Annotated in this window: 51 protein-coding genes (1 of these 51 running past the window's edge); 19 read left to right on the plus strand and 32 right to left on the minus strand. The window is 68.9% G+C overall.

Annotated elements, in window-relative coordinates; translation table 11 throughout:
• Positions 1-15: 15 nt before the first annotated feature.
• The 7 genes from QMA07_RS07840 to QMA07_RS07870 all read right to left on the minus strand — a co-directional run bounded on the left by QMA07_RS07840 (position 16) and on the right by QMA07_RS07870 (position 9543).
• Positions 16-3048, minus strand: a complete 3033-nt coding sequence (locus QMA07_RS07840; protein ID WP_290161000.1) for a S8 family serine peptidase — start codon at positions 3046-3048, stop codon at positions 16-18.
• Between the two features lie 172 nt (positions 3049-3220).
• Positions 3221-4678: a cation acetate symporter gene (locus tag QMA07_RS07845; protein WP_290161001.1), complete on the minus strand. Its 1458-nt coding sequence runs from the start codon at positions 4676-4678 to the stop codon at positions 3221-3223.
• Complete coding sequence (locus QMA07_RS07850) at positions 4675-5049, minus strand: heavy metal transporter (RefSeq protein ID WP_290161002.1); 375 nt, start codon at positions 5047-5049, stop codon at positions 4675-4677. Before QMA07_RS07850 ends, QMA07_RS07845 begins: the two co-directional genes overlap by 4 nt.
• Entirely contained in the window at positions 5046-5765 is a 720-nt protein-coding gene (locus QMA07_RS07855; RefSeq protein WP_290161003.1) for a LytTR family DNA-binding domain-containing protein, read from the minus strand. Before QMA07_RS07855 ends, QMA07_RS07850 begins: the two co-directional genes overlap by 4 nt.
• Positions 5766-5774: 9 nt before the next feature.
• Entirely contained in the window at positions 5775-6956 is a 1182-nt protein-coding gene (locus QMA07_RS07860) for a histidine kinase (protein WP_290161004.1), read from the minus strand.
• A 42-nt stretch (positions 6957-6998) separates the two neighbouring features.
• The gene (locus QMA07_RS07865) at positions 6999-7244 is read right to left on the minus strand and encodes a YbdD/YjiX family protein (protein ID WP_290161005.1); all 246 of its coding nucleotides are present in this window, start codon (positions 7242-7244) and stop codon (positions 6999-7001) included.
• A gap of 1 nt (position 7245) precedes the next feature.
• Positions 7246-9543 carry a carbon starvation CstA family protein gene (locus QMA07_RS07870; protein WP_290161006.1) on the minus strand — a complete coding sequence of 766 codons (2298 nt, stop codon included), beginning with the start codon at positions 9541-9543 and terminating at the stop codon, positions 7246-7248.
• Between the two features lie 186 nt (positions 9544-9729).
• Between QMA07_RS07870 and QMA07_RS07875 the strand changes: the two genes are divergently transcribed.
• The 5 genes from QMA07_RS07875 to QMA07_RS07895 all read left to right on the plus strand — a co-directional run bounded on the left by QMA07_RS07875 (position 9730) and on the right by QMA07_RS07895 (position 14511).
• On the plus strand, positions 9730-10272 hold the full coding sequence (locus QMA07_RS07875; RefSeq protein ID WP_290161007.1) for an ECF transporter S component: 543 nt from the start codon (positions 9730-9732) through the stop codon (positions 10270-10272).
• Positions 10273-10365: 93 nt separating this feature from the next.
• A complete protein-coding gene (locus tag QMA07_RS07880; protein WP_290161008.1) occupies positions 10366-12126 on the plus strand; it encodes an ABC transporter ATP-binding protein in 1761 nt (586 codons plus the stop codon).
• Positions 12123-12941 (plus strand): energy-coupling factor transporter transmembrane component T, encoded by an 819-nt coding sequence (locus tag QMA07_RS07885; RefSeq protein WP_290161010.1) that lies wholly within the window; start codon positions 12123-12125, stop codon positions 12939-12941. The genes QMA07_RS07880 and QMA07_RS07885 overlap by 4 nt, the downstream gene beginning before the upstream one ends.
• Positions 12942-12952: 11 nt before the next feature.
• Positions 12953-13828 (plus strand): siderophore-interacting protein, encoded by an 876-nt coding sequence (locus QMA07_RS07890; protein ID WP_290161011.1) that lies wholly within the window; start codon positions 12953-12955, stop codon positions 13826-13828.
• 110 nt (positions 13829-13938) lie between these two features.
• Positions 13939-14511 (plus strand): ECF transporter S component, encoded by a 573-nt coding sequence (locus QMA07_RS07895; protein WP_290161012.1) that lies wholly within the window; start codon positions 13939-13941, stop codon positions 14509-14511.
• Between the two features lie 221 nt (positions 14512-14732).
• Here the strand turns inward: QMA07_RS07895 and QMA07_RS07900 are convergent, their stop codons facing one another.
• Both QMA07_RS07900 and QMA07_RS07905 read right to left on the minus strand, forming a co-directional pair.
• Positions 14733-15896, minus strand: coding sequence for an acyl-CoA dehydrogenase family protein (locus QMA07_RS07900; protein ID WP_290161014.1), 1164 nt, complete (start codon positions 15894-15896; stop codon positions 14733-14735).
• Between the two features lie 162 nt (positions 15897-16058).
• Positions 16059-16994, minus strand: a complete 936-nt coding sequence (locus QMA07_RS07905) for a M15 family metallopeptidase (protein WP_290161015.1) — start codon at positions 16992-16994, stop codon at positions 16059-16061.
• A gap of 83 nt (positions 16995-17077) precedes the next feature.
• On the opposite strand from QMA07_RS07905, the gene QMA07_RS07910 reads away from it, so the two are divergent.
• A complete protein-coding gene (locus tag QMA07_RS07910; RefSeq protein WP_290161016.1) occupies positions 17078-18139 on the plus strand; it encodes an Rv2578c family radical SAM protein in 1062 nt (353 codons plus the stop codon).
• Positions 18140-18202: 63 nt separating this feature from the next.
• A complete protein-coding gene (locus QMA07_RS07915; protein WP_290161018.1) occupies positions 18203-18742 on the plus strand; it encodes a YaeQ family protein in 540 nt (179 codons plus the stop codon).
• A gap of 220 nt (positions 18743-18962) precedes the next feature.
• On the opposite strand, the gene QMA07_RS07920 is transcribed toward QMA07_RS07915, so the two are convergent.
• A complete protein-coding gene (locus QMA07_RS07920; RefSeq protein ID WP_290161019.1) occupies positions 18963-21305 on the minus strand; it encodes a DEAD/DEAH box helicase in 2343 nt (780 codons plus the stop codon).
• Positions 21306-21598: 293 nt separating this feature from the next.
• Between QMA07_RS07920 and QMA07_RS07925 the strand changes: the two genes are divergently transcribed.
• Positions 21599-22495: an aldose 1-epimerase family protein gene (locus QMA07_RS07925; protein WP_290161020.1), complete on the plus strand. Its 897-nt coding sequence runs from the start codon at positions 21599-21601 to the stop codon at positions 22493-22495.
• A 247-nt stretch (positions 22496-22742) separates the two neighbouring features.
• Here QMA07_RS07925 and QMA07_RS07930 read toward each other — a convergent pair whose 3' ends face one another.
• From QMA07_RS07930 to QMA07_RS07970, 9 genes are all read right to left on the minus strand, one after another.
• Complete coding sequence (locus tag QMA07_RS07930; RefSeq protein WP_290161021.1) at positions 22743-25964, minus strand: efflux RND transporter permease subunit; 3222 nt, start codon at positions 25962-25964, stop codon at positions 22743-22745.
• A 21-nt stretch (positions 25965-25985) separates the two neighbouring features.
• A complete protein-coding gene (locus QMA07_RS07935; RefSeq protein ID WP_290161022.1) occupies positions 25986-26576 on the minus strand; it encodes a TetR family transcriptional regulator in 591 nt (196 codons plus the stop codon).
• A 117-nt stretch (positions 26577-26693) separates the two neighbouring features.
• Entirely contained in the window at positions 26694-27863 is a 1170-nt protein-coding gene (locus QMA07_RS07940; RefSeq protein WP_290161023.1) for a Gfo/Idh/MocA family oxidoreductase, read from the minus strand.
• Positions 27864-27904: 41 nt separating this feature from the next.
• Complete coding sequence (locus QMA07_RS07945) at positions 27905-28969, minus strand: LacI family DNA-binding transcriptional regulator (protein ID WP_290161025.1); 1065 nt, start codon at positions 28967-28969, stop codon at positions 27905-27907.
• A 3-nt stretch (positions 28970-28972) separates the two neighbouring features.
• Positions 28973-29866 (minus strand): carbohydrate ABC transporter permease, encoded by an 894-nt coding sequence (locus QMA07_RS07950; protein WP_290161026.1) that lies wholly within the window; start codon positions 29864-29866, stop codon positions 28973-28975.
• Positions 29859-30818, minus strand: coding sequence for a sugar ABC transporter permease (locus QMA07_RS07955; RefSeq protein WP_290161027.1), 960 nt, complete (start codon positions 30816-30818; stop codon positions 29859-29861). Before QMA07_RS07955 ends, QMA07_RS07950 begins: the two co-directional genes overlap by 8 nt.
• Before the next feature lie 6 nt (positions 30819-30824).
• Positions 30825-32096 carry a sugar ABC transporter substrate-binding protein gene (locus tag QMA07_RS07960; protein ID WP_290161028.1) on the minus strand — a complete coding sequence of 424 codons (1272 nt, stop codon included), beginning with the start codon at positions 32094-32096 and terminating at the stop codon, positions 30825-30827.
• A 172-nt stretch (positions 32097-32268) separates the two neighbouring features.
• Positions 32269-32628 (minus strand): CrcB family protein, encoded by a 360-nt coding sequence (locus QMA07_RS07965; protein ID WP_290161029.1) that lies wholly within the window; start codon positions 32626-32628, stop codon positions 32269-32271.
• A complete protein-coding gene (locus QMA07_RS07970) occupies positions 32625-33014 on the minus strand; it encodes a CrcB family protein (protein WP_290161031.1) in 390 nt (129 codons plus the stop codon). The genes QMA07_RS07965 and QMA07_RS07970 overlap by 4 nt, the downstream gene beginning before the upstream one ends.
• Before the next feature lie 86 nt (positions 33015-33100).
• On the opposite strand from QMA07_RS07970, the gene QMA07_RS07975 reads away from it, so the two are divergent.
• Complete coding sequence (locus tag QMA07_RS07975) at positions 33101-34630, plus strand: FAD-dependent oxidoreductase (RefSeq protein ID WP_290161033.1); 1530 nt, start codon at positions 33101-33103, stop codon at positions 34628-34630.
• A 3-nt stretch (positions 34631-34633) separates the two neighbouring features.
• Here the strand turns inward: QMA07_RS07975 and QMA07_RS07980 are convergent, their stop codons facing one another.
• The 3 genes from QMA07_RS07980 to QMA07_RS07990 form a co-directional block, all read right to left on the minus strand.
• Positions 34634-35458, minus strand: coding sequence for a nitroreductase family protein (locus QMA07_RS07980; protein ID WP_290161035.1), 825 nt, complete (start codon positions 35456-35458; stop codon positions 34634-34636).
• A 4-nt stretch (positions 35459-35462) separates the two neighbouring features.
• Entirely contained in the window at positions 35463-35837 is a 375-nt protein-coding gene (locus QMA07_RS07985) for a hypothetical protein (RefSeq protein WP_290161037.1), read from the minus strand.
• A gap of 321 nt (positions 35838-36158) precedes the next feature.
• Positions 36159-36947 carry a MerR family transcriptional regulator gene (locus QMA07_RS07990; RefSeq protein WP_290161038.1) on the minus strand — a complete coding sequence of 263 codons (789 nt, stop codon included), beginning with the start codon at positions 36945-36947 and terminating at the stop codon, positions 36159-36161.
• A gap of 185 nt (positions 36948-37132) precedes the next feature.
• Here QMA07_RS07990 and QMA07_RS07995 point away from each other — a divergent pair, with 185 nt between their 5' ends.
• From QMA07_RS07995 to QMA07_RS08005, 3 genes are all read left to right on the plus strand, one after another.
• Positions 37133-39574 carry a glycogen/starch/alpha-glucan phosphorylase gene (locus QMA07_RS07995; RefSeq protein WP_290161176.1) on the plus strand — a complete coding sequence of 814 codons (2442 nt, stop codon included), beginning with the start codon at positions 37133-37135 and terminating at the stop codon, positions 39572-39574.
• A gap of 108 nt (positions 39575-39682) precedes the next feature.
• Positions 39683-40525 (plus strand): DUF4097 family beta strand repeat-containing protein, encoded by an 843-nt coding sequence (locus tag QMA07_RS08000; RefSeq protein WP_290161040.1) that lies wholly within the window; start codon positions 39683-39685, stop codon positions 40523-40525.
• Positions 40522-41148 (plus strand): PadR family transcriptional regulator, encoded by a 627-nt coding sequence (locus QMA07_RS08005; protein WP_290161041.1) that lies wholly within the window; start codon positions 40522-40524, stop codon positions 41146-41148. The genes QMA07_RS08000 and QMA07_RS08005 overlap by 4 nt, the downstream gene beginning before the upstream one ends.
• Before the next feature lie 173 nt (positions 41149-41321).
• Here QMA07_RS08005 and QMA07_RS08010 read toward each other — a convergent pair whose 3' ends face one another.
• On the minus strand, positions 41322-41864 hold the full coding sequence (locus QMA07_RS08010) for a universal stress protein (RefSeq protein ID WP_290161042.1): 543 nt from the start codon (positions 41862-41864) through the stop codon (positions 41322-41324).
• 149 nt (positions 41865-42013) lie between these two features.
• Between QMA07_RS08010 and QMA07_RS08015 the strand changes: the two genes are divergently transcribed.
• Both QMA07_RS08015 and QMA07_RS08020 read left to right on the plus strand, forming a co-directional pair.
• Positions 42014-42202 (plus strand): DUF3073 domain-containing protein, encoded by a 189-nt coding sequence (locus QMA07_RS08015; RefSeq protein WP_042537993.1) that lies wholly within the window; start codon positions 42014-42016, stop codon positions 42200-42202.
• A 97-nt stretch (positions 42203-42299) separates the two neighbouring features.
• On the plus strand, positions 42300-43112 hold the full coding sequence (locus tag QMA07_RS08020) for an MOSC N-terminal beta barrel domain-containing protein (protein WP_290161043.1): 813 nt from the start codon (positions 42300-42302) through the stop codon (positions 43110-43112).
• A 30-nt stretch (positions 43113-43142) separates the two neighbouring features.
• Here the strand turns inward: QMA07_RS08020 and QMA07_RS08025 are convergent, their stop codons facing one another.
• The 3 genes from QMA07_RS08025 to purM are packed head-to-tail and all read right to left on the minus strand — an operon-like array spanning position 43143 to position 47047.
• The gene (locus tag QMA07_RS08025; protein WP_290161044.1) at positions 43143-44465 is read right to left on the minus strand and encodes an MFS transporter; all 1323 of its coding nucleotides are present in this window, start codon (positions 44463-44465) and stop codon (positions 43143-43145) included.
• A complete protein-coding gene (gene purF / locus QMA07_RS08030; RefSeq protein ID WP_290161045.1) occupies positions 44438-45910 on the minus strand; it encodes an amidophosphoribosyltransferase in 1473 nt (490 codons plus the stop codon). Before purF ends, QMA07_RS08025 begins: the two co-directional genes overlap by 28 nt.
• Before the next feature lie 6 nt (positions 45911-45916).
• Positions 45917-47047: a phosphoribosylformylglycinamidine cyclo-ligase gene (gene purM / locus QMA07_RS08035; RefSeq protein ID WP_290161046.1), complete on the minus strand. Its 1131-nt coding sequence runs from the start codon at positions 47045-47047 to the stop codon at positions 45917-45919.
• A gap of 62 nt (positions 47048-47109) precedes the next feature.
• Here purM and QMA07_RS08040 point away from each other — a divergent pair, with 62 nt between their 5' ends.
• A complete protein-coding gene (locus tag QMA07_RS08040; RefSeq protein ID WP_290161047.1) occupies positions 47110-47742 on the plus strand; it encodes a zinc-binding alcohol dehydrogenase in 633 nt (210 codons plus the stop codon).
• A 24-nt stretch (positions 47743-47766) separates the two neighbouring features.
• Here QMA07_RS08040 and QMA07_RS08045 read toward each other — a convergent pair whose 3' ends face one another.
• A complete protein-coding gene (locus tag QMA07_RS08045; RefSeq protein WP_290161048.1) occupies positions 47767-48081 on the minus strand; it encodes a potassium transporter Trk in 315 nt (104 codons plus the stop codon).
• Between the two features lie 96 nt (positions 48082-48177).
• Complete coding sequence (locus QMA07_RS08050; protein WP_290161049.1) at positions 48178-48549, minus strand: sterol carrier family protein; 372 nt, start codon at positions 48547-48549, stop codon at positions 48178-48180.
• Between the two features lie 99 nt (positions 48550-48648).
• Here QMA07_RS08050 and QMA07_RS08055 point away from each other — a divergent pair, with 99 nt between their 5' ends.
• Together QMA07_RS08055 and purD are read left to right on the plus strand one after the other, a co-directional pair.
• On the plus strand, positions 48649-49329 hold the full coding sequence (locus tag QMA07_RS08055) for a CoA pyrophosphatase (protein ID WP_290161050.1): 681 nt from the start codon (positions 48649-48651) through the stop codon (positions 49327-49329).
• 47 nt (positions 49330-49376) lie between these two features.
• Positions 49377-50654 (plus strand): phosphoribosylamine--glycine ligase, encoded by a 1278-nt coding sequence (gene purD, locus QMA07_RS08060; RefSeq protein ID WP_290161052.1) that lies wholly within the window; start codon positions 49377-49379, stop codon positions 50652-50654.
• Between the two features lie 22 nt (positions 50655-50676).
• On the opposite strand, the gene QMA07_RS08065 is transcribed toward purD, so the two are convergent.
• The 3 genes from QMA07_RS08065 to QMA07_RS08075 form a co-directional block, all read right to left on the minus strand.
• The gene (locus tag QMA07_RS08065; RefSeq protein WP_290161053.1) at positions 50677-51207 is read right to left on the minus strand and encodes a GNAT family N-acetyltransferase; all 531 of its coding nucleotides are present in this window, start codon (positions 51205-51207) and stop codon (positions 50677-50679) included.
• 97 nt (positions 51208-51304) lie between these two features.
• Positions 51305-52882, minus strand: a complete 1578-nt coding sequence (locus QMA07_RS08070) for a DHA2 family efflux MFS transporter permease subunit (RefSeq protein ID WP_290161055.1) — start codon at positions 52880-52882, stop codon at positions 51305-51307.
• On the minus strand, positions 52879-53505 hold the full coding sequence (locus QMA07_RS08075) for a PadR family transcriptional regulator (protein WP_290161056.1): 627 nt from the start codon (positions 53503-53505) through the stop codon (positions 52879-52881). The genes QMA07_RS08070 and QMA07_RS08075 overlap by 4 nt, the downstream gene beginning before the upstream one ends.
• Positions 53506-53634: 129 nt before the next feature.
• On the opposite strand from QMA07_RS08075, the gene QMA07_RS08080 reads away from it, so the two are divergent.
• On the plus strand, positions 53635-54513 hold the full coding sequence (locus tag QMA07_RS08080) for a phosphoribosylaminoimidazolesuccinocarboxamide synthase (protein WP_290161058.1): 879 nt from the start codon (positions 53635-53637) through the stop codon (positions 54511-54513).
• A 230-nt stretch (positions 54514-54743) separates the two neighbouring features.
• Positions 54744-56099 (plus strand): solute carrier family 23 protein, encoded by a 1356-nt coding sequence (locus tag QMA07_RS08085; RefSeq protein WP_290161059.1) that lies wholly within the window; start codon positions 54744-54746, stop codon positions 56097-56099.
• A gap of 77 nt (positions 56100-56176) precedes the next feature.
• Here QMA07_RS08085 and QMA07_RS08090 read toward each other — a convergent pair whose 3' ends face one another.
• Positions 56177-57495, minus strand: the 3' portion of a protein-coding gene (locus QMA07_RS08090) for a biotin carboxylase N-terminal domain-containing protein (RefSeq protein ID WP_290161060.1). 403 nt of this gene lie beyond the right edge of the window; only the last 1319 of its 1722 coding nucleotides appear in the window; its start codon lies off the right edge, out of view; the stop codon is at positions 56177-56179.

Raw genomic sequence — 57495 nt, forward strand, 5'->3', positions numbered from 1 at the left:
CGACGTCTGTGACTGCTACTGCGCGTCGACCGTCACGATCGTGCGCACGGCGGACTCTCCGTACTGCACGAGTCCGAGATAGCGGGTGCCGGCGGTGAGACCGGTCCAGCCGAGCTCGTAGCTCGTCGCCTGGCCGCGCACGGCCTCGATCGGGTTCGGGGTCGCCGTCAACGCACCCTCACCCTCGGGCTGCACGGTGGCGTAGGTCATGTCCCACGTCATCGGAGCCGAGGTCGAGTAGACGTTCGCGACCACCAGGTAGGTGCCCGCCGTCGGAGCCGGCAGCGTGACCTGCTCGTCGGCCGAGCCCGTCGCGGACTGCCAGCGCTCGTAGTACCGCAGGTCGTCAGGGCCCACGACCCGATAGACCGTGAGGTCGAGGTCGCTGCCCGTGTCGTCCGACGAGTCGAGGTCGAAGCGCGAGAGCGTCGTGCCCTCCGGCACGTCCACGATCCACGACACGTCCTTGTTGACGTCGCCCGATGCCTCGTCACCCGAGTGCCCGACGACTCGACCGTCCGGATCCTCCAGCAGCGTGAACGGAGCCAGACCCGACACCCCGAGCGCGAGAGCGCCGTCGAGGCCGGGAGTGATGTCGACCGTGGTCGAGCCGTCGACCCCTGTGCCCTCGACCTCGGCCGGAGCATCAGCCGTGACCGGGAACACCGCGATCGGCGACCGCACCGTGTTCTTCTTGCTCGTCCAGGTGAGCGATCCGGTCGCCCACTGCTCGACCGGCGCGCTCTGGTTGTCGAACGTGACCGTGTAGGTCGCGGTCTGACCCGGCTTGTCGAACTTCAGCGTCGACGGCTGCACCGTCGCGTTCACCCCGGGCAGATCGACGGATGCCGTGAACGTGCCCTTCTCCGTCGCGGTGACCGTGCGAGTGACCGTCTGCGCGCTGGCGAGCGACCCGATCGAGAACGACGCGACATTGAGGTCGCTGCCGTCGATCGGCTCGCCGGGGAAGTCGGCCAACCCCTTGCCCTCGAGGAACGCCACCCAGTCAGGCACGTCGTTCAGATAGAGCAGACCCGGTTCGAGCATGCGCTTCGGGTCGACCTGACCGGCGCCCTGCTGGAACGGGTCACGGTTGGCAGACCCGTCGGGGTTCACCGTGTCGTACGCGGTGGTCATCATCGCGGACTTGATCTCGGCGGGCTTAGCCTGAGGCCGCTCGCTGAGATAGAGCGCTGCGAGACCGGCGATCTGCGGAGACGCCATCGACGTGCCCGACAGGATGCCGAAGGTCGGCTTCTCGCCCGGGGCGTTCTGCGTGGCCGCGAGGATCGCGACCCCGGGGGCGGCGATGTCGGGCTTCATGATGTCGCTGCCGTCTGCCAGCATCGGGCCGCGGCTCGAGAATCCCGCGATCTGCGGCACCGGCGTCACCACCCCTGTCGTGTTCTCACCCACGAGAGTGATCGGACGGTCGACGCCGCCCTGCACGTAGGCGAGCACCGCCGCACGGTGCACCGACGCGAGGTGCACGGTCGGCACGGCGTGGAAGTCGTTGTCGAGCGAGTCGGCGGCACCGGGCACGTTCACGAGCACGACGCCCATGCCACCGGCATCCTTCACGACCTGCGACTTCTCGGCGCGAGCATTGCCGCCTCGGTCGCAGACGACGATGTGCCCCGCGACCTTCGCCGCATCGAGCGTGCCGGGAAGACACAGCGCCGCATCGGCGACAGCCTGGCCTGCGGCCGGCGCATCGCCTGCGTAGATCGACGGCCCGGTGACCGTCGTGCCGAACGGCACGCTCACCGATGCGCCCGCCTGGGCGAAGCCGTCGAACTGCACGGTGCCCTCCCACGTGGGGATCGTCGAGGCTGCGACCGTGGTGTACCACGGCGACGCGTGATCGGCGGTGACCGAGTCGGGGCCGTCGTTGCCGGCGCTGGTCGCCACGAAGACGCCCGCTGCGGCCGCATTGAAGAACGCGATGTCCTCGGGGGCGAGCACGGTGGATGCCGCGCCGCCGCCGATCGAGTAGTTGATCACGTCGACCCCGTCGGCGACGGCCTGGTCGATCGCTGCGATCAGGTCGCTGCCGGCGCAGATGTCGTCGGTCGTGACCGCCTCGTCGGGCCCGACGTAGCAGGCCTTGTAGGCCGCGACCTTGGCTCCGGGTGCGACACCCGAGACCTTGCCGAAGTCGACGCCCTCGATCGAGGCCTTCACGCCGAAGTTGCCGGCCGCCGTGCTCGCGGTGTGCGAACCGTGCCCGTCGCCGTCACGCGGCGACAGGTAGTCGTACTGGAAGTCGAATCCGGCCGCCTCGGCGCCGGTGTAGAAGTACTGCGCTCCGATGAGCTTCGACGAGTAGTCGCCCTTGTCCCACTCCTGGGCCTCGACCATCGCGCCCTGGAACTGACCGCCGTCCGACTTGTCGAAGTAGACGAAGGTGCCGTCGGTGTACGGCTGGCCTCCCTTGTGGCGCTTGTCGTTCTTGGGCTGCTTCTTGAGCTTCTTGCCGTCGAACGACGGGTGCTCCGGGGCGATGCCGGTGTCGATGACACCCACGACCACGCCCTCGCCCGCCTTGTCGACGCCGCCGGTCTGCTGCCAGACGCCGCCGCGGCCCTTCTTGTCATCGCCGAGACCGAGGAAGTCCGTCGCGGTCTGCGCGTCGGGGTGTCGGATGAAATCCGGGTACACGCCGTAGACGTCCTTCGAGGCCCGGAGCTTGTCGACCTGCTCTCCCGAAAGATCGGCGCTGAAGCCGTTGAGCACCACCTGGTAGGTGTTCTCGGGGGTGACGCCGACCTCTTGCGCGATCGTCTGCTGCTCGGACTCGAGATGCTCGACGTAGCGCTGAGAGTCCTGAGACTGCCTCTCGAGCTGCTCGCCCTCGGCCGGCTTCGTCGCCTTGAGACCGTTGACGTCGCCGGTGTAGCTCGCGAGGGGATCGGACTTCAGCACGACGATGTAGTGACCGGGCGTGCCTTCGACCGGAGTGGGGTGGTTCACCTCCTCCGTGCCTGCGTAGCCTGCGGTTGCCGTCGATGCGATGAACAGCGTTGCCAGGGTTGTGGCCGCTGCCATCCGGAGGGGTGTTCGACCCATGCGCTTCTCCCGATGATCACGGTGCGACTGCGTTGCCGCACCGCCGTTCAAGCTACGCCCGGCTTCCGTCCACACACCAGAGTGGGGGATTATTCCTGGACGAACGGCCAGCCGTGTCGCCAATGGTCGACAGTCGCCGCGAGAGGCCTCGTCAGCGCCGCTCCGGCGAGTGCACGCGGGCGAGGAACCTCGACGTGCGCGGCGACGGTCCTCGTGGATCGAGGAGCGAGACGACCACCGTGACCGCCGTCGCGAGCGGTATCGTCCAGGCGGCCGGCTGCGCGAGATACGGAGCGGCGACGCCGATCCCCCCGACCGCCCCGTGCACCAGCAGCGCCAGCCCAGCGGCGAGTCCGCCGGTCGCCATCCCCGATACGGCGCCGCGAGCCGTCAAGCCCCGCCACCACACACCGAGCAGCACGACGGGTGAGAGCGTCGAGGCCGCCACGACGAAGACGGTGCCCACGCTCGAGACGAGCCCGGCCGGCGCTGTCATCAGCGCGACCGTGAGCGGCACCAGGGCGCAGAGCACGGCGGAGACCCGGAACGATCGCACGGATCCCGAGAACACGTCCTGACTGATCACCCCGGCGAGCGACACCACTAGGCCGGCCGAGGTCGCCAGGAACGCGGCGAACGCGCCCGCGACGATGAGGGCCGTCAGGAGCTCTCCGAACGCTCCGGGGAACACTCGAGAAGGCAGCAGGAGCACGACGGTGTCGGCGATGCCGGGCACGGCGAGATCGGGGGCAGCGATGCGCGCCAGCAGTCCCATCGCGCTCGACACGGCGTAGAACGCGCTGACCATCACGATCACGATCACGGTGGTGCTGCGCGCCGAGGCCCCCGTGGGGCTCGTGTAGAAGCGCACGAGCACGTGCGGCAGCCCCATGGTCCCCAGCAGCAGTGCGAGCAGCAGGGAGGCCGACTCGTACGCGTCGAAGCCGGACGGCCCGGCCTCTGCCGGGAACACGAGAGCGGGATCGAAGTCGTGCGGGCCCCCGGTGAGCGCGAACGCGATGCAGATGACGGGCACGAGGAGGGCCACGAGCTTGAGCCAGTACTGGAACGCCTGCACGTAGGTGATCGCGCGCATGCCTCCGGCCGCCACGGCAGCGGCCACGAGCACGGCGACCGTGACGGCGCCGACCCATTCGGGGAGCCCCGCGACCACGACGAGGGTGATGCCCGCCCCGTGCAACTGCGGCACGATGTACAGCCACCCGATGATCAGCACCGCGAGACTCGTGACTCGCCGCGCCGATCGCGATTCGAGCCGCGCTTCGACGAAGTCGGGAATCGTGTAGGCCCCGCTGCGGCGCAGCGGGGCGGCGACGAACACGAGCACGAGCAGGTACCCGGCCGCGTACCCGATCGGGAACCAGAAGCCGCGCGCGCCGTCGAGGAGGACGAGTCCCGACAGCCCGAGAAAGGTGCCGGCCGAGAGGTACTCGCCGCTGATCGCCGAGGCGTTCCACACCGGGCGGACCGTGCGCGAGGCGACGAAGAAGTCTCCGGTGGTGCGCGACACCCTCAGTCCGTACACGCCGATCAGCAGCGTCGCGAGCACGATCAGCGCGACGCCGACGAGATTGGCGACCGTGTTCATTCGCGGTCTCGGAGCGCACGATAGCGCCGCTCGTTGCGCGCAGCGGTGCGTGCATAGAGCAGAGCGAAGACCAGGATGATCGGATAGAACGCGAAGGCCTGGAGCAGCCACGACAGCGGCACGCCCCACAGCGTGATGCTCTGCATCCCGGGGATCAGCGCGAGGGCGAGCGCCAGCACCACGACGACCACGACGAAACCCGCGACGGTGCCGAGCGCCAGGCGGAGCTGGCTGCGCATCAGGGCGCGCGCGTACACGGCATCCGCCTCGTCGACCGGCGCTCCGGGTAGCGCGATTCCACGGGTCAGGGCGGGTTGGCGCCGGGGCGGCAGATCGGACGTCACCCGGACGCGCTTGGGCGTCTCGGTCATGACCCGGTCCCGCCGCGCACCAGCGCCTCGCGCACCGTCGACACCAGACGCCTGCTCACCGACAGCGGCACGCCGCCGATCACGAGCGACGGCTCGGCACCCGACAGGCGCGCCTCGGTCACCGCCGAGACGCGCACCAGGAGGGAGCGATGGATGCGCAGGAACCCGGCATCCGCCCACCTGCCCTCGAGCTCGGAGATGGGGATGCGGACGAGGTGGCCGGTGCCGTCTTCGGTGTGCAGACGGGAGTAGTCTCCCTGGGCCTGCGCCCAGACCACGTGCTTGCGCTGCACGAACCGCACGGCCGACCCGACGGTGACCGGGATCACCTCGTCGTCACCGGACGACGAGGTCTCGCCGAGCTCGAGCACGCGGTCGACGGCACGGCGCAGTCGCTCGGTGCGCACGGGCTTGAGCAGGTAGTCGGCCGCGCGCAGCTCGAACGCCTCGACCGCGCGCGCCTCGTCGGCGGTCACGAACACCACGGCGGGCGGGTCTGCGAGACCGAGGAACGCGCGAGCGAGCTCGGTGCCGAGCAGACCGGGCATGTGGATGTCGAGGAAGGCGATGCGCACGGCGCGCTCGGACACCTGACGCAGCGCATCCGCACCGGTGCGAGCCGTGAGGATCTCGCCGATCCGATCGTCGGTGCGCAACAGGTGCACGAGTTCGTCGAGCGCCGGCTGCTCGTCGTCGGCGACGAGGACGTCGATCATGAGCGCACCTCAGTCGTTGTCCGGATCATGGAGCGGTTGCGACTTCGGCACCCGCATCCGCACCAGGGTACCGGCGCCGGTGTTGGTCTCGACGATGAGTCCGCCGTCGGCGCCGTAGAGCTGCCGGAGACGGGTGTCGACATTGCGCAGACCGATGTGCAGCCCCTCGGCCCCGGCTGTGAGCAGCTCGCGCAGGCCCTCGGGGTCCATCCCGATCCCGTCGTCTTCGACCGTGATCTCGGTGTGCGTCCCGTCGTCCTGCGACGCGATGCGGATCTCGCCACCGCCCTCCCCCGGCTCGAGGCCGTGGCGGACGGCGTTCTCGACCAGTGGCTGCACCGAGAGGAACGGGATGACGGTGGCGAGCGTCTCGGGCGCGATCTGCAGAGTGACCCTCAGTCGGTCGCCGAACCGAGCGCGCTCGAGCTCGAGATACGAATGGATGCTGCCGAGCTCTTCGGCCAGCGTCGTGAACTCGCCCTGCCGACGAAACGAGTACCGGGTGAAGTCGGCGAACTCCAGGACGAGTTCGCGGGCGCGCAAGGGATCGGTGTGGATGAACGACGCGATGGCGGTGAGCGCGTTGTAGATGAAGTGCGGCGAGATCTGCGCACGCAGCGATCGCAGCTCCGCCTCGGCCAACTGCGTGCGGGAGGCCTCGAGGCTGCCCAGCTCGACCTGAGCCGCGCACCAGTCGGCGACCTCCTCTGCTGCCCGCACGAGGGAGGCGCCCACTGGTGCGGCGAACGCGACGACCGCTCCGATCACCCGCCCGTCGACGAGGATGGGGGCGCCGACCCCTTCGAGCCCGTCGTCTTCGCCCGGCGAGGGGAACACCTGGCGACGACCCGACGCCGTGACCTGTTCCGCGATGCGCACCGCGGCGGATTCCAGCCCGTCGGAGGGACCGTCGAACGACAGGGCGCCGTCGGCATCGACGATCGCCACCGCCGCACTGCCGAGCAGCACCCGGAGATGACGGGCGGCCTTGACCGCGTCCGGGCCCGCGAGGCCGGCCCGCAGATGGGGTGCGGCCAGGCTCGCCTGGTGCAGGGCAGTGAGGGCCGCCCGTTCCGCATCGCTGCCGAGGTCGGCGGCGCCCCGCGCGAGGCGGCGAGCGAGCAGCAGCAGGACCGTGAGGACGACACCGCCGAGCACGCCCAGCACCGCAGCGAGAACGACGTCGGTCATGGTCTCAGCCTATGCAGTGGGCGCTCGGCGGCGACCACGGAATCAGCAGCAGCGCGCACCCGGGTTGCGATCCTGATCGTCCATGCGCTGCCGCCAGAACTGGCGTTCGGTCATCGGTTCCTCGTCCGGGTGCAGCCGATGCTGATGGGCGACGTACGTCGCGTAGGCGCTGTCGCCCATCAGATTCGTGATGTACCAGCGGATGCCGCGGCCCACCCGCCCCGCGGCGCTGAGCAGCGTCCCCAGGAGGGTGGTCGCGGCATCCGTCCGATTCATGGTGTCGACCATCTCAGTGGGACGACGCCTTGCGCTCGTCGGCGAGGATCGGCTCCCATTCCTTCTCGAGTTCGCGCTCGGCCCCGCTGGGCAGGAACCCCGCCGGTGCGAAGCGCCGCGAGGCGATCGGGTCGTCCTCGGTGTTCTCGCCACCGCCGTTGCGGATCGCTTTGATCGTCACGATGATCGCGGCGACCATCACGATGATCGCGAGCGTCACGAAGATGATCGACAGCGTGCCCTGCACGGCCGTGTTGCGGATGACGGCCTCGAGCACCTCCGGTTCGCCGAGCGAGGTGTCGCCGCTGTCGCGGGCTTCGACGTAGCGGAGATGGTTCGCCCAGTAGCCGATCGCCGGCACGGGCGAGGCGATCTTGTACAGCGAGGCCGTGATCGTGACGACAGCGGTGAAGGCGAGCGGCAGGCCGATGATCCACAGCCACTTGACGTAGCTGCGTCCTCTCTTGGCGACGATGGCCATCACCACGGCGAGCGCGATCGCGGCGAGCAGCTGGTTCGCGATGCCGAACAGCGGGAAGAAGGTGTTGATGCCGCCGAGCGGGTCGGTCACGCCGAGGATGAGGATGGCTCCCCACCCGGCGACCATGATCGCCGTGCAGATCCACACTCCAGGACGCCACGAGACGTCGCGGAACTTGGGGAACCAGGCGCCGATCGAGTCCTGCAGCATGAAGCGGGCGACACGGGTGCCCGCATCCACCGCGGTGAGGATGAACAGAGCCTCGAACATGATCGCGAAGTGGTACCAGAACGCCATGAGCGCCTGCCCGCCGAGGGCCTGCTGCATGATGTGCGCGAGGCCGAGCGCCAGCGTCGGGGCGCCACCGGTGCGCGAGACGATCGACTCCTCGCCGACCGCCTGCGCGGTGCCCGTGAGCATCTCGGGCGTCAGATTCACCCCCGTCAGCCCCAGGGAGTTCACGAAGGCGACCGCACCCTCGACCGTGCCTCCCGTCGCCGCCGTCGGAGCATTCATCGCGAAGTAGATGCCCTGGTCGATCGAGATCGCGGCGACCAGCGCCATGATCGCGACGAACGACTCCATGAGCATCCCGCCGTAACCGATGAAGCGCGTCTGGCGCTCCTTCTCGATGAGCTTGGGGGTGGTGCCCGATGCGATCAGAGCGTGGAACCCCGAGAGCGCGCCGCAGGCGATGGTCACGAACAGGAACGGGAACAGCGGACCTGCGAACACCGGCCCCATGCCGTTCTCGCCGAAGATGCTGACCGCCGGAACCGTGATCTCGGGGCGCACCAGGATGATCGCGCCGGCGAGCATCACGATCACGCCGATCTTCATGAAGGTCGACAGGTAGTCGCGCGGTGCCAGCAGCAGCCAGACCGGGAGCACCGCGGCGATGAAGCCGTAGATGATGATGCCCCACGCGATCGTGGTGCGGTCGAGGTGGAAGATCGCCTGCCCCCACTCGGTGCCGGCGACCCAGCCGCCGCCGATGATGGCGGCCATCAGCAGCGCGAAGCCGATGATGGAGACCTCGGTGACCTTGCCGGGGCGGAGGAACCGCAGGTAGATGCCCATGAATATGGCGATCGGGATGGTCATCGCGACGGAGAACACGCCCCAGGGGCTCTCGCCGAGCGCGTTGACCACGACGAGCGCGAGGATCGCGACGATGATGAGCATGATCAGCAGCGAGGCGACGATCGCCGCCGTGCCGCCGATGCGACCGAGCTCCTGACGCGCCATCTGGCCGATCGTGCGTCCGCCGCGGCGCATCGAGAAGAACAGCACCGTGTAGTCCTGCACGGCACCGGCGAGCACGACGCCGACGATGATCCAGATGGTGCCGGGCAGGTAACCCATCTGGGCCGCGAGAACGGGACCGACGAGAGGGCCGGCGCCGGCGATGGCGGCGAAGTGGTGTCCGTAGAGCACGCGGCGGTCGGTGGGGACGTAGTCCTTGCCGTCCTGCTTGACCTCGGCAGGGGTCGCGCGGCGGTCGTCGGGGCGGGTGATGTACTTCTCGATGACCTTCGAGTAGAACCGGTAGCCGATGAGGTAGGTGCAGACGGCCGCGAACACGAACCAGATCGCGTTGACGGTCTCACCGCGCACGATCGCGAGCATCGTCCAGGCGACCGCGCCGAGCAGGGCGATCGCCGACCAGATGAGGATCTTGGGCAGGGTCCAGCGGTTCGCCTTCTCGTGATGCTCCTCGGTCAGAGCGACGGGGGGAAGGGACGGGTCGGTCGTGATCACCGGCTGGTCGTCGAGTCGGGTGCGATCGAGTCCGGTGCCGTCGCGGCGATGCGACGAAGATGCAGTCATGGGGGTCTCCTCGGGGTGCGCTTCTTTGCGTTCCCCCACGCTAGGAAGCATCCGCGCGGTATGAGGTCGCAGCACCGAGGCGATGCGACGAACGGCGCCGACGACGCGACGAACGGATGCCGAGGCAGCGGTTTTGCACGGTCGACGACCGCATCCGATCCGCCTGTGCGCAAGTAGGCTGGAGGCGTGGCATCCTCCCCCGTCCTGACCACTCGCGTGCTGCTCGTGTGTGCCGCGATCGGCGTCGCCACAGGCATCCTCGGAGGGATCGCCGGCCTCATCACGCCGGTCGTCATCGCCGCAGCCCCGTACCTCTACGGACTCGTCCTCGGCTCGCACGTGCTTCCCGGCATCATCGCCCAGGAGGTGCTGCGCCGCCCGTTCGTGGCCCTCGTCACGCACGTGTTCGCCGCTCTCATCTCGAGCGCGTTCAACCCGGCCTGGACCCTGCGCTTCATCGGCACCGCGCTGCTCTTCGGCGCGATCCAGGAGGGCATCGCCGCGCTCACCCGCTATCGCTCGTGGGGCCCATGGCGCTTCTTCATCTCGGCCGGCGTGATCGGGGTGATCGTCGCAGTCGTGGTGTTCTTCGCCGTCGACCTCGGAACCTTCGCGCCGTGGCTGCAGATCTCCTACCTCGTGATCGCGGTGCTCGGTCCGATCGCGTGGACGGCAGCCGGACTCGCGATCGGTGCGTCGCTGAGCCGCGCGGGCGTCGCACGGCGCTGATCCACCGCATCCCGGCTTTTCCGACGCGTGGTGATTCAGGTAAGGCTCAGCTAAGTTAGAACGGTACCGATCCGCCGAAACCGGGGTTATGCCGTGCGCTCATCCGCGCCCCTTCTCAGCGTGCGTGGCCTCTCGATCACCCACGCCGATGCGGTGCACCCCTCCCCCCACGACGTGTCCTTCGACATCGGATCCGGCGAGGTCGTGCTGCTCCTCGGCCCCTCGGGTTCGGGCAAGTCGACGCTCACGCTCGCGCTCAACGGACTCATCCCGCACGCCGTTCCGGCCAGCATGACGGGGTCGGTCGACGCCGGCGGCGTCAGCACGGCTGATGCCGACACCGCGTCGCTGAGCACCCACGTCGCGATGGTCTTCCAAGACCCGGACGCGCAGATCGTCACCGGCACCGTCTACGACGAGGTCGCGTTCGGCCCCGAGAACCTGCTGCTCCCGCTCGACGAAGTGCACGCCAGGACGGCGGATGCGCTCGGTCGCGTCGGTCTCTGGGAGCGCCGAGACGAGAACCCCGACCGACTGTCGGGCGGCGGGCGGCAGCGCCTCGCGATCGCATGCGCACTGGCCATGGGATCGCCTCTGATCGTGCTCGACGAGCCGACTGCGAACCTCGACCCGCAGGGCATCGACGATGTCTACGCCGCACTGACCGATGTGATCGCGGCCGGCGATCGGGCGATCCTCCTCGTCGAGCACAACCTCGACGCGGCGATGGGCTTCGTCACCCGCACGATCGTGCTCGACCGCTCGGGTCGCGTGGCATTCGACGGACCGGCGGGCGAGATCATCCGCTCGCACGCGGCCGAGCTCCTGGCGATGGGCGTCTGGCTCCCCGGAGCGACTCTGGCGGCGCTGCGCATGCAGGACGCCGGCATGCACTTCGACGAGCTGCCGCTGACGCCCGCCGAACTCGCCGGCGCGCTGACCGCGGTCAGCGCCCCTGCCACGTCTCCGGCATCCACGGCTCCCTCCACGTCCCGTCTGCAGGACCAGAACACGGATGCAGGATCAGAAACCGCTGTCTCACCCGGCATCCGTGCTTCCGCCCTGCAGACGGACGACCCCTCTCGACCGATGACCGCCCCGATCATCAGCGCTCGCCGCCTCACGGTGCGCCGTCACCGCACCGAGATCCTGCACGACATCGATCTCGACATCGAGCCGGGAACCCTCACGGCGATCATCGGCGCCAACGGCGCGGGCAAGACCACCCTGCTGCAGTCGCTCGCCGGAGTGGTGCCGCCGCCGAAGCGGCAGGTGACGGTCGACGGCATGGATCCGGGAGCGGCGTCGCCACGTGAGCTCGCGAGCCGCATCGGGTTCGTGTTCCAGAACCCCGAGCATCAGTTCATCGCGCACACGGTGTTCGACGAACTGGCGCACGGGCTTCGGCTGCGGCACACTCCGGATGCCGAGACGCGCGAGCGCGTCGACGCCATGCTCTCCCGCTTCGGACTCGAAGCCAAAGCCGAGGTGCACCCGTTCCTGTTGTCGGGCGGAGAGAAGCGCCGCCTCTCGGTCGGCACAGCTCTGATCACCCGTCCGCAGGTGCTCGCGCTCGATGAGCCGACCTTCGGCCAGGATCGCGCGCGGGCCTCCGAACTCCTCGCCCTGCTCCGCGATCTGCGCGCCGAGGGAACGACGATCGTCATCGTGACCCATGACCTCCAGCTCGTCGCCGCACACACGTCGCACACCGTGATCCTCAAGGACGGTCGAGTGCACGCCGCCGACCGCACAGACGCGCTCTTCCGAGACGAGGCTCCGTTCATCGAGGCCGGGCTCCGGCTCCCGGCGCTGCAGCGCGTGCTGGCCGACGCAGGGCAGGCGATCGCATGAGCGCGCCCGCCTTCGACCCGTACGCCGCCGTCTCGGCATCCTCGCGGCGCCAGTTCCTCTATGCGCTCAACCCGCTAGCGAAGGTCGCCGGGGTCGCCCCGGCGATGCTGCTGTTGATCTTCGTGCGCGACCTCGCCACGCCCGCCGCCTTTCTGGTGCTCTCTCTCGCGCTGATCGTCGCGGGATCGCGCGTGACCTGGCGCACGGCCGCGCTGCTGTTCATCGCGCTTCCCGTCGGCATGCTCGCGATCGGAGTCGGGTTCTCGCTGTGGGTCGATGCGTCTCTGGTCGACGACACCCGTGCCGCGCTGCAGATCAGCGGGTGGACGCTGTATGCGGGCGCGCTCGAGATCGGCTTCGCCACGGCTCTCCGCCTCGGCTCGATCGTCGCCCTGGCGCTCATCGGCGGCCTGACGACCACCGGCCCCGACCTCGTGCGCGCCAGCGTGCAGCAGCTGCGTGTGCCCTACCGGATCGGCCACACGGCCCTCGCCGCCTTCCGCTTCGTGCCTCGCTTCGGCCACGAGCTCTCGGTGATCCGCGCCGCGCACCGGGTGCGCGGCCATCACGGCGGCAGCGGACCGTTCGCGCGCATCGCCCGAGGCTGGGGTTACATCGTGCCCCTGCTCGCCGGAGCGATCCGCCACGCCGAACGCGTCGCTCTCGCCATGGACTCCCGCGCCTTCGGCGCCCACCCGACGCGCACCGAGCGCCACCTGGTGCCGTTCCGCACCCGCGACACCGTCTTCATCCTCGCCTCGATCGCCGCATCCGCCGCGATCTTCGTGCTCTTCTTCCCCTGGCAGCTGCCCTGAAAGGCGCCCGCATGGCATACAGCAAACTCGTCAAGCCCGAGTCAGCCGAACTCATCCATCTCAGCGTTCTGCGCACCGAGCGCCTCTCCGAGCACTGGATGAGGGTCACCCTCGGGGGAGGCGAGATCGAGAAGTTCCGTCCGATGGGCTTCGACCAGTGGTTCCGCCTGTTCCTGCCGATCGGCGGCGACGCCGGCCTCGACCGCGTGCCCGCGAAGGCGAACAGGATGTTCGGGTATCTCAAGTTCCTGCGCATCCCCGACGGCGAGCGCCCCGTCATGCGCAACTACAGCGTGCGCGCGTATCGCCCGGCGACCGATGAGTCGGACGCCGAGATCGACGTCGATTTCGTGCTGCACGGGTCGGCGGCCGACGGCACTGCCGGCCCCGCGTCGCGATGGGCGGAGACCTGCGCTCCCGGTGAGCACGTGCTGATCATCGACGAGGGGCTGACGTTCAACCCGCAGCGCGGCACGGATCGCGTCGTGCTGGTGGGCGATGAGACGGCGCTGCCCGCGATCGCCTCGATCTGCGCCTCGCTGCCTGCGCACGCCACGGGCACGGCGATCATCGAGGTGCCGTCCGAGGAGGATGCGCTGGAGTTCGCACATCCGTCCGGTGTGGACATCGTCTGGCTCGTGCGTCCGCACGAGTTCGATCCGGGGTCGTTCGCCCTCGCTCGCCTGCGAGAGCTCACGCTGCCCGACGCGCCGTTCCACGCCTATGCGGCGGGCGAGCAGTCGCTCGCCTCCGGCGCACGCAAGCAGCTCGTCGGTGAGCACGGCGTCGACAAGAACAACGTCAGCTTCTGCGGGTACTGGAAGATCGGCGCGGCTTCGCCCACCTCGAAGGCAGCTCGCGACGCAGCAGCGGAGCCCCTCTCGTGAGCGGCGCGGATGCGGTGGAGCCGAACGCGGGTCAGGGGGCCGATGCGGGGCCAGAAACGCACCGCTCCCCCGATGCAGGGCCGGAAACGCACCGGAGATCGGCCGCAGAGGTGCGGAATCGACCCCGCAACGCGCGCGAACGTCGCTTCCGGTTCCCGACGGCGATCCTCCTGACGTGCGCGGCCCTGGGCGTCGCCGGTGGGGCGCTGCTGGCCCCGGCGAACTGGCTCTCGACGATCCTCTTCCCCGGCCTTCCGTTCGTCAGCGTCGGGCTGGCCGGGCTGTGGCTGCTTCCCTCGGTGATCGCCCTCCGCCTGCTGCGCCGCCCCCTCGTCGGCCTGCTGGTGGGCCTCCTCGCCGGGCTCGTCATCGTGCCGTTCTCGGGATACGGCTTCAGCAGCGTGGCCACCAATCTCTGGTGGGCGGCGTTCACCGAGCTGCCCTTCCTCTTCGTGCTGTGGCGCTACTGGGGAACCTGGCTCCACTACCTCGGCGCGGCGATCGTCGGCATCGTCTACCCGCTGCTCGCGTGGGCATCGTTCAACCTCGGCAGCTTCGAGCTCTCCCTGCAGATCACGTTCTTCGCTGTGACCCTCGCCAGCTGCCTCGGGGCCACCGCACTCGGCATCCTGATCGCCGACAGACTGCGACGGGCCGGCGTGGGGGCGCGCCTGCCGCGCTGACGTCGCTCGGCTCGACTCCGTCCGGCGTCTCTCGTCCGGGCACAGCTTCGGATGCCGACGTGCGGCGCGCCGTGCGCCGGCATCCGGCTCCAGCGGGTCGCGCCTGCCGTCCGAATCCGTGCCCGGGCCACGGGGATGGGTTCGACACCGAACCTCACGCCCGCCCACACGCGAAGGGCCCCGGATGCCGGCATCCGGGGCCCTTCGGATCCAGCGATGCGTCAGCGCTTGCCGACGATCTGACGACCGACGAGGTCGCGCATGATCTCGTTCGTGCCGCCGTAGATGCGGTGCACACGGGCATCCGTGAACGCCCGGGCGATGGGGTACTCCATGATGTAGCCGTAGCCTCCGTGCAGCTGCACACCCATGTCGAGCACCTCCCACTCGCGCTCGGTCGCCCAGAACTTGACCTTCGCGGCGTCCTCGGCGGTGAGCGTGCTGTTCTTGTAGGCGAGCAGCGCGCGATCGATGTAGGCCCACATCGCGTCCGTGGTCGCCGACATGTCGGCGAGCCGGAAGCGTGTGTTCTGGAAGTCGGCGATGCGCTCGCCGAACGCCTCACGGTCCTTCGTGTAGGCGACGGTCCAGTCGAGGGCGGCCTGCGCGGCCGCGGCCGCGGCGACGCCGATCGACAGACGCTCGAGCGGCAGGTTCAGCATCAGCTGGATGAAGCCCTGGCCCTCCTTGCCGCTGATGAGGTTCTCGTCGGGGATGAACACGTCGGTGAAGCTGAGCTCGGCCGTGTCCCAGCCGTGGAAGCCCATCTTGCTGAGCTTCTTGCCCTGGTCGAAGCCCTCCATGCCCTTCTCGACGAGCAGCAGGCTGAAGGCGTCGGGGCGGTTGCCCTCGCCGGTCTTGACGAAGGTCACGACGACGTCGGCCGTCGAGCCGGAGGAGATGAACGTCTTGGCGCCGTTGAGGATGTAGCCGCCGTCGACCTTCTTGGCGTTGGTCTTGATGCCGCGCAGGTCAGAGCCGGCGCCGGGGTCGGTCATGGCGAGCGCGCCCAGCACCTCGCCGGTGGCCATGCGTGGCAGCCACTTCTCCTTCTGCTCCTGAGTGCCCATGTGCACGAGGTACGGAACAGCCAGATCGTCCTGGATGCCGAAGGCGCCCGCCAGCGAACCCGCGCCGGAGGCGATGACCTCTTCCATCACGATGGTGCGGAATCGGTAGTCCTGCAGCATGCCGGCGCCGCCGAACTCCTCGGGCACGGAGAGACCGATCAGGCCCGCCTCGCCGGCCGCCAACATGGTCGCCCGGTCGATCTCACCCGCGGCGTCCCACCGTTCGATGGCCTGGTTGCTCACGTGGCGCTTGACGAAGTCCTTGACGAGGTCGCGGAACGCCTCGTGATCCTCTTCGTAGATGTCGCGTTCCATTGCGTCCTCCCGAACGTTCGTGCGTCATTGCTCCGGCGATTCTATGCCGGGTCGCCGACACCACGACAGCCTGTTGTGAGAATGCATCCCACAGACCGTGGGACTGGGTACCGCGATTGTCGGATGCCGCAATCCGGCGGTTCCGAAGCCGTCGCCCTGCGGTCAGTGCGCGTAATCGGGAGCGGCAGGGAGCCCGAAGAACTCCTCCAGCGTGTGATATCCGCCCTGATGATACGCGGCCGCGAGCTCACGGCCGAGGTACCGCAGATGCCACGGCTCCGGCTTGTACCCGGTGATCCCCGAACCCACCTGTTCGTAGCGGACGATGAAGCCGTACTCCCAGGCATTCGCCGCGATCCACTCGCCCTGCACGGTCGCTCCGAACGACTCGATGGCTCCGCACGACGAGTCGCAGGCCACGAGGTCGAGCGCGAGCCCGGTCTGGTGCTCACTGTGTCCGGCACGCGCCGATGAGGCGTCCGCCCCCGCCTGGCCGCTGTTGCGCACATGCGCGGCGTGGGTGGCGACCTGGAGGTCGTACGACCGGTAGCCGTTGTTCGCGCCGATACGCCCCGCCCCCTCGGCGGCAGCGGCGTCGGCCATCTCTCCGACCCCGGTCGCGACATCCGTCCTGGCCTGCCCGGAGCGAGTCGTCATCTGCACCGGAAGGTCGACGAGCGAAGACGGCGCGAAAGAGATCGGCGCGAGCGGACGAGCCTTGTTCACGACCACCCAGACATGGGCGGGGTCGTCGAGAGCGATGCAGGGCGCGTTGCCCGCGACGACGGCGGCACGGAAGCTCTCACCGCCGCCGAAGCCGGCGATGATCGCCGGATCGTCGGCGACCGCGATCGCCTCGAGCACGCTCGGTTCCGAGCACGGATCGGCTGCCGTGGTCGCGCCGACCTCGACCGCCGGCACGTCCTGCACCGCCACCGGCTCCGGCATCGCCATCTCGGCGGGTGCCGATGCGGCGATCGGCGCTCCCGCGATCGACAGCAGGATGCCGATCGCTGCGACCGCGAGACCGATGGGCAATGCGGGTCCGCGGATCGGAGAGCGCTGTGCCGCATGCTGAGGCTGCGGCGGGAAGGACATGCTTCCATTGTCCCTTAAGTCCCATCGAACAGAATTCCCATCTCGGGTTGACGTTCTATAGTAATTATGTTCGACTTGATCGCGTGCGGTGGCAAGGACAGAAACTCGGCGATGTCGATGCCGCTGCGCTGCCCGGCCTCGAAGAACGCACGGGCGTGCTCCGCACGGTGACCACTCCCGACTTCGCGGGCATGACCTTCCACGAGGTGCTGTCGAAGTCCGCGCTCAACCATGTTCCCGGCGCATCGCGCATGCCGTTCGCGTGGACCATCAACCCGTACCGCGGATGCAGTCATGCCTGCGTGTACTGCTTCGCTCGGGGTACGCACGAATATCTCGATCTCGACGGGGGCTCGGACTTCGACTCGCAGATCGTCGTGAAGGTCAACGTCGTCGAAGTGCTGGAGCGAGAGCTGCGCAAAGGCAGCTGGGAGCACGAGACCGTCGCTCTGGGCACGAACACCGATCCGTATCAGCGCGCTGAAGGCCGCTACAGGCTGATGCCGGGGATCATCGAGGCCCTCGCCGCGTCGGGCACCCCGATGTCGATCCTCACCAAGGGCACGCTGATCAGACGCGACATCCCTCTGCTGGTGAAGGCGGCGCAGCGGGTGCCCGTCGACATCCAGATGTCGATCGCGATGTACGACGACGAGCTGCAGAAGGCGATCGAACCAGGCACCCCGACGACCCAGGCTCGACTCGACACGGTGCGCGCACTGCGGGATGCAGGATTCCGGGTGACCGTGTTCCTGATGCCGATCATGCCGCACATGACCGACTCCGTCGAGGCGATCGACACGGCTCTGCGTCGCATCAAGGAGGCGGGGGCGAATCGCGTCATCTACGGCGCACTCCACCTGCGCGCCGGGGTGAAGCCCTGGTTCATGCAGTGGCTCGGCGAATTCCGTCCCGACCTGGTCTCGTCGTATCGGGGTCTGTATCCGGGCGTCTCCGCCGAGGCGCCCAAGGGCTACCGGCAGTGGCTGGCCAAGCGGGCGCGGCCGCTGATCAGGCTGCACGGCCTCGACGGCCAGCACGAAGACGACTACCCGGTGCGCGGCATCCGGGCGTCGGCACCGCACGGCCGTCCGGCACCCGCGTTCGCGCCGTCAGCGGCCCCTGCACAGCCGATGCTGTTCTGAGGTCGAGACGACCGAGGGCGCAGCGGTCGAGCACGCCGCCGCGGGCGCGTAGGCTCGGTCGTTATGGCTATCGGCTCCACCATGCACACGTTCGACGTCCAACTGGCCGACATGGATCGCGGTGTGTACGACGACTTCTCGCTGCGTGCGGCGCGGCATCCCTCGGAGACCGACGCATACATGCTCACCCGCGTGCTCGCGTACGGACTCGAATTCACCGAGGGCATCACGTTCGGTGGCGGAATCTCGCAGACCGACGAGCCGGCGGTCCTCGTGCGCGACCTGACAGGCCGGATCACGGCCTGGATCGAGATCGGAGCACCCGACGCCGAACGCCTGCACCACGGCAGCCGACTGGCTGAGCGCACCGTCGTCTACACGCACCGTGACCCGGTGAAGGTCATGGCGCCCTGGGCGGACAAACGCATCCACCGCTCGGAGGACATCCGGGTCTTCAGCTTCGATGCCGGCTTCATCGATTCCGCCGCACCGCTCATCGAGCGCCGCAACACCATGACCCTCACCATCACCGAGCAGGTGCTCTACCTCGACCTCAACGGCACGACGCTCACGACGGCGATCCACGAGCACGAGCTGGCGTGAGCTGAGCGCCGCCGCGCGGCATCCGCCTGCCTTCTTCGCCCGCCCTCGAGCACCCCTCAGGAGGAGGACTGCTCCTCGGGAGGACCGGATGCCCGCAGCGCTCCTCCCGAGGCGCAGTCCTCCTCCCCAGGCGCAGAGTCCTTCGCAGCGCGTGGCACATCGAACATGACGAAGGCCCCGCCCCCGCGGATGCGGGCACGGGGCCTTCGATGGTGAGGGATCAGGCCGTGAGGTCTGACGCGGTCGGCACGCGACCGGCGATCTCCTCGATCAGGTCGTCGTTCAGACGAGCGTTCTCGAACGGTGCATCGATCTCGGCACGCTGCAGCAGCTCGGTCATGCGACGCTGGCGCTGACGAGTGATCAGCGTGACGACGCGACCCGAGCGACCGGCGCGCCCGGTGCGACCCGAGCGGTGCAGATACGTCTTGTACTCGTCGGGCGCATCGGCCTGGACGACCAGATCGATGTCGTCGACGTGGATGCCGCGGGCGGCGACGTCGGTGGCGACGAGCACGTTCACTCGACCCGACGTCAGGCGCTCGAGGTTGCGCGTGCGCTTGGCCTGGTTGAGGTCACCGTGCAGCGATACCGCGGGGATGCCGGCGTCGTCGAACTGCTCGGCGAGCATGTCGGCGTAGGCGCGGGTGCGGGCGAAGACGAGGGTCTTGCCGTCACGGTCGACGAGCGACGTGAGGATGTCGGCCTTGTCGCGGTGCTCGATCACGAGCACGCGGTGCTCGATCGTGCTCGAGTCCTGGTCTTCGCCGGCGACCTCGTATACGGCCGGGTCGACGAGGAACTCGTCGACGAGAGCAGCGACCTCACGGTCGAGCGTGGCCGAGAAGAGGAGCTTCTGGCTGCCGTCGGCCGTGTGACGCAGGATGCGCTGCACGGGCTCGACGAATCCGAGCTCGCACATGTGGTCGGCCTCGTCGAGCACCGCGATGCGGCAGTCCGAGAGGTCGAGCTTGCCCTGGTTGATCAGGTCTTCGACGCGACCGGGCGTGCCGATGACGATGTCGACGCCCTTCTTCAGCGCACCCACCTGGCGGCCCTGCGGCACGCCGCCGTAGATCTGCGTGGTGAAGAGACCCACGCTGCGCGCGATCGGCTGGATCGTGCGGTCGATCTGCAGCGCGAGCTCGCGCGTCGGCGCGAGGATGATCGCGCGGGGCGAGCGGCCGAACTCACGACGCTTGCCCGCCTGCGACTGCAGCACCCGCTCGACGAGGGGAGCCCCGAAGGCGATGGTCTTGCCCGAGCCGGTGCGGCCGCGGGCGAGAACGTCGCGACCCTTGAGCACTGCAGGGATGCTGGCGGCCTGGATCGGGAACGGCGTCGCCGCGCCCATGCCGACGAGCGTCTCGACGATGTTGGATCCGAGACCGAGGTCGCCGAAGGTCACGCCGTCGACCTCGACGGCCGCGACGGACTTCGCCTCGAGGCGTTCGTGCACGACGTCGTCGGTCGGCTCGAACTTCTTGGCGGGTGCCGCGCTCGAGGTGGCGTTCCAGTCGTTGCGGCTGGGGCGCTCGTTGTGCGACGGACGCCCGCGGGTGTCCGACGTCAACGGGCGGGGACGATCGGTGCGGTACGCGCCACCCGTCGAGGGACGCGAACGCTCGTCGCGGCCACCCTCGATCGAACGCTGAGCGCGGTCACGACCGAAGGCACGACGCGCACGGTCGGCGTCGTAGGAGCGCTCGGGGCGCTCGGCGCCACCGCGGTCATCACGACGCGGGCTCGCGCCACGGTCATCACGACGAGGACGGTCGTCACGGTCGAAGCGAGGACGCTCGCCACCACGGTCGTTGAACCGGGGACGCTCGGTGCGGTCACCCGAACGGGCAGGACGGTCGTCGCGGTTGAAGCGCGGCCGCTCGGACGCGCCGCGGTCGTCGCGCTGCGGGCGATCGTCACGGGAGAAGCGCTGGCCACCGCGATCGTCGCGGAAGCCACCGGAACGCTGGTCACGGCGATCGTCGCGACCCGGACGTCCGCCATCACGGTGGTCGTTGTCGCGGAACCCCTGGCGCTGCGTGCCGGCACCGCGGTCATCACGACGCGGACGCTCGTCACGCTGGCCGCCGCGCTCATCGCGGTATGTGCCGGGACCGGTCGGACGCTGGCCGCCGCGGTCATCGCGGCGCGGGCGGTCGAAGCCCGTGGAGGAGCGGTCGTTGTAGCGCGGACGGTCGTCGCGGTTGTGCGGCGCCTCGCGGCGACCCGACTCGGCACGGTTGCGGATGCCACGGGCCTCGTCGCGTCCCGCACGCTCCTGCGACGACCAGCGCTGCTTGGGCGCGGCCTCTTCGGCCGGACGGTATCCGCGGTGGCTGGCGCTGCGACTGCCGGGGCGGCGGTCTGCGCCGGCAGGCGCGGTGCGCCGGTCACCGGCATCCGCGCGTCCGCCACGTGCATCACGGGAGTCCCGGGCGCCGTCGCGACCTGCATCACGGCCACCGTTGTGGCGATCGTGGAACGAGGTCTTGTTCGCGCCGTAACGCGGCTCGAAGTTGGCCGAGGGGCGTCCGCCGCGGGGCTTCTTGTTCTTGGGCATGGGGGTGTCCTTCTGTGTTCTCGCCACGAGAACGGCGCCGCGCACACGCGCGCTACCCTGCGCGCGGTCGGATGCGACCACGCGGGGTTTCCGGACTGTCAGCGGCCGGGGCCATTCATGTGATGGTTGATTAGCGTCGAGCGACGCTCACCATCGGCCCCTGGACTCACACTTCTTACACAAAAACGTCCGCGCACTGCGCGGGTGTCCGAAGCCGACGCATCAAGTGTAGCGGTCGCACCTGAAAGAGTCCCCCGCCCCATCGTCGACGTGGGTCGCCATACGATTGCGGAGTGAACTCCGCATCCCCCACAGGCACACAGGTGCACCTTCAGCTCGGCGACGTCAGCGCTCAGATCGCGCAGGTCGGCGCGTGCCTCCGCTCCCTCCGCATCGGCTCCGTCGACCTGATCGCTCCCTATCCGCTCGACTCGCCGACGCCCTCGTGCTCGGGCGTGGTGCTCGCTCCCTGGCCGAATCGGGTCAGGGACGGACTCTGGAACGACGATGGCACCGAGCGGCAGCTCGCCATCACGGAGCCGAAGTTCACGAATGCGAGCCACGGACTGCTGCGATTCACGGCCTACGACATCTCCGAGACCGCCTCGGCGACGACGCTGAGCGCCACGGTCTTCCCGCAGACCGGTTACCCGTATCTGGTCGAGACGAGCGTCACATACGTGCTGCGAGCTGACGGAATCGACGTGACGCACGCGCTCACCAACCGCTCGACCACGGCCGCGCCGGTTGCGCTCGGAACCCATCCGTTCGTCACGATCGGCGATGTCGATCCCCGCGAACTGGTGCTGCGCGTGCCCGCGCAGACCGCTTTCACCACCGACGAGCGGATGCTGCCGACGGGCACACACCCGGCGGATGCCGCGCTGCGCGACGGCGTGCGCCTCGGCGAAGTGAGCCTCGACACCGGATTCACCGACCTCGACCGCGACGCAGACGGGCTCATCCGTCACTCGCTGACCGCGCCCGACGGACGTCGCCTGACCCTGTGGCAGGGTGCGGGATTCGACTTCGTGCAGGTCTACACGACCGACAAGTATCCGGGGCAGTCCCTCGCCGTCGCGATCGAGCCCATGACCGCGCCCGCCGACGCGCTGAACAGCGGCGTCGGCATCCGGCGCCTGGACCCCGGGGAGACCTGGACCGTCGAGTGGGGCATCACGCTCGACTGAGGCCCTCGACCACCGCGTGGGGTGCACGACTGCCGAGCGACGGCCGTCGTCGCGCGTGCATGACTCAGGAAACACGTGCAGCCGCGACCGGATCCACGGCCGTCCTGGCGCCTGAGCGGTCAGATCTCCTGCGTTGTGAACGGACGCCGGCTCCACAACGCCGGACGACCACGCAGATGCCCGCCCGGGAGACGCTTCCGGGCGGGCATCGGGCTCAGCGGTGCTGAACCGTGAACGGAGTCGGCGGCTACTCGCCGCGCTCGCGCAGCTCTCGACGCGTCAGCTGGTTCGCGTGCGGCAGCTCGGACGATGCAGCCGTGCCGCCCGACGAGGCACCCGTGAGGGCCACCCCGTCAGCAGGCGCAGGACCGTCCGCAGGCTCTGCTTCGCCCGCCGCGGCGGAGCCGTCCTCGCCCGAACCCGCCTTGCGGGCACGGCGCCGTTCCTTCGCACCCTCGACGAGGTTGTAGAGCGTGGGCAGCACGATCAGCGTCAGCACGGTCGACGACAGCAGCCCGCCGATCACGACGATCGCGAGCGGCTGCGAGATGAACCCGCCATGTCCGGTGATGCCGAGGGCCATCGGCGTCAGCGCGAGGATCGTCGCGAGAGCCGTCATCAGGATCGGCCGCAGACGCTTCTCCCCACCGGCCCGCACCGCATCGATCGTCGACAGCCCCTTCTCGCGGTACTGATTCACGAGGTCGATCAGCACGATCGCGTTGGTCACCACGATGCCGATGAGCATCAGCACACCGATGAGCGACGCGACGCCGAGCGGCACGCCCGTGATGATCTGCAGCAGGATCGCGCCGGTCGCCGCGAACGGCACCGAGACGAGCAGCAGCAGCGGCTGTCGCAGCGACTTGAAGGTCGCGACCATCACGACGTAGACGATCAGGATCGCCGCGAGCATCGCGAGACCGAGCTGCGAGAACGAGTCGGCCTGCTGCGACGCGACACCGCCCACTTCGGCCGATGCGCCGTCAGGGAGGTCGACCGCTGCGAGCGCCTCGGTGACCGACTGGGTCGCCACAGCGAGGTTGTCGGATGCCGGGGGCACGGTGATCGTCGCGGTGCGGCGTCCCTGCTCGGTGGTGATCGAGGTCGGGCCGTTGCGCTCCTCGACCGTGGCGATGTCCTGCAGCTGCACGACACCGAGCGCGCTCGGGATGGCCAGCTCTCGCAGCGCCTGCGCGGTCGTGGGCGGCTCGGACGATGCGAGATAGATGGTCAACGCGGTGTCGTCGATCTCGACCGTTCCGACCTGCTGCGGGCGCATCGTGTTCGAGACGATCGATCCGACGGCCACCTCCGACAGCCCGCGCTGCGCGGCGGCGTCGCGGTCGACGACCACGGCGAGGTACGGCAGAGCGGCGGCGAGGTTGTCGGTGACCTGACCGATGCCCTCTCGTCCGTCGAGTTCATCGACCACGGAGGTGGTCGCTGCCTGCAGGTCGTCGGAGTTCGACGCCGACACCGTGATCTCGATGTCGCTCGAGCCGAATCCGGCCGACGATGCGACGGTCACCTCTCCGACGTCCGTGAGGTCTTCGATCGCGTCCTGCACCGCGGCGCGCAGCTTCTCCTGGTCGGCGTCGGCGTCGGTGAGCACCGAGTACGTCACGCCGGCACCGCCGGAGAACGCGTCGCGCAGCGCCGAGCCGCTGGATCCGATCGACGCCTGCACGTTGGTGACGCCGTCGATGTCGAGCAGGGCGTCCTCGACGGCGATCGCCGCCTCCGACTTCGTCTCCAGGCTCGCGGTGGGACCGAGGTCCTGAGTCACGGTCATGGTGTTCTGACCGGAGTCGCTGAGGAAGTTGATCTTCATCAGCGGAGCCGCCGCCAGTGTGGCGCCCAGCACGACCACCGCGAGGATCACGGTCACGCCCGAGTGCTTCAGCGTCCAGCCGAGGATCGGACGGTAGGCGCGCTGCAGCGGCGTCAGCGGCGCATCCGGGTGCTCCGGGTCGATCTGCACGCCGTTCTCGTCGAGCAGCGGCTTGCCGGGGCGCAGGAACCAGTACGCGAGCACCGGCACGATGGTCAGCGACACGAGCAGCGAAGCGACCATGGCGATCGACACGGTCACGGCGAACGGCCGGAACAGCTCGCCGACCATGTCGCCGACGAACACGATCGGCAGGAACACCGCGACCGTGGTGATGGTCGACGACGTCACCGCCATCGCCACCTCGCGCACGGCGAGACGGATCGCGTCGCCCTTGTCGGCGTCGCCGACGTAGTGCCTCTTGATGTTCTCGATCACGACGATCGAGTCGTCGACCACGCGGCCGATCGCGATCGTGAGCGCGCCGAGCGTGAGGATGTTGAGCGAGTAGCCGAACGCCTGCAGACCGATGAAGGTGATGAGCACGCTGGTCGGGATCGAGATCGCCGTCACCAGCGTCGAGCGGATCGACAGCAGGAAGACCAGGATGACGATCACCGCGAAGACGAGTCCGAGAAGGCCCTCTGTGGCGAGGGTCTCGATGGACTGCTGGATGAACGGCGCCTGGTCGAAGATGATCGTGAACTCGGCGTCGGGGAACGCCTCGCCGATGGTGTCGAGCGCGGCGATGACCCCCTGCGACACCTCGACGGTGTTCGCGGCGGGGAGCTTCGTGATCGAGATCGACAGCGCGTCCTCGCCGTCAACGCGGGAGATCGACGAGATCGGATCGGTCTCCTGCACGACGGTGGCGACGTCGCCGATCGTCTCATTCGTGCCGACGAGCGGCAGCGCGGCGAGCTCCTCGACCGAGGTGATCTTCGCGCCGGTCTGCACCGTGAGCGTCTGACCGCTCTCGGTGATGTCGCCGCCGGGGAACAGCGTGCCGTTCTGCTGCAGGGCCGTGGTGATGGCCTGCGTGCTCTGACCCGCGGCCGCGAGCTTCGCGACGTCGGGCGTGATCGTGATGCGCTGGCCGACGCCGCCGATGAGCTGCGCGGCGTTGACGCCGTCGACGTCCTCGAGCTCGGGGATCGCGACGCTCGTCAGTTCCGCCTGAGCGTTCTCGGCGTCGTCGAACCCCGTGACGGCGACCTGGATCACCGGGAAGTCGTCGATCGACACCGCCAGCACCTGGGGGCTGATGTCCTCGGGAAGCTCGCCAGAGATGCGGTTGATCGCCTGCTGGATCTTCTGCTCCGCGGTCGCGAGGTTCGTGCCGTAGGCGAAGGTCGCCTGCACGATCGAGGCGTTCGTGGTGCTCGTGGCGGTGGTGCCCTCGAGACCGGGAACGCCCTGGATCGCCGACTCGATCGGCGTGGAGACGTCGTTCTCGACGACCTCGGGCGACGCGCCGGGGTAGGTCGTCATGACCATCAGGTTGGGCAGCTCGAGCGAGGGGATGAGCTCCTGCTTGAGATTCGTCAGAGCGAGTCCGCCGAACACGGCGGCGACGATCGTGATCAACGCGATCAGTGCGCGGTTCTTGAGACTCAGGACGGCGAGGTTCGACAAGGCGGATTCTCTCTCTGCTGATCAGGCGGATGCTGCGGCGGCGGGTGCGGGAGGCGACGCCTGAGGAGTGAGGATCCCGGCGAGGGCGTCGCGGATGAGCTCTTCGTCGAGCGGCTCGTCGTGGATCTGAGAGTGCCAGAGTACGCCGTCGATGAAGACGGCTGCGGCCCTGGCTCTGTCGACTCCGTGAACGGGGGCGATGAAGCCCACGATCTCGTCCGACCACAGTCGGGCGAACTGACGGACGCGCGGATCGTGCACGGCGGCGGTCACGACGGCCCGGTCGGCCTGCACCGCTCGGGCGTCGTCGAGCCCTCGGCGCACCAGGCGAGCGAGCCCTTCCGGCGTCACTCCCTCGATGACCACGGCTCGCCGGGTCGCGTCGATCCGCGCGTCGATCTCGGCGGCCAGCGCCCCGATCGCCGCTTCGCGCAGGTCGTCGAGGGTGGCGAAGTACTGGGTCGTCGAGCCGAGGGGCACTCCGGCTCGCGCGGCGACCTTGCGGTGCGTCAATGCGTCGACGCCGATCTCGACGATCAGCTCTGCAGCCGCGGAGACGATCTCGCGACGGCGTGCTTCAGGATCGCGGCGGCGGCGCGTGCCATCGCTCATTCGGACCCCCAGCGATCACCCCTGTACGGGCGTACATGTACTTTTGTACATTCTGCATCCCGAACCTGAGGGTTCGCTTCGGGTGCCGCTGCTGCTGCGACGGCCTCCGCGCGCCGCTCACTCGACCTGACCGCGCTCGAAGTAGGCGACGAGGTCGGCATCCAGCTGAGGAATCGCGATCGCCGAGCCGTCGCCGCGCAGCGACGCGGTGGCGAGGATGCCGGCGGCCACCGCCTCGCGAGCAGCCACCGGCGAGGTCTCCGTGACTCCCCCGTCGCGCACGAACCGCAGGAACTCCGCGACCAGCAGCGCGTCCGCGCCGTCGTGGCCGGCGCCCTCCGCCTCGGGGACGATGAAGGTCTCATCGGCGTCGGCGGCTCCGCGGTGCCGGCGGTTCCACAGCCTGACCTCGCTGCCGGCCGTGTCGCCGACGTTCTCGATGCGCCCCTCGGTGCCGATCACCGTGTAGTTGCGCCAGTAGTCGGGCGTGAAGTGGCACTGCTGGTAGGAGGCGAGGATGCCGCCGGAGAGGCGCATGTTGACCATCGAGATGTCCTCGACGTCGATCACCGGGTTGAGCCCCGTGAGTGACGTCGGCGGCCAGTTGTCGACGCTGAACCAGTCGGGCATCCGCTCTCCGGTGCGATCGCGGCGGTCGGTGATGTCGCCGTAGACGCTGAGCTCGCCCATGGCCGCGACCTGCTCGGTGTAGGCGCCCGCGAGCCAGTGGATGATGTCGATGTCGTGCGCTCCCTTCTGCAGGAGCAGCCCCGTCGTGCGGCGGCGGTCGGCGTGCCAGTCCTTGAAGTAGTAGTCGCCGCCGTGCCCCACGAAGTGGCGCACCCACACGGCCTTGACGTCGCCGATCCGCCCGTCCTGGATGAGCCCGCGCATCAGCGTGATCACCGGCATGTGGCGCATGTTGTGGCCGATGTAGAGGCGGCTGCCCGTGCGTCGGGCCGTCTCGAGCATGGCGTCGGCGTCGGCGAGGTCGATCGCGAGAGGCTTCTCGCAGAACACCGCGACACCGGCTTCGAGCGCACGGATGCTGAGCGCCGCGTGCGTGTCGTCGGGCGTGAGCACCATGACCGCGTCGATGCCGGAGGCGAGCAGCTCGTCGAGCGAGTCGGTGACGAGGGCATTCGGAAGCAGACGCCGCGCGTCGTCACGCGCCCGCTCCGACGGGTCGCAGACCGCGGTGATGCGCGACCCCTGACCGGGGCGGTGCACCTCCTCGCGCAGTGTGGCGCGCGCGCCGAAGCCGATGAGTCCGATGGTGAGATCCACGGTGGTCCTTCTGGGTAGGGATGTGCGCGCAGACGGCGGCGTCAGCGCGAATGAGAGGTGGGCGCGTCGAGGTCGGTCGACGCGCCGGGGAAGAGCGACCAGGCGAACTCGTGCAACTGCCCTGCTGATTCGTCCGCGGCGAGCGCGCGATCGATGATGATGCGCGCCTGCCTGTCGTAGAAGTCGGTCGGGCCGACCGTGGTCAGGGTGGGCGCGATGAGCTGCGCGTCGGGGGTGTTGCCGACGCCGATCACGGCGACGTCGTGCGGCACCCGCAGCCCGAGCATGTGCGCCGCATTGATCGTCGCGATGGCCGCGAAGTCGGTGGTGGCGTAGATCGCATCGGGCCGGTCCGCACGCGAGAGCAGCTGCACGGCCGCGGCGAACGCACTGGCCTGCCCCTCGGTGTACGTCACGGTCCAGTCCGGATCGACATCGAGACCCGCGGCAGCCATCCTCTCGAGGTACGGCGTGTACCGGGTGACCTGGGTCGGCGCGAGACGTACGGCGCCCTCGGCGGCCAGGCACCCGATCGCCGTACGTCGTTCGAGCAGGTGGTCCATCGCGAGCTCGCAGCCGGGGATCGCGTCGGAGCGCACCACGTCGAAACCGGCGGGCTCGAGGTGCTCCGAGAAGACCACGAGCCGCTGCCCGCGCTGCACGAGGTCGGCGAGCTTGCGCTCGGCATCCTCGTCGACCCCCACGCCGTCGAGATAGGCGACGTCGCTCTCGACCCTGTCGAGTGCCGCGTGCCAGTCGCCATCCGCGAGGATCAGCGTCGTGAGGCCGTGCCGGTTCGCCTCGGCGTTCACCGCATCCGCCACCGCGAGCGACCAGGGGTCGCTCAGCATGTGCAGCGACAGCTGCACCATGCCGCTGCGACCGGTGCGGATCGTTCGCGCCGCGATGTTCGGACGGTAGTTGAGCTCGTCGGCCGCCGCGATCACGCGGGCCGCGGTTGCTTCGGCCACCCCGGACCCCGACGCGGCACCCGCGCGCCCGGAGAACACATACGACACGGTGGCCGTCGAGACCCCCGCACGTTCGGCGACCATCCGAAGGGTCGGACGCCGTGAGGTGGTGGACTGCTGCCTGCGCTCTGCCATGGGTCAGCCCTTCGATCCGCTGAAGGCGATGCCCTGGATGAACTGCCGCTGCAGGATCATGAAGGTCACCAGCATAGGCAGGGTCGCGAGCAGCGCTCCGGCCATCAGCACCGGGTAGTCGGTGCCGTGGATGCCGACGAGCTGCGAGAGCCCGACCGACAGCGGCATCTTGGCGGGGTCGGTCGTCACGATCAACGGCCAGAGCAGATCGTTCCAGGACCACAGCACAGTGAACACCACGAGAGCGATGATGCCAGGCTTCGCGAGCGGAACCATGATCCGCCAGAAGGTCTGCCACGGATTCGCCCCGTCGATGCGCGCCGCCTCTTCGAGTTCGGCGGGCATCGACATGAAGAACTGTCGCATCAGGAACGTGCCGAACGCGCTGAAGATCCCGGGCACGATCAGCGCCTGCAGGGTGTTCAGCCACCCGAGCGCCTGGATGATCTCGTACTGCGGCAGCAGGTACAGCTGCGACGGCACCATGAGCACCGAGAGGAACACCACGAACAGCGCGTTGCGTCCGGGGAACGGGATGCGGGCGAAGGCGTAGCCGGCCATCGTGCACAGCACGACCTGACCGATCGTGCGGCCGATGGTCAGAAGCACCGAGTTGGCGAACATCTGCGCGAAGGGCATCGAGTCGAAGACCTCGGCGAAGTTCGTGAACACCCACTCGCGCGGGAGGAGACTCGGCGGCACCTGCACGGAGTCCGACAGCGTCTTGAACGAGGTCAGCAGCTGCCAGATGAACGGGAAGACCATCAGGATCGCGCCCACCAGGAGCACGAGGTGCACGATCCAGATCGCGCGGTTGCGAGGCTTGCCCGCGCGCCCCGCCGAGCGCGCGGGAGAGGCACCGACGACGGCGCGCGTGTCGAGCGAGACCTCACTCATAGTGCACCCACTTCTTCTGCAGACGGAACTGCACGACCGTGAGCACCAGGATGATCACGAGCAGCAGGAAGGCGACGGCGGCGGCATACCCCCGGTCGTTGTCGAGGAACCCCGCTTCGTAGAACAGGTAGACGACCGTGCGGGTGTTGGGCATGGCCGGGTTGCTGCGTCCGAGCATCATGTAGATGAGGTCGAACACCTGCAGGGCCCCGATCACACTGATGACGCTGACGAAGAAGATCGACGGCGACAGCAGGGGGATCGTGATCGAGAAGAACTTGCGCACGGGGCCGGCGCCGTCGAGGTCGGCAGCCTCCATGATCGTGTCGGGGATGCCCTGCAGCCCGGCGAGGAAGATGACGATGTTGGTTCCGAGGCCGGCCCAGATGCCCACGACGGCGATGGCCACGAGAGCGGTGTTCGGGTCGGTGAGCCAGCTGCGCCCCTCGATGCCGACCGAGCCGAGTGCTGCGTTGAGCACGCCGTAGTCGCCGTTGTAGATCAGGCGCCACACCAGTGCGATCGCGGCCGGCATCGTGACGACCGGAATGAAGTACAGCGTGCGGTAGGCGCTGCGTCCCTTGAGCCCTGCGGTGTTGAGCAGGGCGGCGATACCGACGGCCAACGGGATGCCGATGAGGGCGATGACCGTGTAGATCGCGGTGTTGCGCAGCGCGCCGATCAGCTCGGGGTCCTGGAACAGGCGGGCGTAGTTCTCGATCCCGACCCACTCGGAACCGCCGAACGGCCCCGACTTGGTGAACGAGATGATGAGCGTGCGCACGGTCGGCCACAGGTAGAAGACGGCGATGCCGAGGGCGGTGGGTCCGATGAACACCAGAGCCCACCACGGGGAGGCGCCCGGGTTGCGCCGACGGCGGCGGATGCCGGGGCTCGTGGCCTCCGGCATCCGCTCTGCCTGCGCGCGCGGCGGCGACGCGGTGACGGTCATGAGCGACTACTCCTGCTCGGCATCCAGCGCCGCCTGCATCTGCTCGGCGAGGTCCTTCAGGCCCGCCTCGGGGGCGACGGCGCCCGACCAGACCTGCGACAGCACCTCGCTCTCGATGCTCGTCCACGCCGAGGTGTTCTTCGAGACCGGGTAGGGCACCGCGGTGTCGAGAGCGTCGATGTAGACCTGCAGGTCGTACTGCGGCAGTGCGTCGACCCAGCCCTGTTGGGTGCCGTTGAACGCAGGGATCACGGTGCCGGTCTCGGCCTGGATCTCGGCGGCCTGCTCGCCGCTGGCGAAGGCTGCGAACGCCTTCGCCTCAGTCACGTGCGGGCTCTTCGCGTTGGCGACGTTGCCCACACCGTGGATCACGCTCTGGTTGCCTTTCGGCCCCTCGGGGAGCGGAGCGACGTCGACCGTGTCGGCGATGTCGGCGTTGTCTCCGTAAGCGATGGCCGCCCACGAGCCGTTCTGGAACATCGCGACCTTGCCAGACAGGAAGAAGTCCTCGGGGTTCGTGTCGGTCATCTGCTGCGCGGTCGGCGACGACCCCGCCTCGATCAGATCCGTCCACAGCTCGATGCCGGCGAGCGCCTCGGGCGAGCCGTAGCCGCTCTCGGTGCCGTCGGCGGAGATGACCTCGCCGCCCGCCTGCGCGATCGAGTTGTAGAAGTTCTCCTGGCCGTACTGGCTGGCGGCCACGCCGAACTGCCCCTTGGCCGGGTCGGTCAGCGCGGCGGCCGCTGCGGTGAAGTCGTCCCAGGTCCAGCCTGCGGTGGGGTAGTCGACCCCGGCCGCATCGAACAGCGCCTTGTTGTACCAGAGCGCCACAGTGTCGAAGTCCTTCGGCGCTCCGTAGAGCGCGCCGTCGAACGTGTAGAGATCGATCAGGCCCTGGGGATAGTCGGCGGCATCCACACCCGCGTCATCGAGCGGCGCGAGCTGGCCGTTCGAGGCGTAGAGCTGGAAGTTCGGACCGTTCATCCAGAACACGTCGGCGGCGGACCCGCCCGTGGCGGCTGTCTGCAGCTTGGTGAAGTACTCCTTGTAGGGAGTCACCTGGATGTCGATCGTGACGTTCGGGTTCTCCTTCTCGAACGCCGCCGCGATGTCCTCCATCGCCGGCTTCTGGTTCTCGTCCCAGATGGCGTAGCTGAGGGTGACGTCGCCTCCGGACGAGTCCCCTCCTGCGGTCGACGACGAGCAGGCGCTGAGCGCGAGGACGGCTGCCGCCGACGCCGTGAGGGCGGCGAGGGCGCGGTGGGAGGTGCGGGGCATCGATGTCTCCTTTGACGGGTGCAGGGAATCGTGGCGGCGTCGGGATCTCGTGTGTTAAACGATTAGCAGTTAAACGATTAGCAAGGAGACTAGCCCGGCTGACGCGACGGGCGCAAGCACCGATCCGTACCCGCGAAGGCGAGGCCGGAACAGCGACGTCAGATCGGCGTGATCAGAGCAGCGAGCCGAGGGCCAGCCCGAGGCCGGCAGCGAGCAGACCGAGCAGCAGCATCCCGACGGCGTTGAACGCGGATGCCCTGCGCTCGCCGTCGCGCCAGAGCGCGACCGTGTCGAGCATCGCGGTGCTGAAGGTCGTGTATCCGCCCAGCAGACCGGCGCCGAGGAGGAACGCCTGGTCGGGCAGCGCCGCGGTCACGACGCCCAGCGCGAACGATCCGGTGAGATTCACGGCGAAGATCCCCCACGGGAAGCGCCGTCCCGCGACCTTGGCGATGCCGAGATCGACGAGGTACCGCAGCGCGGCCCCCACGCCTCCGGCGAGCGCGGCCCCGATGAACAGCAGCGGGGTCACGAGCGGGCTCCCTCGACACGAGCTGTCGGCCGACGGCGCCCGAGGCGCAGCCCGAGAGCAGCAGCGGCAAGGCCGAGCACGAGACTGCCGGCCGCATACGAGAACGCGAGCAGCGGAGCATCCGCCCCGAGCGCATCCGTGCCCGTCATGAAGGCGCTGTAGGTCGTGAAGCCGCCGAGCACACCGGTGCCGAGGAACACCCGAAGACCGGTGGTCTGCGGCAGTCGCGCGGCGAGGATGCCGATCAGCAGCGCCCCGATCACGTTGACCAGGAGGGTGGCGACCGGGAAGCCCCCGGCATCCGGGATCGAGAGTCCCACCCCGAGCCGAGCCGCCGTGCCGATGCTGCCTCCTGCGAAGACGAGGAGGAGGCTGCGGAGAGTCACGCGACAACTCTAGCCGCGCCGTTGCAACGCATCCGCTGATTGTCAACCGGGTGTGACGGAGCGGCGGCGGGGCGAAGACTGACGCCATGAAGCCACTGTGGAAGCTCGACCGGACTCCGCCCATCGGCACACCGTTCGACCCCGGCGCACGGCATGACGTGATCATCGTCGGTGCGGGCCTCACCGGCCTCACCACCGCCGTCATGCTGACGCGCGCGGGGCTCGACGTGGCGGTGATCGAGGCGGGCGCCGTCGCCGAGCTGGCGACCGGCGGCAACACGGGCAAGCTCACCCTGTTGCAGGGCAAGCGCCTCGCCGAGATCCGCAGGCACCACTCGGCCTCCCTCCTGCAGGCGTACGTCGAGGCCAACCGCGAGGGCATGGACTGGCTGGTGGGCTTCGCCGACCACGCGGGGGTCGGCTACGAGCGACGGATCGATCACTCCTATGCGCAGGATCCGAGCGGCCTCGACTCGGTGCGCGAAGTGCACGAGGCGGCGCGCGAAGCGGGCCTTCAGACCAGGATGCTCACCCGGGCAGAGCTCGGTGAGGCGGCGTTCCCCGTCGTCGGCGCCACAGCCCTCGACGACCAGGTGACCATCGACCCTGCACTCGTGGCTCAGGCGCTCGCGGAGGAGCTGCTCGCGACCGGCGGCACACTGCACACGGGAGTACGGGTCACCGCCACCCATGTCCTCCCCGAGCCGCGCGTGGAGACCCCGGTCGGGCCCATGTTCGCCGAGCACATCGTGATCGCGACGGGCTATCCGATCCTCGACCGCGGGCTGTACTTCACCAAGATGCGCGCCTTCCGCTCGTACTGCGTCTCGTTCCGCGTGTCAGGCGAGGTGCCCGAGTCGACCTTCATCTCGCTCGACTCCCCCAGCCGGTCGATCCGTCCGGTCTCTCCGGCCGACGGCCCCGGCGGCACGGCGCAGCTCATCGTCGGCGGCAACGGGCATCCGGTCGGGCGCTCCGACAGCGAAGCCGCCGCGGTCGACGATCTGGTCGACTGGACGAGGCAGTACTTTCCGGATGCCGAAGAGACGCACCGCTGGTCGGCACAGGACTACGAGTCGCACAATCAGATCCCGTTCGTCGGTGCGATGCCGCGGGGGCTCGGCAGCATCCGCTTCGCGACCGGATACGCCAAGTGGGGCCTGTCGAACGCGCCGGCCGCTGCACTTCGCCTGACCGCCGAGATCCTCGGCGCCAGCTGGCACGACCGACCGTCGTGGATGGTCAAGCTGGGCACGAGGCTGACGGTGCCGGCCGACCTCGCCCGAGGAGCCGCCGAAGGAGCGAAGGTCGCTGCGGCCGCCACGAGCGGGTGGGTCGAGGCCGAGCGCAACCCGGTGCCGGTTCCGAAGCCGTCTGAGGGCGAGGGCGTGGTCGCGAACCGCAGCGGACGCCCGGTGGCCATCTCGACGGTCGGCGGAGTCACCCGCGCGGTCTCGGCCGTATGCCCGCACCTCGGCGGAGTGCTCGCCTGGAACGACGAGGAGTGCACCTGGGACTGCCCGCTGCACGCCTCTCGGTTCGAGGCGGACGGCACGCGCATCGAGGGCCCGGCGCTGCAGGATCTGAAGCCGCTGCCCCGCAAGAGCGGCGGCTGATCGTCAGCTCGCCGACGGCGCTCCCGCACCCGGCGGCGGTGCGTCCCACCCCTGCTGGGGCTCATCGCAGTTCTCGCGGAACACATACTGCGAGGCGAGCTTGCGCTGGTGGCTCGACCAGTCGATCGCGGGGCGGCGCTGCTCGGGCGGCAGGTAGCCGAGGCGGTACACGGCCATGAGCTCGAGGTCGTCTGGCACGCGCAGCAGCTTCACGATCTCGTCCCAGCGACCAGGAACCTCCATCGGGAAGGAGATGAACTGGATGCCCATGCCGAGCTCGACCGTGGTGAGCCAGACGTTCTCCATCGCCGCCCCCATGCTGAACACCGAGTAGAACGACGAGAGCTGGCCGGGCCGGTACTCGCTGCGATCGAGCATCACGCCGAGCAGCAGCGGAGAGCCGCCGACCAGCTTGTGGTTCTCCTCGCCCAGGGTCTTGGGCACGCCGAACGTGTTCATCAGCTTCTGACCGCGCTTCGTGAACACCTGGCTCGTGAACGGGCGCAGGGCCGCGGGGAGCTTGTCGAACAGCATCCCGCTGCGCTTCTCCTCCATCTCGGCCTGGCTGAAGCGGAAGTACGGCTTGTAGCGCTCGAAGAACGTGCCGTTCGACATGGCCTCGGTCATGCTCTCGCCCGAGATGCGCGCGATCTGATCGATGGTGTCGCGGCTCTCGATGACCACGAACCGCCACGGCTGACTGTTCAGCTGCGAGGGTGCGCGCCCGGCCGCCTCGAGCAGGATGCGCTGATGCTCCTCCGACACCGGGTCGGGCAGGAACGGCCCGTTTGTGGTCTTGCGGCGGCGGATGGCGTCGAGCAGTTCCATGCGTTCACTTCCGGTCGGTGGCGAGACGCGAGCAGATGAGGCCCGCGACGATGAAGGGAGCCGCGGCGAGCGCGACGAGCGGATGCCGTCGGCTGTGCGTGCCGAGGTACGGGATGGCGGCGAGCGGGGCGGCGGCCGGCGCGAGCGCGAGTGCGGCGCGGCGGCTCGCGTGCCTCGGCCTGCCCCAGATCGCGGACGAGACGGCAGTGGCGGCGGCGACGCAGGTGGCGATGTAGATCGCGTGATGCAGCCAGCGGAAGTTGCTGGTGTCGATCACCTTGGCGGCGACGGCCGAACCGAGGGCGACGTTCGCGGTGTAGGCGACCGCTGCGGCGGCGAAGAGCGGCGCGGCATCGGTGCGTCTGCGGCGGGGGGCCATGGCACGACCCTACGCCCCGCACCGGCATTCGCTCTCGGCCTTGCCGCGGTGTCTCGATCTGTGCAAAGCGGAGCGTTCTCGTCTCGTCGCTTCGCTCGTGCGGGGTCAATTGCGCACCTCCCACGCTGTGCGGGGTCACAAACGCACGCCCCACGCCGTGCGGGGTCAATTGCGCACCTCCCACGCCGTGCGGGGTCACAAACGCACGCCCCACGCCGTGCGGGGTCAAAAACGCACCTGAACCACGCGGTTCCGATGCGAAATTGACCCCGCAGCAGTCGCTGACGGGCGCGGATGCGGATGCGGATGCCGCGCGGCGTCCTACAGGTTGCCCTCCGCGTAGATGCGGAGTGCGTCGCGGACGAACTCCGCGCCCTGCGTGCCACCGGCCGACGTCGCGTAGTTCGCACCGAAGCGCGGGTCGGCGACGTACATCTCGCCGAGCCCGACGACGTATCCCTTCACGTCACCGCCCGGAACGGCGGCGGGGGTTCCCGGGATGCCGATGAGCCACTCGACGTGGCGACGAGCGACGTCCTGAGCCTCCGCGGATGCCGGGTCGATGCCGCTCTCCGCGGCGGCGATCCAGTCGCGACCGAGGTCGGAGACGCGCTGCTGCCAGTCGGCACGCTCGGCGTCGGTCATCCCGCGCCACCAGCGGTCGCTGTCGGCGTAGGCCTTGCGACCCCAGCGCTCTTCGACCTCCTCCCTGTACTCGGTGTGGTCGAAACCGTCGAACATGTTCTCTGCCATGAGTTCTTCACCTCCTCTCAATGCGTTGATGGTGTTCTCGACCGACGCGATCTGTCGCGCCAGGCGGTTCTGCTCCTCGCGCAGCAGCGCGAGGTGGGTCTCGAGAGCGGACTCCTCGCTCTGCCGCGCATTCACCGGGTTCAGCACCTCGGCGATCTGCGGCAGACCGAGTCCGAGCTCACGCAGCAGCAGGATGCGCTGCAGGCGCACGAGCGCGGCCTCGTCGTAGTGGCGATAGCCGTTGTGCGCGATGCGCGAGGGCGGCAGCAGGCCGACGTCGTCGTAGTGACGCAGCGTTCTGCTGGTGGTGCCAGCGAGTCGGGCGATCTCCTGGATCGACCAGTCACGACCGGTCATCGCGTCCTCCTTCCGTGGATCCGTTCTTCGATGACTCCACGGTAGAAGTTGACGCGGCGTCAAGGTCAAGCGGTGTGCCCAACCGATATTCTTCATCCGTCCGTCACACGGATCGGCTCGGCGCTCGCTACGGTCGTCACGTGCCCGAATCACACTCCTCCCTGCATCCGCTCGCCCTCGCCCCTGTGATCGCTCCCCCGAGCACAGCGGATGAGTTCGTGGAGCGCTTCCTGCACAACCTCAACTTCGACCGAGGCGTCGCGCTGTCGGCATCCAGTGCGAACGACCGCTACCTCGCCCTCGCGCACACCGTGCGCGACTATCTGATGGCCCGCTGGCTCGAAGACATGCGGCACCAGAAGGAGGTGCAGGCGAAGGGCGTCTGCTACCTCTCGGCCGAGTATCTGCTGGGTCGCCAGCTCGACAACAACCTGCTCGCCGCCGACCTCACCGACGTCGCGACCGAGGCCCTGGCGTCGTGTGGCATCGACCTCGACGAGCTCCGAGCTCACGAGGTCGAGCCCGGCCTCGGCAACGGAGGACTCGGCCGCCTCGCCGCCTGCTTCATCGACTCGCTCGCCACGATGGCGGTGCCGAGCATCGGCTACGGCATCCGCTACGAATACGGGATCTTCCGCCAGACGTTCGTCGACGGCCAGCAGATCGAGCAGCCCGACGCCTGGCTCGCACTCGGCTCGCCGTGGGAGTTCGCCCGCCCCGAAGATGCGCAGACGATCGGATTCGGCGGCCACACCGAGAAGTACGACGACGAGGGCGTCCCCCGGAGCCGCTGGGTCCCCGCGTGGAACGTGCATGCGGTGCCCTACAACTACATGGTCCCCGGATTCCAGAACGGTCGCGTCAACACTCTGCGCCTGTGGAGCGCGGTCGCCACGAGCGCCTTCGACCTGCGCATCTTCAACTCGGGCGACTACGAAGAGGCCGTGCGCGCGCAGACCTTCGCCGAGAACATCTCGAAGGTGCTCTACCCCGAAGACTCCACTCCGCAGGGCAAGGAACTGCGCCTGCAGCAGCAGTACTTCTTCGTCGCGGCATCGATCCACGACTTCCTCGACAACATGCTCGCCGACGGCTTCGACCTCGCGAACCTGCCCGAGCGCGTGATCTTCCAGCTCAACGACACGCACCCGGTGATCGCGGTGCCCGAGTTCATGCGCGTGCTCATCGACGAGAAGCACCTCGAGTGGGATGCCGCGTGGGCGATCACGCAGCAGTGCTTCGCCTACACCTGCCACACGCTGCTTCCCGAAGCACTCGAGGTCTGGCCGGTCGAACTGCTGGGCCGACTGCTGCCGCGCCACCTCGAGATCATCTATCGCATCAACGACGAGTTCCTCGTGGCGGTGCGCGAGCGCTTCGGCGACGACGAGATGCTCGTGCGCAACATGTCGATCATCGCCGAGCATCCGGTGCGCTCGGTACGCATGGCGTATCTCGCGACCGTCGCCGGTGCGAAGGTCAACGGTGTCGCCGAGCTGCACTCGCAGCTGCTGCGCGACAAGGTGCTCAGCGACTTCGCCGCGTTCTTCCCGGGTAAGTTCACGAACGTCACGAACGGCGTGACCCCTCGGCGCTTCCTGCGCCTGGCGAATCCCGATCTCTCGTCGCTCATCACCGCCGCGATCGGCACGGGCTGGATCACCGACCTCGAACGCCTGCGCGAGTTGGAGCCGTTCGCCGAGGATCCCGAGTTCCGTGCCGCGTTCGCCGGAGTGAAAGCCGCCAACAAGCGTCGCCTGAGCGACGTGCTGCGCGAACGGGACGGCATCGAGATCAGCGACGACCACATGCTCGACGTCATGGTGAAGCGCCTGCACGAGTACAAGCGACAGCTGCTGAAGGTGCTGCACATCGTCACGACCTACGAGGGTGTGGTCTCGGGCCGCATCGCCGCGGCCGACGTCGTGCCGCGCACCGCGATCTTCGGCGCGAAGGCAGCGCCCGGATACGCGATGGCGAAGCGCATCATCCACCTGATCAACGCCGTGGGCGAGGTCGTCAACACCGACCCGCGACTGGAGGGCCGGCTGAAGGTCGTCTTCCCGCCGAACTACAACGTGACCCTCGCCGAGCGTGTGATCCCCGCAGCCGACCTGTCGGAGCAGATCTCGCTCGCCGGCAAGGAGGCATCGGGAACCGGCAACATGAAGTTCGCGCTGAACGGCGCCCTCACGATCGGCACCGACGACGGCGCGAACGTCGAGATCCGCGAGCTCGTGGGCGACGACAACTTCTACCTGTTCGGCATGAGCGAGCCCGAGGTCTCCGACCTGTCGGCCCGCGGCTACCGGCCCCAGGAGTTCTACCAGGCTGACGAGGGCCTCCGCCGGGCGATCGACCTGATCGCATCCGGTGCATTCTCTCGCGGCGACCGTTCGGTGTTCGAGCCCGTGGTCTCGAACCTGCTCTACGAAGACCGCTTCATGGTGCTCGCCGACTACGCGTCGTACATCGCGGCACAAGAACGAGTGGATGCCGCGTACGCCGACCAGGATGCGTGGACCCGCTCGGCGATCCTCAACGTCGCCCGCACCGGGTTCTTCTCATCCGACCGCTCGATCCGCGACTACATCGACCGCATCTGGCACACCCCGCCCCTCATCTGACGCGGCTCGAACGGGGATCTCGATACCCCTCTTGACAAGATCGAGATATATCGTGTTATTCTTGCGACACACGATATATCGTGTTCCCTCGAACCAGGAGAAGCAGACATGACCGAGAAGTGGCTCATCGCCCCCGGCGAAGAACGCGTCATCGACATCGAGAACGTCACCCGACTGAAGATCGGCCTGGTCGGCGGTCAGGTCGATGTCATCGCGCACGACGAACCCGGCATCCGCATCGAGGTGCACGGTGTCACCACCAAAGACCTCCGCATCGAAGCGAACGACGGCGAGGTCGAGATCGACCACCCGCAGCTCGGCTGGGACAACTTCCTCGAGGTGTTCCGCAACTTCGGCTCGGGCGGTCCCAAGGCCGAGGTGAGCGTCGCCGTGCCCCGCTCGATCGCCCTCAACCTCGGCGTCGTGAGCGCCGGCGCACTCGTCTCGGGCATCCGCAACGACGCCCGCCTCAACACTGTCTCGGGCGACCTCATCGTCGACACCCTCATCGGAGACCTCACAGTCAACTCGGTGTCGGGCGACGTGCAGGTGCGCGGCCTCACGGGCTCGATCAGCGCGAACAGCGTCTCAGGCGATGTCGCCGTCACGGGCACCATCCGCCGCGCCACCGTCGACATCGTCTCGGGCTCGACCCTGGTCGACGCCGCCGGCGACGTGAACGCGATCAACGTCAACTCGGTCTCGGGCGGCACGACGGTGCGCCTCGACGAGTCGCTCGCCGCGAACTACGTCGTGCGCTCGCTGAGCGGACGTCTGCTGATCGACGGCGTCGAGCGCGGCTCCTCCGGACTCAACAACTACACAGGCACGACCGGCGAGCTGGCCGGACGCTTCGTCGACCTGCGCGCGAACTCGGTCTCGGGCGGCGTCACCGTTCTTCGCCGCACGCCCGCCTCGATCGAGAACGACCCTGAATGGGAGGAAGCATGAGTCCCGCAGTCTTCTCCCACGGTGACCTCAGGCTCTACCTGCTCTCACTGCTCGCCGAGGCTCCTCAGCACGGTTACGGCATCATCCAGGCCCTGACCGATCGCACGGGTGGCACCTACACGCCGAGCGCCGGCACCATCTACCCGCGGCTCGCGAAGCTCGAGGAAGAGGGTCTGGTCAGCAAGACCGTCGACGGCCGCACCACGATCTACTCGATCACGGATGCCGGACGCGCCGAGCTCTCGTCGCGCGAAGGCGACCTCGCCGGCATCGAGGCGGGTCTCACCGACTCGGTGCGACTGATCGCCAACGAGGTGCGGCAGAGCGTCAAGGAGGCCATGAAGAGCCTGCGCGCCGACCTGGCCACGGCTGAGAAGGACGACCGCGCAGCATCCAAGTCCCGCCCGCGCACCGCAGGCGACGACGAGCGCATCATCAGCCGCGAGGAGATGCACCGGGCGGATGCCGTGATCAACGCGTTCCGAGCCCGCGTACGCACCGACCTCCGCACCCACGTGGCGCAGGGCGGCACACTGCCGGCATCCGTCGTCACGCAGTTGGAGGACGGGCTGGATGCCGCGGCGCGCGGAATCACCACGGCGCTGGCGTCACTCCGTCGCTGACCTCGCCCCCGGCATACGACCGAAGCCCCTCCCGTCACTCGACGAGAGGGGCTTCGGTCGTATCGATGGCTGACGTCCTCCGGTCGCCTGGGCTGTTCGGTCGATCTGACCAGCCGGGCGGGAGCCGACCAGCCATCCGTGCCGGAAAGGGACGGACGGAGGGCCGGATGAGACTATTCGGTCCAGATCTCGGGCTGCGAGTCGGGAACCGGGTCCTGCAGGGGCACGACCATCACCGGCCGCTGCTGACGGTGCGCGAGCCGGGCGGCGACGGATCCGGTGAAGAACTCCCGGATCGACTCGCCGATGCCGCGCTTGCGCGTGCCGACGACGATCAGCTGAGCGTCGAGCTTGTTGGCGAGCTGCTTGATGGCGAGGGCCGGGTCACCCACGAGCTGGCGGGCCGTCCACGTCAGTCCTGTCCCCTCGAGGGCGGCAGCGGCCTCGGCCTGCACGGCCTCGAACTCGGCCGCGCCGGCGTTGAGGTTGATGTCGATGGGCGCCGAGTGCACGTAGCCATCAGGATCTTCATAGGTGACGAAGCGCGTGACGTCGACGTGCGCCACCACGAGCGGAACCCGGAGGAGCCGCGCGTACCTCGCAGCCTCTTCGATCACGCGCGCGGGCTGCCCCGGCTGCATCCCGACGATCACGGCCTTCTGCAGTGTCGCGTTCTGTGCGGCCTCGTCGGTGGGCGTCGAGGTGTTGTCGGTCATGAAGATCGCTCCCTTCACCAGCTGCCAACGGGCCAGTGCGGTCTGGCCGCGTGCTATTCTGAATGCTACTCTTACCGGCCCTCAGCCGGTGTCGTGAATGACTCGGGCAGATGATTGTCCGCAGCTTAACTCGTGAGGGGGTCTCAGGCATGGGCCGTGGCCGTCAAAAGGCGAAACACACCAAGATCGCCCGCGAACTGAAGTCGTTCAGTCCGTCGGTGAACTACTCGGCGCTCGAGCGCGAACTCGCGCACCCGAGCGACGCTGAAGACGCATATGTCGACAAGTGGGCCGACGAGTATGCGGACGAAGACGAGGACGAACTCGAAAAGGCCTGACCGCCGATTCGTTCGTCGTCGACTCCCCCGTGCGATGCACGGGGGTTTCGTCGTACCCGGAACGGGTACCGACCGATCGACCTGAGAGGATTTCCTCATGGCTCGTGTCGTGTCCCTCTTCCGTCACCCGCTCAAGGGCTTCACTCCCCAATCCGTCGATTCCCTGACCGTGCAACCCGACGGCCGGATCGCGGGCGATCGCGTGCTGGCTTTCCGCTTCGCCGATGCGAGCGCCCCGGAGCACCGCGACGGGCTCGACCACTGGCCGAAGGCGAAGGGGCTCTCGCTGCAGGACTTTCCCGGGCTCGCGGCGCTGCGCACCGACTACGACGATGCCCGGCAGCGCGTGCGGATCGAGCACGAGGGAGCAGTGCTCGTCGAGGCCGGACTCGACGACGCCGGTCGTGTCGATCTCGCAGATGCCGTGACCGAGTTCGTGCTCGCGAGCGCGGAGGGCCGGCGGGCCCGCCGCCCCGGGCGACTGCCGCTCGTGCTGGTGGGCGATGGCGTGACGTCGAGGTTCCAGGACCGCGCTCGCGGGTACGTCTCGGTGCACAGTCGCGGCAGCGTCGACGCGCTCAGCGACGCCCTCGGCTTCGGCATCGACGACCGCCGGTTCCGCTCGAATGTGGTGGTCGATGACGTCGCCCCGTGGTCAGAGCTCGACTGGACGGGTGGGCTGAGCATCGGTCAGGTGACGTTCCGCACCGCGGGTCCGATCGTGCGATGCCTGGCGACACATGCCAACCCCGACACCGGCGTCCGCGACGCGAAGGTGCTCAAGACTCTCACGAGCGACCTCGGGCAGGACGAGCCGACGCTGGGCCGACTGCTGCTGCCGGGCGAGACGAAGGACGGATCGTGGTCCGGTGGTGTCATCCGCATCGGCGACGAGGTGCGGGTGCGCTGAGATCGCACGGGCGCTGAGCCTCGCCCGCAGTCACCAACGGCCGTGCCGGCGCTCCCAGTCCTCTTCGATCGTGCGACGGCGTCCGGCGATCCACCCTGCGGGGATCACGGCGACCAGCACGCCGACGAGCAGCCACAGCGGGATCAGCCAGCTTCCGGTCGCGTCGTGCAGCAAGCCGATGAGCAACGGGAACACCGCGGCGACCGCGTAGCCGATGCTCTGCACGAATCCGCTGAGGGCGACGGCGCTCTCGGGTGTGCGGGAGCGGATGCTGAGCAAGACGAGCGCGAGCGGGAACAGCGCGGCAGCGAGTCCGAAGAACGCTACCCACAGCGGCAGACCGACGGTCGGGAGGAACAGCATCCCGCCGAGGCCGATGAGCCCGAAGGCGATCGCGATGAAGAACACGGGTCTGGTCGCCTGGAAGCGCACGATGAGGATCGGCACGAGCAGCGAGCACGGCAGTCCCATCAGGCCGAACAGCGAGAGCAGCAACCCGGCGTTGGCGGGCGACACCCCGCCCACATCGATCATGATCGTGGGCAGCCAGGCGAAGGACACATAGGCGATCGTCGAGGAAGCCGCGAACACGAGAGCGATCGACCAGGCCATGGGCAGCCGCCAGAGCCGCCCGAAGACGCGGGGGCTCGCGGGCGTCGTCGCGATCGGGCCGGTCGCCATCGAGGCGGCATCCGCGTCGGCACTGATCTCGGCAGGGGAAGCGCTCCGCGGAGCTGCCGCGACGGCGTCCGCTCGACTCGTGACCAGCATCGCCACCCACGGCACCAGCGCGATCGCGGCGAACACACCCCACAGGCCCAGTGAGACCCGCCACCCCGCCGAATCGGCGACGGGCACGGCGACCAGCGGCGGCACGAACGTCGACACCGCCATGGTGGTCGAGTACACGGTCATCATCAGACCGAGTCGATCCGGGAAGTACTTCTTCACCAGGGGCGGCAGCAGCACATTGCCCGATCCGACACCGGCGAAGACCACGGCAGTCGCGGCGAGCAGCGATGTCGAGTCGACCGCGAGGCCTCGCAGCAGCAGACCTGCGGCGATCAGACCGATCGCGACCACCGCCACGCGCTCGAGTCCGAAGCGGCGCTCGAACAGCGGGGTCAGCAGACCGAAGACGGCGAAGCACACCGGCGGCGCCGCGCCGATCAGACCGACGACGACCGAGGACACCGCGAAGTCCTCGGCGACGTGATCGAGCACGGGCGACAGGGATGCCACGGCCGAGCGCAACGAGAAGGCGACCAGCACGATGCCGATCAGGGCGAGCGCACGTCCGCGCCAGAGCGGCTGCGCACCTGCGGTCACGAGGTCTGCGACCCCTCCACCCACGCGAGGTACTCGTCGGAGACCGTGCCGGTGACATATCGGCCGTCGAAGCAGCTCATGTCGAGATCGCTCAGCACGGAGCCCTCGGTGATCGCGGACTTGAGGTCCTCGACCTCCTGGTAGACCAGGTGATCGCAGCCCAGCACGGCGGCGATCTCGGGGATCGTCCGACCATGGGCGATGAGCTCGTGGCGCGACGGCATGTTGATGCCGTAGACGTGCGGGTATCGCACGGGCGGCGCTGCGGACGCGAACGTCACCGAGGTGGCACCGGCGTCACGGGCCATCTGGATGATCTCCTTCGACGTCGTGCCCCGCACGATCGAGTCGTCGATCAGCAGCACGTTCTTGCCCTGGAACTCGGTCGACATCGCATTCAGCTTCTGACGCACGCTCTTCTTGCGCACGGCCTGGCCGGGCATGATGAAGGTGCGCCCGACGTAGCGGTTCTTGTAGAAGCCCTCGCGGTACTCGATGCCCAGCTTGCGGGCGACCTCCATGGCTGCGGGCCGAGACGAGTCGGGGATCGGCATGACGACGTCGATCTTGTCCATCGGCACGTGCTTCGCGATCGTGTCGGCCAGCTTGTCGCCCATGCGCAGGCGGGACTCGTAGACCGAGACGCCGTTCATGACCGAGTCGGGTCGAGCCAGATAGACGTACTCGAACGCGCACGGCGCGAGCGTCGCGTCCTTCGCGCACTGCCTGCTGTGCAGTTCGCCCTCGTTCGTGATGAAGATGGCCTCGCCGGGTTCGACCTCGCGGACCACCTCGTAGTCGGCGTTCTCGAGCACCAGCGACTCGCTCGCGACGACCCACTCGTCCCGGCCCTCTGCGCCGGGAACCGTCGAGGGACGACGCCCGAGGATGAGGGGGCGGATGCCGAAGGGGTCGCGGAATGCGAGCAGACCGTAGCCGGCGATGACCGCGATGACGGCGTATGCTCCCTCGATGCGCTCATGAGTGCGCTCGACGGCCTCGAAGACCCGCTCGGCGTCGAGGTCGACCGTCGAGGTCGTGTTCTGCAGCTCGCCGGCGAGCACGTTGAGCAGCAGCTCGGTGTCGCTCGAGGAGTTGAGGTGACGGCGGTCGCGCTGGGCCATGTCGGCCGTGAGCTCACGCGTGTTCGTCAGGTTGCCGTTGTGGATGAGGATGATGCCGTACGGCGCGTTCACGTAGAACGGCTGCATCTCCTCTTCGTTCGACGCCGTGCCCTTCGTGGCGTAGCGCACGTGACCGAGTCCGACGTTGCCGAGCAGTCCGCGCATGTCACGGGTGCGGAACGCCTCGCGCACCATGCCCTGTGCCTTGGCATTGTGCATCACGCCGTTCGCCTCAGCGGTCGCGATGCCCGTCGCATCCTGGCCGCGGTGCTGCAGCAGCAGGAGTGCGTCGTAGATGTCCTGATTGACCGGGGCAGAGCCCACCATTCCGACGATGCCGCACATGGACTCTTACTTCGCTCCGTCCGCATAGGCGCCGACCAGGCGCACCGCTCCACCGTCGACGCCCTTGGCGCCCTGTTCGAACTCTCCTGCCGGACGCGCGCCGAAGCCCACGGTTCCGACCTGCCACGCGGCCATGCCGTCTGCCGCGAGCGCCGCGATGGCGGCATCCTTCTTGTCGGCCGCGATGATCGCGAGGAATCCGATGCCGAGGTTCCAGGTGCCCTCGGCCGATTCCAGCGTGGACCCGGCGATATCGCTGAGCACGCGGAAGACCGGGCTCGGCGACCACGTGCTGCGGTCGACCTCGGCCCAGCTGCCCTGCGGGAGCACACGGGCGAGGTTCGCCGCGATGCCGCCGCCGGTCACGTGGCTGAGCGAGTGCACTCCGCCCTCACCTGTCGTGCCGCCGAGCTGCTCGATCAGACGCAGCAGCGGAAGCGTGTAGAGGCGCGTCGGCTCGAGAAGAGCCTCGCCCCAGGTCCTGCCGAAGTCAGCGGCGTTGTCGCCGTAGCCGATTCCGGCGTTCGTGACGATGTGACGCACGAGCGAGTAGCCGTTGGAGTGCAGCCCGCTGGACTCCACGGCGAGCACGACGTCTCCGTCCTGCACGCGATCGGCCCCGAGGATTCCGTCGGCCTCGACGACTCCGGTCGCAGCTCCTGCCACGTCATAGTCGCGCGGTCCGAGGAGCCCGGGATGCTCGGCGGTCTCGCCGCCGATGAGTGCGGTGCCGGTGGCGGTGCACGCCTCGGCGATGCCGCGCACGATGTCGGCGATGCGCTGCGGGAAGACCTTGCCGCAGGCGATGTAGTCCGTCATGAAGAGCGGCTTGGCGCCCACCACGACGATGTCGTCGACGACCATGCCGACGAGGTCCTGGCCGATCGTGTCGTGCTTGTCGATGGCCTGCGCGATGGCGACCTTCGTGCCGACGCCGTCTGTGCTGGTCGCGAGCAGCGGGCGACGGAAGTCGCGCAGCGCGCTCGCGTCGAACAGCCCGGCGAATCCGCCGACACCGCCGAGCACTTCAGGGCCGTGCGTAGCGCGCACGGAAGATTTCATCAGCTCGACGGCGAGATCGCCTGCAGCGGTATCGACGCCGGCTTCGGAATAGGGATTGGTGGGGGAGGCAGCCACCCCTCCAGCCTACCGCCCGCGGGCCCCTCCTCTCCCCGCCCTCGATCTCCTACGATGGGGCCATGGCCGACAAGCCGCAGTGGTTGATCCGCGAAGACGCGAGCGTTCCGGTGCTCGTCGCGCTCGCAGTGCGACAATCGCTCGGCATCCGGGCTCCCGAAGACCTTCCGAGCCTGCGCGATCTACCGGTCAGAGCACCGGATGCCGTCGAGGTGACGCCCGAGCTCGAGAAGCAGTGGCGCGACTACTGGGACATGACGGTCGAGCCCCGAGCGCACCCCTCCGGCGTGCCGCTCGAGCTCGTCGAGGGCTTCGACACCCTCGTGGCCCTGCCGGCGACCGGTGCCGAGCAGCTCGCCGCGGCGATCGTGCCGCACGCCGAGTCGGCGATGCACTTCGCCCGCGTCGCGCACGATCGGTACGTCGCGTCGATCCGCAGTTCGATGGCGAGCCGGTCGGGCAACGGCAGCATCGGCGGCGAGGCGTACCGCGCCTATGCGAGTGCGATCGCCGAATTCGAGCGCGAGATCGGGCGGCGGGCGCATTCCTTCGAGCTCAACGTGCAGGTGCTGCCGCTCTCGCAGCGGGGGATCTGGTGGATCGGCGCCCTCACGGTCGCAGTGACCGACGGACTGCGGCGCGACGTGGTCTCGTTCGACGCGGCGATCCGGCCGATCATCGCAGAGCTGGCCTGACGGGCCCGCTGCGCGTCTACCGGGTCAGTCGTTCTCGATGATGGTCTCGTGCTCTACCGTGACGACGTGATCGTGGCGGCGGGCGAGGCGCTCGAGGATCAGCGCGACGACGCTCGCGAGTGCGAAGCCGATCGGGACGGTCCACAGCAGCAGGAATCCGAACACCTGTCCGGGCGGATACACGACGCCTGCCGCTTCAGAGGGCTCGTAGCTGCCCATCATCGTCAGGATGCCGGCGGCGATGATGCCGAGCACGACGCCGATGCCCATGAACACGCCGAAGCGCGGCACGCGGCGGACGGTCGCCTCGACCGTCTGGGGGGAATCGTGGGAGGACATGCATCCATTCTCCCACCGTTGCCTGTGGGTGGGGTGCCGGTCTCGCGCGCTTCTCGGCGTCGCCGCAGCGCGACCTCCGCCGGCGCCTCCTCCCGGTCAGGGGCGCAGCGGCAGGACGTCAGACAGATCGGCACGGGTGCCTGAGGCGCTGACCCGACCGGAGGCGGCGGCATCCGACCAGTGCTCCGTGCCCGTGGCGACGGCGATCCAGGTCGCGGGGTCCATCTCGACGACGTTCGGCGGAGTGCCGCGCGTATGCCGAGGGCCCTGGATCACCTGCACGGCACCGAACGGCGGCACCCGCACCTCGACGCTGTTGCCCGGAGCCTTCTCGTCGAGCAGCTGCAGCAGGTAGCGCACGACCGTCGCGAGATCGGTGCGCTGCGGCTTCTCTCCGGCCGCATCCGCCCGGCGCACCGCATCGAGCGCCGCACGGCCGTCGATGATGTCGATCTTCCTGGAGGGCATGGGAACAGGGTACGCCGAGCCTGTTCCCCGCTGCGGGCGCGTGCGCTTCGCACGTCGGCTTCCGCCCCGGGCGGTCAGAGCAGGCATAGGCTCGAGGCGATGAGCCAGAATCCCGACACCCTGCACGGCGCGAGAGCCCAGCTGCTCGCCGCGGCGCAGCGCAGCGAGGGCTGGACGAGGCCCCTGCCTCCGGTCGACGACGACGCGCATCCGGCATCCGTGCTCGTGCTGTTCGGAAAGCTCGACAGCATCCCGGCGCAGACCGACGCCGCGATCATGGCCGCCGACCTCGACGTGCTGCTGCAGCGCCGAGCGGCGACCCTGTCGTCGCACCCCGGACAGGTGTCATTCCCGGGCGGTCGCGCCGAAGAGGCGGATGCGGATGCCGTCGCCACCGCCCTGCGCGAGGCCGAAGAGGAGACGGGCCTCGACCCCGCGGGCGTCGAGATCCTCGCCACCCTCTCCGAGATCCCGCTCGCCGCGAGCAACCACATGGTCACCCCCGTGCTCGGCTGGTGGCGTTCGCCGTCGCGTGTGGCGGCCGTGGATCACGCCGAGACGGTCGACGTATTCCGTGTGCCCGTGGCGCAGCTGCTCGACCCCGCGACCCGATTCACGTCGACGATCCACCGAATGGGTCGCACCTGGAAGGGGCCGGCGTTCGATGTCGACGGCACGATCGTGTGGGGCTTCACGGCGATGGTGCTCGATGCGCTGTTCGACGCCGCCGGCTGGACCGTGCCGTGGGACGCCTCGGCGGAGCGCCCCGTCACGCTCTGAGGCGCAACCAGCCGACACCCTCGCGCCCGCCTCGGTAGTCTGGACGGGTGAAGATTCTCGTCCTCGGTTCCGGTGCCCGTGAGCACGCGATCATCCTCGCTCTGCGAGCAGAGACCGCGGAGCACGAGATCGTCGTCGCCCCCGGCAACGCCGGAATCGCGCAGGACGCGACGCCGGTCGCGCTCGACATGCTCGACGGCGCCGCAGTGACCTCGTTCGCGAACGAGCACGCCGTCGACCTCGTGGTCGTCGGACCCGAGGCCCCGTTGGTCGTGGGTGTCGCCGACGTGCTGCGCGCGCACGGCATCCCCGTGTTCGGCCCCGGCAGGGCGGCGGCTCAGCTCGAAGGGTCGAAGTCGTTCGCGAAGCGCATCATGGATGCCGCCGGCGTGCCGACCGGACGAGCGGTGCGCGCCACCACCACCGCCGAGGTCGAGGCCGCGTTCGACGACCTCGGTGCCCCGCACGTGGTCAAGGCCGATGGGCTCGCCGCGGGCAAGGGCGTCATCGTGACCTCGGATCGCGCCGAGGCGCTCGCGCACGCCGAGCACTACCTGCCGTCGGGCCCCGTGCTCATCGAGGAGTTCCTCTCCGGCCCCGAGGTCTCGCTGTTCTTCCTGAGCGACGGCGACACCGTGCGCGCGCTCAGCCCTGCCCAGGACTTCAAGCGCGCGCTCGACGGCGACGAAGGCCCCAACACGGGCGGCATGGGCGCCTACTCTCCGCTGCCGTGGCTCGCCGATCAGTTCGGCAGCGAGCAGGCCTTCGTCGAAGAGGTCACGCGTGACGTCGCACTGCCCGTGATCCGTCAGCTCGACGAAGAGGGCACCCCGTTCATCGGCCTCCTCTACGCGGGCCTCATCCTGACTCCCGCCGGCGTGCGCGTGATCGAGTTCAACGCGCGCTTCGGCGACCCCGAGACCCAGATCGTGCTGCCTCGCCTCGTGACGCCACTGTCGGAGCTGCTGTTCGCCGCGGCATCCGGCACTCTCGAAGACCAGCCGGAGCCGGTCTTCAGCGATGACGTCGCCATCACGGTCGTCCTCGCCAGCGAGGGCTACCCCGAGGCTCCGCAGACCGGCCGCCCGATCGAGGGCCTCGCCGATGCGGAAGCCGTCGAGGGCGTGCGTCTCGTGCACGCTGCGACCGCCAGCCCCGATGCGCCCGGAGGCTCGCTGATCGCGACCGGCGGTCGCGTGCTCAACGTCGTCGCCGTGGCCTCCGACTTCCGCACCGCGCGTGACCGGGCATACGAGGCCATCGGCCGCATCACGCTCGACGGCTCGCACTTCCGCACCGACATCGCCGCCCGCGTCGCGGAGTAGCCCCGAGCGCCCGGCAGCGCGGCTAGAGGGTGATCCAGTACCGGCGGAGCATGGCGTGACCACGCGCAGACTGGTCGCTGACGTCCTGCAGCACACCTCCGGCACCCTCGATCGTGCGGTAGGAGCCGACGTTGTCGTCGTCGCACGTGACGAGCACCCGCTCCAGACCGATCTCGCGTGCCCGCTCCAGACCGAGACGCAGCGCCGCTGAGGCGTAGCCCTGACGACGTCGCGACTCGCGGACCGAATACCCGATGTGTCCGCCCGCCTCACGGAGCCACTCGTTGAGCTCATGCCGGAACGACAGGAACCCGACGACCTCGCCGTCGTCGACGATCCAGTACAGATCGTTGTGCACGGCATCCTCGGGCAGATCGGCCGCGGTGTCGGCGAGCATCGTCGACTTCTCGATCAGGGCAGCGAGCGTCGCACGATCCGGGGTGACCGGGGCCTGCAGACCCGATCCGTCGACGTGCCCGTCACCGAATTCGGCGACGGCGGCCGCCCAGGAGTCGAACAGGTCGGTGGTGGGCCTCGTGAGCTCGATCGTCATCGCCCGATGACATCACATCGAGGTTCCCGGGGGCAAACCCGAGAGCCGGGCCATCCGCACGACCGTGCGGAAGACCCGACTCGTCGTCCGGGGCGGGTCACGCCGCGGGAGCTGACGCCTCTGCGGGGGCGGATGCCGCAGCGTCCGCCTTGTCGTAGCGGCCGAGGAAGAGCGACGCCACGAGGGCTATGACCATCACGCACGCCGGCAGCAGGATCGCCTGCGACATGCCGGCGGCGAATCCCTCGGCGACCTGCGGCGGGAGTGATCCGCCGCCTTCGACCCCCGCGGGAGCGTCGGCGAGACCCGGCAGGTTGGCCTCGAGACGTGACTGCATGAACGCGGCGATCGATGCCGAGCCGATGACCGATCCGATGGTGCGCGTCGTGTTGTAGATGCCGGCGCCGGCTCCGGCCTGGCGGGGAGGCAGCTTGCGGGTCGCGGTGGTGGCGAGCGGTCCCCACATGCCGGCGTTGCCGACGCCCATCAGCGCCGAGGGCAGCAGGAACATCCAGATCTCGGTGTCCATGTTGATCAGGGCCGAATACCAGACGAGCGCGACCACCACGCAGAGCAGACCCGGGATGAGGATGATCCGCGGGTCGATGCGGTCGAGCAGCTTGCCGGCGAACGGGGCGAGCACTCCAGACAGCACGGCCATGGGGATCAGCAGCAGAGCGGCCTGGGTCGGGGTGAGTCCTCGCGCCGTCTGCAGGAAGAACATCATCGGCAGCGACATGCTCGTCACGGTGAAGCCGACCGCGGCGATCGCCACGTTCGCCCCCGAGAAGTTGCGGTCGCGGAACAGCGCGAGAGGCACCAGAGCCTCGCTGCGCGTGCGCGCCTGCTGCACGATGAAGAGGGCGAGCACGACGAGGCCGGCGATGATGATGCTCCACACCGAGATCGGTCCCCAGATGACGCCCCAGTCGAACTTCTCGCCCTCCTGAAGTCCGAAGACGATGAGGAACAGCGCCACCGCGCTGAGGACGACGCCCAGGACGTCGAAGCGGTGGGCGCTGGTCTGCAGCTTCGGCACGAGTCTCCAGGCGAGCACGAAGGCGACGACCCCGACGGGGATGTTGACGAAGAAGATCCACTCCCAGCCGAAGCCGTCGACGAGCAGGCCGCCGACGAGCGGTCCCACCAGCGTCGCGACGCCGGCCGTCGCACCCCACAGCCCCATGGCGGCGCCGCGGCGCTCGGGTGGGAAGGTTCGGGTGATCACGGCCATCGTCTGCGGCGTCATGAAGGCGGCGCCGAGCCCCTGCACCGCACGAGCGGCGATCAGCATCTCGAGCGAGTTCGACAGCCCGCACCAGAGCGACGCGAGAGTGAAGATGGCGAGGCCGATGAGGTAGATGTTCTTCGGGCCGAAGCGGTCGCCGAGGCGTCCGGTGATCAGCAGCGGCACCGCATACGCCAGCAGATAGGCGCTGGTGACCCACACGACGTTGTCGAGGTTGTTGGTGGTCGGATCGAGGGCGGCCTTGATCGCGGGGTTCGCGACCGAGACGATCGTCGTGTCGACGAGGATCATGAAGAAGCCGATCACGAGCGCCCAGAGCGCGGGCCAGGGGCTCGCGGGTCGGTGCCCTGCGGCGAAGGTGCCGGTCGAGGGACCGGATGACGCGGATGCCGTGGGCCGGCCTCCGGTCGAGGGGGAATCGGTCATAGCTGTGCAGCCTTTCGCTGAGCGAGGTAGCGGTCGGTGTTCTCGAAAGCCGTGGGCCCCCAGGGGAACGCCTCGGCCTCGAGACGATCGAGGAGCGAGTCGAGCCAGTGCAGCTCGGCGTCGAGCAGCACCTCCTGGCGCTCGAACTCGACGAGCACCTGCTCGGGCGCGCCCGTTCGACGAGCGCCGATCAGTCCGTCACGGTGCAGCGCGTGGCCTTCGGCGAGGGCCTCACGTCGCGAGCGGAGACACTCGATGACGTCGGGGCGCTCGAGGTTGTGCGCCTCGGCGAGCGCGATGCGGAACTCGGCCGGGCGCTCGATGATCGACAGCTCGCGACGCAGCCAGTCGACCAGGGCGTCTGTTCCGGCATCCGTGAGCGTGTAGGTGGTGCGCTCGGGTCGATTGCCCTCTCGGTCGATGCCCACCTCGTCGATGAGCCCGGCCCGTTGGAGCCGGGCGACCGTGTGATACAGCGTCCCGTTCGTGACGGCGAGCAGCCGCTCATCGCGGCGAGCGCGCATCAGGCGCACCATCTCGTAGGGATGCATGTCGCCCTCGCGCAGCAGCGCGAGGATCATCACCCCCATCGGGGTCAGTCGCTCCGAAGGTTGCTTCGACACGTGCTCCACCTCAAATAGTCCACGTGGACTATACGCTCTTTCAGACCGCTCGACAAGGCGGATGCCGAGCTCTCCCGCTCTACCAGCCCTTGACACGACACCGGCGACGTCTACCGGGATAATGGGCGGGTGAGCACACCTTCGGACAGCAACGCACAGACCATCCCCGGCTGGCGCCACATCTACTCGGGCAAGGTCCGCGACCTTTACGCCTCGGATGACGCGGCCGACACCCGCATCCTCGTGGTCGCCTCCGACCGCGTGAGCGCCTTCGACTTCGTGCTGTCGCCGGGCATCCCCCAGAAGGGAGCACTGCTCACGCGTCTCAGCCGCTGGTGGTTCAGCCAGCTCAGCGATGTTCCGAACCACCTCGCCGAGGGCGAGATCCCCGCAAGCGTCGCAGACCGCGCCATGCTCGCGCAGTCACTCGAGATGCTGCCCGTCGAGTGCGTCGTGCGCGGCTACATCACCGGATCCGGCTGGGCCGAGTACACCGAGAGCGGCACCGTGTGCGGCATCCCGCTGCCTGCCGGCCTGCAGAACGGCGACCGGCTTCCCGAACCGCTGTTCACCCCGGCCTACAAGGCGCCGATGGGCGAGCACGACGAGAACATCACCTTCGAGCAGACCGTCGAGCTCGTCGGCGCCGAGCGGGCGGCCGAGCTGCGCGACGTCTCGCTCTCGCTCTACACCCGTGCGGCCGCGATCGCCGAGGAGAAGGGCCTGATCCTCGCCGACACCAAGTTCGAGTTCGGCACCGATGCCGACGGCTCCCTGCACCTGGCCGACGAGGTGCTCACGAGCGATTCGTCGCGGTACTGGGATGCCGAGGCCTGGCGCACCGGTTCGACCCCGAGCGAACGCATGGCGAGTTTCGACAAGCAGATCGTGCGCGATTGGCTGGCCTCGAACTGGGACAAGCAGGGTGAGCCGCCCGCTCTGCCCGAAGACATCGTCGAGCGCACCGCAGCCCGCTACCGCGAGCTGATCGAGCGCCTCGGGGCCTGACCCCTCGCTCCCCCACGCTTCCGAACGCTTCCCCAACGCCTCCGGACGCTTCCGAACGCTTCCGAACGCTTCCGGGAGGAGAACTGCGCCTGGGGAGGACAGATCCTCGAGAATTCTCCTCCCCAGGCGCAGAAGTCCTCCCGAGGAAGCGCTCCACGGCACCCAGGGAACATTCAGGAATCGGTAGTGTTGCTCCAGCACTCCCCCTCCCCCGATCCTGAGGAGCCCGCATGCCCCTGTGGAAGACCCACGGAAACGGCCGCACTGTCGAGCCCGGCGCCGTCGTCAAGCCCGAAGAGCGTCTGAACTGGCCGGCCACGATCGCGATCGGCGCCCAGCACGTCGTCGCGATGTTCGGCGCCACGTTCCTCGTGCCGACGCTGACCGGCTTCCCCGTCTCGACGACGCTGCTCTTCAGCGGTCTCGGCACGCTGATCTTCCTGCTGATCACGAAGAACCAGCTGCCCAGCTACCTCGGTTCGTCGTTCGCCTTCATCGCGCCGATCACCGCCGCGGTCGCCGCCGGCGGCACGGGCTCGGCACTCGCGGGCGTGGTCGCGGTCGGCATCCTGCTGACCGTCGTCGGCCTGGTCGTGCAGTTCGCCGGGCTCCGCTGGGTCGACGCGCTCATGCCGCCGGTGGTCGCCGGAGCGATCGTCGCCCTGATCGGCTTCAACCTCGCCCCGACCGCGTGGAACAATTTCCAGCTCGACCCCGTGACCGCGACCATCACGCTCGTCGCGATCATCCTGTTCGCGGTGTTGTTCCGCGGGTTCCTCGGACGCATCTCGATCTTCCTCGGTGTCGCGGTGGGCTTCATCTACGCCGCTTTCACGGGGTCCTTCGAGGTGCCCAACGCGCTGCGCGGCGGCAAGACGCCCGCCGAGCTCATCGCCGACGCGCCCTGGGTCGGCCTGCCCGAGTTCCAGCTTCCCGACTTCATCGCCCCCGGCACCTGGTCGACCATCGCGATGTTCCTCCCGGTCGTGCTGGTGCTCGTCGCCGAGAACGTCGGCCATGTGCGCGGCGTCGCGACGATGACCGAGGACCCCGCCATCAACAAGCACACGGGTCGTGCCCTGATCGCCGACGGCGTCGCCACGACCATCGCCGGCGGCTTCGGCGGTTCCGGCACCACGACCTACGGTGAGAACATCGGCGTCATGGCCGCGACCCGCGTATACTCGACCGCCGTCTACTGGGTCGCCGGGCTCTTCGCGATCCTGCTGGCGTTCTCGCCCAAGGTCGGCGAGGTGTTCAACTCGATCCCCGCCGGCGTGCTCGGCGGTGCGACGACCGCGCTCTACGGTCTGATCGGCATCATCGGCATCAAGATCTGGGTCGACAGCAGGGTCGACTTCTCGCGTCCGGTGAACCAGTACACGGCCGCCGTGTCGCTCGTGATCGGCATCGCCGGATTCTCGATGCAGCTCGGTGACTTCGCGTTCGGCGGCATCGTGCTCGGCACGGTCGCGGCACTGCTGATCTATCACGTGGGCAACGCGATCGCCCGTGCACGCAAGACCGGCGCCGATGACCCGAGGCCGCTCGAGGGCGTCGGCCCGCTGGGCGGCGACCCCGCATAGTCACGCACCACTCACTGAACGCGAAGATCCCGGATGCTGCGGCATCCGGGATCTTCGCGTTCAGTGCCGCGCGGGGCTCAGGCGATGACGGCGAGGACCCCGTCCGGCACGATCGACGTAGAGAGCTCTGCCCGGTGCGCCAGGACGCCGGTGCGGTGCGCCGCGACCGTGGTCTCCATCTTCATCGCGTCGAGCACGGCGACAGGATCGCCCTCCTCGACGTGAGTGCCGTCGTCGGCGAGCCAGCGCACGAGCGTGCCCGGTGCCGGCGAGCGCAGCTCGGTGGGATCGGATGCCGCCGGCGCGGACCCGGCATCCGCCGGACCGCCCAGACCGCCGAGACCTGCGAGCAGACCGACCGGCAGCCCGAGCACGACGCGGCGTCCGTCGATCTCGACGGGGAAGCGCTGAAGAGCGGCATCCGAAGCGGGTGCCGGCCGCAGCTGCGGCTCGAGGCGCGGCAGCAACGTGCGCTCGATCCACTGCGTGTGCACCGCGAAGGTCTCGGTGGCGAAGGCCTCGTCGTCGAGCGCGAGCAGGTCGAACGGGATGACCGTCGCCGGACCCTCGATCCCGAGTTCGCGCAGCGCCCGTCGCGCGCGCACGAGTGCCGCATCACGGGTGTCGGCGTGCACGATGAGCTTCGCGATCATCGAGTCGAACGCGGGCTGCACGACGTCGCCCGCTTCGATGCCGCTGTCCCACCGCACACCGGGTCCGCCCGGTATCCGCAGGGATTCGACGCGGCCCGGGCTCGGCAGGAAGCCGCGTCCCGGGTCTTCCGCGTTGATGCGGAACTCGATCGCGTGCCCTGTCGGCGTCGGGGTCTCGGTGAATGAGATCCCCTCTCCGAAGGCGATGCGGAACTGCTCGCGCACCAGGTCGGTGCCCGTGACCTCTTCCGTCACAGGGTGCTCCACCTGGAGGCGGGTGTTGACCTCGAGGAACGAGATGGTGCCGTCGGCGGCGAGGAGGAACTCGACGGTTCCCGCACCGCGGTACTGCACCTCTGCGCAGATCGCCCTGGCCGCATCGTGGAACCGCGCGCGCTGATCGCTCGACAGCCCCGGCGCCGGCGCCTCCTCGATGAGCTTCTGGTTGCGTCGCTGCATCGAGCAGTCTCGGTCGCCCACCACCACGATGCCGCCGAGCCCGTCACCGAGCACCTGCACCTCGATGTGACGCGGGCTCTCGAGGAACCGCTCGACGAAGCACTCGCCGCGGCCGAAGGCGGCGATCGCCTCGCGGGTCGCGGCGTCGAAGGCCTCGGCGACCTCGGAGAGCTCGCGCACCACCTTCAGGCCTCGTCCGCCACCGCCGAATGCCGCCTTGATGGCGATCGGCAGACCGTGCTCCTCGGCGAACGCCACGGCCTCTGCGGGGCCGGCCAGCGGCT

It is taken from the genome of Microbacterium sp. APC 3901, assembly GCF_030407765.1.
Classification (GTDB): domain Bacteria; phylum Actinomycetota; class Actinomycetes; order Actinomycetales; family Microbacteriaceae; genus Microbacterium.

What these genes read in the sequence shown, in the direction of transcription:
- QMA07_RS07840 (WP_290161000.1), bottom strand. Translation starts at nt 3,048, where the DNA reads ATGGCAGCGGCCACAACCCTGGCAACGCTGTTCATCGCATCGACGGCA.
- QMA07_RS07845 (WP_290161001.1), bottom strand. Translation starts at nt 4,678, where the DNA reads ATGAACACGGTCGCCAATCTCGTCGGCGTCGCGCTGATCGTGCTCGCG.
- QMA07_RS07850 (WP_290161002.1), bottom strand. Translation starts at nt 5,049, where the DNA reads ATGACCGAGACGCCCAAGCGCGTCCGGGTGACGTCCGATCTGCCGCCC.
- QMA07_RS07855 (WP_290161003.1), bottom strand. Translation starts at nt 5,765, where the DNA reads ATGATCGACGTCCTCGTCGCCGACGACGAGCAGCCGGCGCTCGACGAA.
- QMA07_RS07860 (WP_290161004.1), bottom strand. Translation starts at nt 6,956, where the DNA reads ATGACCGACGTCGTTCTCGCTGCGGTGCTGGGCGTGCTCGGCGGTGTC.
- QMA07_RS07865 (WP_290161005.1), bottom strand. Translation starts at nt 7,244, where the DNA reads ATGGTCGACACCATGAATCGGACGGATGCCGCGACCACCCTCCTGGGG.
- QMA07_RS07870 (WP_290161006.1), bottom strand. Translation starts at nt 9,543, where the DNA reads ATGACTGCATCTTCGTCGCATCGCCGCGACGGCACCGGACTCGATCGC.
- QMA07_RS07885 (WP_290161010.1), top strand. Translation starts at nt 12,123, where the DNA reads ATGAGCGCGCCCGCCTTCGACCCGTACGCCGCCGTCTCGGCATCCTCG.
- QMA07_RS07890 (WP_290161011.1), top strand. Translation starts at nt 12,953, where the DNA reads ATGGCATACAGCAAACTCGTCAAGCCCGAGTCAGCCGAACTCATCCAT.
- QMA07_RS07900 (WP_290161014.1), bottom strand. Translation starts at nt 15,896, where the DNA reads ATGGAACGCGACATCTACGAAGAGGATCACGAGGCGTTCCGCGACCTC.
- QMA07_RS07905 (WP_290161015.1), bottom strand. Translation starts at nt 16,994, where the DNA reads ATGTCCTTCCCGCCGCAGCCTCAGCATGCGGCACAGCGCTCTCCGATC.
- QMA07_RS07915 (WP_290161018.1), top strand. Translation starts at nt 18,203, where the DNA reads ATGGCTATCGGCTCCACCATGCACACGTTCGACGTCCAACTGGCCGAC.
- QMA07_RS07920 (WP_290161019.1), bottom strand. Translation starts at nt 21,305, where the DNA reads ATGCCCAAGAACAAGAAGCCCCGCGGCGGACGCCCCTCGGCCAACTTC.
- QMA07_RS07935 (WP_290161022.1), bottom strand. Translation starts at nt 26,576, where the DNA reads ATGAGCGATGGCACGCGCCGCCGCCGCGATCCTGAAGCACGCCGTCGC.
- QMA07_RS07945 (WP_290161025.1), bottom strand. Translation starts at nt 28,969, where the DNA reads ATGGCAGAGCGCAGGCAGCAGTCCACCACCTCACGGCGTCCGACCCTT.
- QMA07_RS07950 (WP_290161026.1), bottom strand. Translation starts at nt 29,866, where the DNA reads ATGAGTGAGGTCTCGCTCGACACGCGCGCCGTCGTCGGTGCCTCTCCC.
- QMA07_RS07955 (WP_290161027.1), bottom strand. Translation starts at nt 30,818, where the DNA reads ATGACCGTCACCGCGTCGCCGCCGCGCGCGCAGGCAGAGCGGATGCCG.
- QMA07_RS07960 (WP_290161028.1), bottom strand. Translation starts at nt 32,096, where the DNA reads ATGCCCCGCACCTCCCACCGCGCCCTCGCCGCCCTCACGGCGTCGGCG.
- QMA07_RS07975 (WP_290161033.1), top strand. Translation starts at nt 33,101, where the DNA reads ATGAAGCCACTGTGGAAGCTCGACCGGACTCCGCCCATCGGCACACCG.
- QMA07_RS07980 (WP_290161035.1), bottom strand. Translation starts at nt 35,458, where the DNA reads ATGGAACTGCTCGACGCCATCCGCCGCCGCAAGACCACAAACGGGCCG.
- QMA07_RS07985 (WP_290161037.1), bottom strand. Translation starts at nt 35,837, where the DNA reads ATGGCCCCCCGCCGCAGACGCACCGATGCCGCGCCGCTCTTCGCCGCC.
- QMA07_RS07990 (WP_290161038.1), bottom strand. Translation starts at nt 36,947, where the DNA reads ATGACCGGTCGTGACTGGTCGATCCAGGAGATCGCCCGACTCGCTGGC.
- QMA07_RS08000 (WP_290161040.1), top strand. Translation starts at nt 39,683, where the DNA reads ATGACCGAGAAGTGGCTCATCGCCCCCGGCGAAGAACGCGTCATCGAC.
- QMA07_RS08005 (WP_290161041.1), top strand. Translation starts at nt 40,522, where the DNA reads ATGAGTCCCGCAGTCTTCTCCCACGGTGACCTCAGGCTCTACCTGCTC.
- QMA07_RS08010 (WP_290161042.1), bottom strand. Translation starts at nt 41,864, where the DNA reads ATGACCGACAACACCTCGACGCCCACCGACGAGGCCGCACAGAACGCG.
- QMA07_RS08015 (WP_042537993.1), top strand. Translation starts at nt 42,014, where the DNA reads ATGGGCCGTGGCCGTCAAAAGGCGAAACACACCAAGATCGCCCGCGAA.
- QMA07_RS08020 (WP_290161043.1), top strand. Translation starts at nt 42,300, where the DNA reads ATGGCTCGTGTCGTGTCCCTCTTCCGTCACCCGCTCAAGGGCTTCACT.
- purF (WP_290161045.1), bottom strand. Translation starts at nt 45,910, where the DNA reads ATGTGCGGCATCGTCGGAATGGTGGGCTCTGCCCCGGTCAATCAGGAC.
- QMA07_RS08040 (WP_290161047.1), top strand. Translation starts at nt 47,110, where the DNA reads ATGGCCGACAAGCCGCAGTGGTTGATCCGCGAAGACGCGAGCGTTCCG.
- QMA07_RS08045 (WP_290161048.1), bottom strand. Translation starts at nt 48,081, where the DNA reads ATGTCCTCCCACGATTCCCCCCAGACGGTCGAGGCGACCGTCCGCCGC.
- QMA07_RS08050 (WP_290161049.1), bottom strand. Translation starts at nt 48,549, where the DNA reads ATGCCCTCCAGGAAGATCGACATCATCGACGGCCGTGCGGCGCTCGAT.
- QMA07_RS08055 (WP_290161050.1), top strand. Translation starts at nt 48,649, where the DNA reads ATGAGCCAGAATCCCGACACCCTGCACGGCGCGAGAGCCCAGCTGCTC.
- QMA07_RS08065 (WP_290161053.1), bottom strand. Translation starts at nt 51,207, where the DNA reads ATGACGATCGAGCTCACGAGGCCCACCACCGACCTGTTCGACTCCTGG.
- QMA07_RS08070 (WP_290161055.1), bottom strand. Translation starts at nt 52,882, where the DNA reads ATGACCGATTCCCCCTCGACCGGAGGCCGGCCCACGGCATCCGCGTCA.
- QMA07_RS08085 (WP_290161059.1), top strand. Translation starts at nt 54,744, where the DNA reads ATGCCCCTGTGGAAGACCCACGGAAACGGCCGCACTGTCGAGCCCGGC.